The organism is Hydrogenophaga sp. L310, assembly GCF_055703065.1.
The window spans coordinates 1-51,782 of sequence record NZ_JBVPZA010000009.1; the positions used below are offsets into that span (position 1 = coordinate 1).

General features: G+C 65.0%; 64 protein-coding genes and 1 tRNA gene (1 of these 65 running past the window's edge). 39 read left to right on the top strand and 26 right to left on the bottom strand.

The window, feature by feature from the left end; translation table 11 throughout:
• The first annotated feature begins 6 nt into the window (after positions 1–6).
• From tuf to AC0GNO_RS15285, 13 genes are all read left to right on the top strand, one after another.
• Positions 7–1,197, top strand: a complete 1,191-nt coding sequence (gene tuf, locus AC0GNO_RS15225) for an elongation factor Tu (RefSeq protein WP_472890328.1) — start codon at positions 7–9, stop codon at positions 1,195–1,197.
• A gap of 11 nt (positions 1,198–1,208) precedes the next feature.
• Positions 1,209–1,523: a 30S ribosomal protein S10 gene (gene rpsJ / locus AC0GNO_RS15230; RefSeq protein ID WP_068174613.1), complete on the top strand. Its 315-nt coding sequence runs from the start codon at positions 1,209–1,211 to the stop codon at positions 1,521–1,523.
• A gap of 217 nt (positions 1,524–1,740) precedes the next feature.
• On the top strand, positions 1,741–2,415 hold the full coding sequence (rplC, locus tag AC0GNO_RS15235; RefSeq protein WP_472890327.1) for a 50S ribosomal protein L3: 675 nt from the start codon (positions 1,741–1,743) through the stop codon (positions 2,413–2,415).
• Positions 2,415–3,035: a 50S ribosomal protein L4 gene (gene rplD, locus AC0GNO_RS15240; protein ID WP_305360858.1), complete on the top strand. Its 621-nt coding sequence runs from the start codon at positions 2,415–2,417 to the stop codon at positions 3,033–3,035. Before rplC ends, rplD begins: the two co-directional genes overlap by 1 nt.
• Complete coding sequence (gene rplW / locus AC0GNO_RS15245; RefSeq protein WP_305360857.1) at positions 3,032–3,346, top strand: 50S ribosomal protein L23; 315 nt, start codon at positions 3,032–3,034, stop codon at positions 3,344–3,346. The genes rplD and rplW overlap by 4 nt, the downstream gene beginning before the upstream one ends.
• A 2-nt stretch (positions 3,347–3,348) precedes the next feature.
• Positions 3,349–4,173, top strand: a complete 825-nt coding sequence (gene rplB, locus AC0GNO_RS15250; protein ID WP_472890326.1) for a 50S ribosomal protein L2 — start codon at positions 3,349–3,351, stop codon at positions 4,171–4,173.
• Between the two features lie 12 nt (positions 4,174–4,185).
• Entirely contained in the window at positions 4,186–4,461 is a 276-nt protein-coding gene (rpsS, locus tag AC0GNO_RS15255) for a 30S ribosomal protein S19 (RefSeq protein WP_077334601.1), read from the top strand.
• A gap of 9 nt (positions 4,462–4,470) precedes the next feature.
• The gene (rplV, locus tag AC0GNO_RS15260; RefSeq protein ID WP_177137006.1) at positions 4,471–4,806 is read left to right on the top strand and encodes a 50S ribosomal protein L22; all 336 of its coding nucleotides are present in this window, start codon (positions 4,471–4,473) and stop codon (positions 4,804–4,806) included.
• Positions 4,807–4,821: 15 nt separating this feature from the next.
• On the top strand, positions 4,822–5,697 hold the full coding sequence (gene rpsC, locus AC0GNO_RS15265) for a 30S ribosomal protein S3 (RefSeq protein ID WP_305725237.1): 876 nt from the start codon (positions 4,822–4,824) through the stop codon (positions 5,695–5,697).
• Between the two features lie 2 nt (positions 5,698–5,699).
• Positions 5,700–6,116 carry a 50S ribosomal protein L16 gene (rplP, locus tag AC0GNO_RS15270; RefSeq protein ID WP_177137008.1) on the top strand — a complete coding sequence of 139 codons (417 nt, stop codon included), beginning with the start codon at positions 5,700–5,702 and terminating at the stop codon, positions 6,114–6,116.
• A 16-nt stretch (positions 6,117–6,132) separates the two neighbouring features.
• Entirely contained in the window at positions 6,133–6,339 is a 207-nt protein-coding gene (gene rpmC / locus AC0GNO_RS15275) for a 50S ribosomal protein L29 (protein WP_177137009.1), read from the top strand.
• Between the two features lie 11 nt (positions 6,340–6,350).
• Positions 6,351–6,620 (top strand): 30S ribosomal protein S17, encoded by a 270-nt coding sequence (gene rpsQ / locus AC0GNO_RS15280; protein WP_177137010.1) that lies wholly within the window; start codon positions 6,351–6,353, stop codon positions 6,618–6,620.
• 138 nt (positions 6,621–6,758) lie between these two features.
• On the top strand, positions 6,759–7,271 hold the full coding sequence (locus AC0GNO_RS15285) for a redoxin family protein (RefSeq protein WP_472904563.1): 513 nt from the start codon (positions 6,759–6,761) through the stop codon (positions 7,269–7,271).
• A 70-nt stretch (positions 7,272–7,341) separates the two neighbouring features.
• Here AC0GNO_RS15285 and AC0GNO_RS15290 read toward each other — a convergent pair whose 3' ends face one another.
• Together AC0GNO_RS15290 and AC0GNO_RS15295 are read right to left on the bottom strand one after the other, a co-directional pair.
• Entirely contained in the window at positions 7,342–7,836 is a 495-nt protein-coding gene (locus AC0GNO_RS15290; protein ID WP_472890324.1) for a GNAT family N-acetyltransferase, read from the bottom strand.
• 67 nt (positions 7,837–7,903) lie between these two features.
• On the bottom strand, positions 7,904–8,578 hold the full coding sequence (locus AC0GNO_RS15295; protein ID WP_472904564.1) for a cytochrome b/b6 domain-containing protein: 675 nt from the start codon (positions 8,576–8,578) through the stop codon (positions 7,904–7,906).
• 148 nt (positions 8,579–8,726) lie between these two features.
• Between AC0GNO_RS15295 and AC0GNO_RS15300 the strand changes: the two genes are divergently transcribed.
• Entirely contained in the window at positions 8,727–9,179 is a 453-nt protein-coding gene (locus AC0GNO_RS15300; RefSeq protein WP_472890322.1) for a c-type cytochrome, read from the top strand.
• Between the two features lie 107 nt (positions 9,180–9,286).
• On the opposite strand, the gene AC0GNO_RS15305 is transcribed toward AC0GNO_RS15300, so the two are convergent.
• The 3 genes from AC0GNO_RS15305 to AC0GNO_RS15315 all read right to left on the bottom strand — a co-directional run bounded on the left by AC0GNO_RS15305 (position 9,287) and on the right by AC0GNO_RS15315 (position 11,729).
• Positions 9,287–9,766, bottom strand: a complete 480-nt coding sequence (locus tag AC0GNO_RS15305; RefSeq protein WP_472890329.1) for a TlpA family protein disulfide reductase — start codon at positions 9,764–9,766, stop codon at positions 9,287–9,289.
• Between the two features lie 176 nt (positions 9,767–9,942).
• Positions 9,943–10,413 carry a thioredoxin fold domain-containing protein gene (locus tag AC0GNO_RS15310; RefSeq protein WP_472890321.1) on the bottom strand — a complete coding sequence of 157 codons (471 nt, stop codon included), beginning with the start codon at positions 10,411–10,413 and terminating at the stop codon, positions 9,943–9,945.
• 50 nt (positions 10,414–10,463) lie between these two features.
• On the bottom strand, positions 10,464–11,729 hold the full coding sequence (locus tag AC0GNO_RS15315; RefSeq protein WP_472904565.1) for a CaiB/BaiF CoA transferase family protein: 1,266 nt from the start codon (positions 11,727–11,729) through the stop codon (positions 10,464–10,466).
• A 60-nt stretch (positions 11,730–11,789) separates the two neighbouring features.
• Here AC0GNO_RS15315 and AC0GNO_RS15320 point away from each other — a divergent pair, with 60 nt between their 5' ends.
• The 6 genes from AC0GNO_RS15320 to AC0GNO_RS15345 all read left to right on the top strand — a co-directional run bounded on the left by AC0GNO_RS15320 (position 11,790) and on the right by AC0GNO_RS15345 (position 16,371).
• The gene (locus AC0GNO_RS15320) at positions 11,790–12,326 is read left to right on the top strand and encodes a hypothetical protein (protein ID WP_472890319.1); all 537 of its coding nucleotides are present in this window, start codon (positions 11,790–11,792) and stop codon (positions 12,324–12,326) included.
• Positions 12,323–13,591, top strand: a complete 1,269-nt coding sequence (locus AC0GNO_RS15325) for an MFS transporter (RefSeq protein ID WP_472904566.1) — start codon at positions 12,323–12,325, stop codon at positions 13,589–13,591. The genes AC0GNO_RS15320 and AC0GNO_RS15325 overlap by 4 nt, the downstream gene beginning before the upstream one ends.
• Before the next feature lie 9 nt (positions 13,592–13,600).
• Positions 13,601–14,047 (top strand): PTS sugar transporter subunit IIA, encoded by a 447-nt coding sequence (locus AC0GNO_RS15330; protein ID WP_305360838.1) that lies wholly within the window; start codon positions 13,601–13,603, stop codon positions 14,045–14,047.
• Positions 14,016–14,285, top strand: coding sequence for an HPr family phosphocarrier protein (locus AC0GNO_RS15335; RefSeq protein ID WP_472890317.1), 270 nt, complete (start codon positions 14,016–14,018; stop codon positions 14,283–14,285). Before AC0GNO_RS15330 ends, AC0GNO_RS15335 begins: the two co-directional genes overlap by 32 nt.
• A gap of 148 nt (positions 14,286–14,433) precedes the next feature.
• A complete protein-coding gene (gene ptsP / locus AC0GNO_RS15340; protein ID WP_472904567.1) occupies positions 14,434–16,206 on the top strand; it encodes a phosphoenolpyruvate--protein phosphotransferase in 1,773 nt (590 codons plus the stop codon).
• 24 nt (positions 16,207–16,230) lie between these two features.
• Complete coding sequence (locus AC0GNO_RS15345) at positions 16,231–16,371, top strand: VOC family protein (protein WP_472890315.1); 141 nt, start codon at positions 16,231–16,233, stop codon at positions 16,369–16,371.
• Between the two features lie 240 nt (positions 16,372–16,611).
• On the opposite strand, the gene AC0GNO_RS15350 is transcribed toward AC0GNO_RS15345, so the two are convergent.
• Complete coding sequence (locus AC0GNO_RS15350; protein WP_472904568.1) at positions 16,612–17,448, bottom strand: DMT family transporter; 837 nt, start codon at positions 17,446–17,448, stop codon at positions 16,612–16,614.
• 103 nt (positions 17,449–17,551) lie between these two features.
• On the opposite strand from AC0GNO_RS15350, the gene AC0GNO_RS15355 reads away from it, so the two are divergent.
• A complete protein-coding gene (locus AC0GNO_RS15355) occupies positions 17,552–17,902 on the top strand; it encodes a carboxymuconolactone decarboxylase family protein (RefSeq protein ID WP_472904569.1) in 351 nt (116 codons plus the stop codon).
• A 226-nt stretch (positions 17,903–18,128) separates the two neighbouring features.
• On the opposite strand, the gene lipA is transcribed toward AC0GNO_RS15355, so the two are convergent.
• Genes lipA through AC0GNO_RS15375 form a run of 4 tightly spaced genes read right to left on the bottom strand, consistent with a single transcriptional unit; the run spans position 18,129 to position 21,104 of the window.
• Complete coding sequence (lipA, locus tag AC0GNO_RS15360; protein WP_472904570.1) at positions 18,129–19,151, bottom strand: lipoyl synthase; 1,023 nt, start codon at positions 19,149–19,151, stop codon at positions 18,129–18,131.
• 38 nt (positions 19,152–19,189) lie between these two features.
• On the bottom strand, positions 19,190–19,882 hold the full coding sequence (lipB, locus tag AC0GNO_RS15365; RefSeq protein WP_472904571.1) for a lipoyl(octanoyl) transferase LipB: 693 nt from the start codon (positions 19,880–19,882) through the stop codon (positions 19,190–19,192).
• A 2-nt stretch (positions 19,883–19,884) separates the two neighbouring features.
• The gene (locus AC0GNO_RS15370; protein ID WP_472890309.1) at positions 19,885–20,169 is read right to left on the bottom strand and encodes an HP0495 family protein; all 285 of its coding nucleotides are present in this window, start codon (positions 20,167–20,169) and stop codon (positions 19,885–19,887) included.
• A gap of 11 nt (positions 20,170–20,180) precedes the next feature.
• Positions 20,181–21,104: a D-amino acid aminotransferase gene (locus AC0GNO_RS15375; protein WP_472904572.1), complete on the bottom strand. Its 924-nt coding sequence runs from the start codon at positions 21,102–21,104 to the stop codon at positions 20,181–20,183.
• A 134-nt stretch (positions 21,105–21,238) separates the two neighbouring features.
• Between AC0GNO_RS15375 and AC0GNO_RS15380 the strand changes: the two genes are divergently transcribed.
• From AC0GNO_RS15380 to AC0GNO_RS15425, 10 genes are all read left to right on the top strand, one after another.
• Positions 21,239–21,757: an ATP synthase subunit I gene (locus AC0GNO_RS15380; RefSeq protein ID WP_472904573.1), complete on the top strand. Its 519-nt coding sequence runs from the start codon at positions 21,239–21,241 to the stop codon at positions 21,755–21,757.
• A gap of 15 nt (positions 21,758–21,772) precedes the next feature.
• Entirely contained in the window at positions 21,773–22,651 is an 879-nt protein-coding gene (gene atpB / locus AC0GNO_RS15385) for a F0F1 ATP synthase subunit A (protein ID WP_472890306.1), read from the top strand.
• A gap of 77 nt (positions 22,652–22,728) precedes the next feature.
• Positions 22,729–22,980: a F0F1 ATP synthase subunit C gene (atpE, locus tag AC0GNO_RS15390; protein ID WP_305360850.1), complete on the top strand. Its 252-nt coding sequence runs from the start codon at positions 22,729–22,731 to the stop codon at positions 22,978–22,980.
• A gap of 124 nt (positions 22,981–23,104) precedes the next feature.
• Positions 23,105–23,575 (top strand): F0F1 ATP synthase subunit B, encoded by a 471-nt coding sequence (locus AC0GNO_RS15395; RefSeq protein WP_305360851.1) that lies wholly within the window; start codon positions 23,105–23,107, stop codon positions 23,573–23,575.
• Positions 23,576–23,628: 53 nt separating this feature from the next.
• Positions 23,629–24,159 (top strand): F0F1 ATP synthase subunit delta, encoded by a 531-nt coding sequence (locus AC0GNO_RS15400; RefSeq protein WP_472904574.1) that lies wholly within the window; start codon positions 23,629–23,631, stop codon positions 24,157–24,159.
• A 60-nt stretch (positions 24,160–24,219) separates the two neighbouring features.
• Positions 24,220–25,776: a F0F1 ATP synthase subunit alpha gene (atpA, locus tag AC0GNO_RS15405; RefSeq protein WP_077334653.1), complete on the top strand. Its 1,557-nt coding sequence runs from the start codon at positions 24,220–24,222 to the stop codon at positions 25,774–25,776.
• A gap of 31 nt (positions 25,777–25,807) precedes the next feature.
• A complete protein-coding gene (gene atpG, locus AC0GNO_RS15410; protein ID WP_305362962.1) occupies positions 25,808–26,674 on the top strand; it encodes a F0F1 ATP synthase subunit gamma in 867 nt (288 codons plus the stop codon).
• Positions 26,675–26,718: 44 nt separating this feature from the next.
• A complete protein-coding gene (gene atpD, locus AC0GNO_RS15415) occupies positions 26,719–28,125 on the top strand; it encodes a F0F1 ATP synthase subunit beta (RefSeq protein ID WP_472890304.1) in 1,407 nt (468 codons plus the stop codon).
• A 119-nt stretch (positions 28,126–28,244) separates the two neighbouring features.
• Positions 28,245–28,661: a F0F1 ATP synthase subunit epsilon gene (locus AC0GNO_RS15420; RefSeq protein WP_226491019.1), complete on the top strand. Its 417-nt coding sequence runs from the start codon at positions 28,245–28,247 to the stop codon at positions 28,659–28,661.
• A gap of 122 nt (positions 28,662–28,783) precedes the next feature.
• Positions 28,784–29,356, top strand: coding sequence for a cyclic nucleotide-binding domain-containing protein (locus AC0GNO_RS15425; protein WP_472890303.1), 573 nt, complete (start codon positions 28,784–28,786; stop codon positions 29,354–29,356).
• Between the two features lie 26 nt (positions 29,357–29,382).
• On the opposite strand, the gene AC0GNO_RS15430 is transcribed toward AC0GNO_RS15425, so the two are convergent.
• Genes AC0GNO_RS15430 through AC0GNO_RS15440 form a run of 3 tightly spaced genes read right to left on the bottom strand, consistent with a single transcriptional unit; the run spans position 29,383 to position 31,420 of the window.
• On the bottom strand, positions 29,383–29,910 hold the full coding sequence (locus AC0GNO_RS15430) for a TPM domain-containing protein (RefSeq protein ID WP_472904575.1): 528 nt from the start codon (positions 29,908–29,910) through the stop codon (positions 29,383–29,385).
• Between the two features lie 5 nt (positions 29,911–29,915).
• Complete coding sequence (locus tag AC0GNO_RS15435; RefSeq protein WP_472904576.1) at positions 29,916–30,815, bottom strand: TPM domain-containing protein; 900 nt, start codon at positions 30,813–30,815, stop codon at positions 29,916–29,918.
• The gene (locus tag AC0GNO_RS15440; RefSeq protein WP_472904577.1) at positions 30,812–31,420 is read right to left on the bottom strand and encodes a LemA family protein; all 609 of its coding nucleotides are present in this window, start codon (positions 31,418–31,420) and stop codon (positions 30,812–30,814) included. The genes AC0GNO_RS15435 and AC0GNO_RS15440 overlap by 4 nt, the downstream gene beginning before the upstream one ends.
• A gap of 202 nt (positions 31,421–31,622) precedes the next feature.
• On the opposite strand from AC0GNO_RS15440, the gene AC0GNO_RS15445 reads away from it, so the two are divergent.
• The 3 genes from AC0GNO_RS15445 to AC0GNO_RS15455 all read left to right on the top strand — a co-directional run bounded on the left by AC0GNO_RS15445 (position 31,623) and on the right by AC0GNO_RS15455 (position 33,748).
• Positions 31,623–32,060, top strand: coding sequence for a YybH family protein (locus tag AC0GNO_RS15445; RefSeq protein WP_472904578.1), 438 nt, complete (start codon positions 31,623–31,625; stop codon positions 32,058–32,060).
• A 96-nt stretch (positions 32,061–32,156) separates the two neighbouring features.
• Entirely contained in the window at positions 32,157–33,164 is a 1,008-nt protein-coding gene (locus AC0GNO_RS15450) for a YheT family hydrolase (RefSeq protein ID WP_472890298.1), read from the top strand.
• Positions 33,165–33,175: 11 nt separating this feature from the next.
• Entirely contained in the window at positions 33,176–33,748 is a 573-nt protein-coding gene (locus tag AC0GNO_RS15455; protein ID WP_472904579.1) for a DUF2946 family protein, read from the top strand.
• Between the two features lie 80 nt (positions 33,749–33,828).
• Here the strand turns inward: AC0GNO_RS15455 and AC0GNO_RS15460 are convergent, their stop codons facing one another.
• Positions 33,829–34,365 (bottom strand): c-type cytochrome, encoded by a 537-nt coding sequence (locus tag AC0GNO_RS15460; RefSeq protein ID WP_472904580.1) that lies wholly within the window; start codon positions 34,363–34,365, stop codon positions 33,829–33,831.
• Positions 34,366–34,510: 145 nt separating this feature from the next.
• Here AC0GNO_RS15460 and AC0GNO_RS15465 point away from each other — a divergent pair.
• Both AC0GNO_RS15465 and AC0GNO_RS15470 read left to right on the top strand, forming a co-directional pair.
• Positions 34,511–34,586: transfer RNA gene (locus AC0GNO_RS15465), tRNA-Arg, on the top strand.
• 102 nt (positions 34,587–34,688) lie between these two features.
• Entirely contained in the window at positions 34,689–35,678 is a 990-nt protein-coding gene (locus tag AC0GNO_RS15470; protein WP_472904581.1) for a 3'-5' exonuclease, read from the top strand.
• Between the two features lie 8 nt (positions 35,679–35,686).
• Here the strand turns inward: AC0GNO_RS15470 and AC0GNO_RS15475 are convergent, their stop codons facing one another.
• The 4 genes from AC0GNO_RS15475 to AC0GNO_RS15490 form a co-directional block, all read right to left on the bottom strand.
• Positions 35,687–37,339, bottom strand: a complete 1,653-nt coding sequence (locus tag AC0GNO_RS15475) for a SulP family inorganic anion transporter (RefSeq protein ID WP_472904582.1) — start codon at positions 37,337–37,339, stop codon at positions 35,687–35,689.
• Positions 37,340–37,505: 166 nt separating this feature from the next.
• Entirely contained in the window at positions 37,506–38,831 is a 1,326-nt protein-coding gene (locus tag AC0GNO_RS15480) for a sulfatase family protein (protein ID WP_472904583.1), read from the bottom strand.
• A 6-nt stretch (positions 38,832–38,837) separates the two neighbouring features.
• Positions 38,838–39,830 carry a Bug family tripartite tricarboxylate transporter substrate binding protein gene (locus AC0GNO_RS15485; RefSeq protein ID WP_472904584.1) on the bottom strand — a complete coding sequence of 331 codons (993 nt, stop codon included), beginning with the start codon at positions 39,828–39,830 and terminating at the stop codon, positions 38,838–38,840.
• 2 nt (positions 39,831–39,832) lie between these two features.
• Positions 39,833–40,801, bottom strand: a complete 969-nt coding sequence (locus tag AC0GNO_RS15490) for a Bug family tripartite tricarboxylate transporter substrate binding protein (protein ID WP_472904585.1) — start codon at positions 40,799–40,801, stop codon at positions 39,833–39,835.
• Between the two features lie 120 nt (positions 40,802–40,921).
• Here AC0GNO_RS15490 and AC0GNO_RS15495 point away from each other — a divergent pair, with 120 nt between their 5' ends.
• A complete protein-coding gene (locus tag AC0GNO_RS15495) occupies positions 40,922–41,425 on the top strand; it encodes a MarR family winged helix-turn-helix transcriptional regulator (protein ID WP_472886709.1) in 504 nt (167 codons plus the stop codon).
• Between the two features lie 44 nt (positions 41,426–41,469).
• On the opposite strand, the gene lhpI is transcribed toward AC0GNO_RS15495, so the two are convergent.
• From lhpI to AC0GNO_RS15535, 8 genes are all read right to left on the bottom strand, one after another.
• The gene (gene lhpI / locus AC0GNO_RS15500) at positions 41,470–42,432 is read right to left on the bottom strand and encodes a bifunctional Delta(1)-pyrroline-2-carboxylate/Delta(1)-piperideine-2-carboxylate reductase (RefSeq protein WP_472904586.1); all 963 of its coding nucleotides are present in this window, start codon (positions 42,430–42,432) and stop codon (positions 41,470–41,472) included.
• A gap of 77 nt (positions 42,433–42,509) precedes the next feature.
• Positions 42,510–43,136, bottom strand: coding sequence for a Rieske 2Fe-2S domain-containing protein (locus AC0GNO_RS15505; protein WP_472904587.1), 627 nt, complete (start codon positions 43,134–43,136; stop codon positions 42,510–42,512).
• A 19-nt stretch (positions 43,137–43,155) separates the two neighbouring features.
• Complete coding sequence (locus AC0GNO_RS15510; protein WP_472904588.1) at positions 43,156–43,977, bottom strand: universal stress protein; 822 nt, start codon at positions 43,975–43,977, stop codon at positions 43,156–43,158.
• 2 nt (positions 43,978–43,979) lie between these two features.
• Positions 43,980–44,408 carry a hypothetical protein gene (locus AC0GNO_RS15515; RefSeq protein ID WP_472904589.1) on the bottom strand — a complete coding sequence of 143 codons (429 nt, stop codon included), beginning with the start codon at positions 44,406–44,408 and terminating at the stop codon, positions 43,980–43,982.
• Between the two features lie 13 nt (positions 44,409–44,421).
• Positions 44,422–45,360 (bottom strand): sulfite exporter TauE/SafE family protein, encoded by a 939-nt coding sequence (locus tag AC0GNO_RS15520; protein ID WP_472904590.1) that lies wholly within the window; start codon positions 45,358–45,360, stop codon positions 44,422–44,424.
• Between the two features lie 39 nt (positions 45,361–45,399).
• On the bottom strand, positions 45,400–46,341 hold the full coding sequence (locus tag AC0GNO_RS15525) for a dimethyl sulfoxide reductase anchor subunit family protein (RefSeq protein WP_472904591.1): 942 nt from the start codon (positions 46,339–46,341) through the stop codon (positions 45,400–45,402).
• A gap of 20 nt (positions 46,342–46,361) precedes the next feature.
• Positions 46,362–47,090, bottom strand: a complete 729-nt coding sequence (soeB, locus tag AC0GNO_RS15530; RefSeq protein WP_472886716.1) for a sulfite dehydrogenase subunit SoeB — start codon at positions 47,088–47,090, stop codon at positions 46,362–46,364.
• Positions 47,087–50,008: a molybdopterin oxidoreductase family protein gene (locus tag AC0GNO_RS15535; RefSeq protein WP_472904592.1), complete on the bottom strand. Its 2,922-nt coding sequence runs from the start codon at positions 50,006–50,008 to the stop codon at positions 47,087–47,089. The genes soeB and AC0GNO_RS15535 overlap by 4 nt, the downstream gene beginning before the upstream one ends.
• A 298-nt stretch (positions 50,009–50,306) precedes the next feature.
• Between AC0GNO_RS15535 and AC0GNO_RS15540 the strand changes: the two genes are divergently transcribed.
• Positions 50,307–51,503, top strand: coding sequence for a GAF domain-containing sensor histidine kinase (locus AC0GNO_RS15540; protein ID WP_472904593.1), 1,197 nt, complete (start codon positions 50,307–50,309; stop codon positions 51,501–51,503).
• Positions 51,500–51,782, top strand: partial view of a response regulator gene (locus AC0GNO_RS15545; RefSeq protein ID WP_472904594.1) — the beginning only. It continues 443 nt past the right edge of the window; the window shows 283 of its 726 coding nt (coding positions 1–283); it begins with the start codon at positions 51,500–51,502; the stop codon falls past the right edge of the window. The genes AC0GNO_RS15540 and AC0GNO_RS15545 overlap by 4 nt, the downstream gene beginning before the upstream one ends.

Here is a 51,782-nt window from a genome sequence, read left to right on the forward strand (position 1 = left end):
TGAAAAATGGCAAAAGAGAAATTTGAGCGGACCAAGCCGCACGTGAACGTCGGCACCATCGGTCACGTGGACCACGGCAAGACGACACTGACGGCGGCGATCACCACCGTGCTGTCGGCCAAGTTCGGCGGTGCAGCCAAGGCCTACGACCAGATCGACGCGGCTCCGGAAGAAAAGGCCCGCGGCATCACCATCAACACCGCCCACGTGGAATACGAAACGGCCAACCGCCACTACGCCCACGTTGATTGCCCCGGCCACGCCGACTACGTCAAGAACATGATCACCGGTGCCGCCCAGATGGACGGCGCCATCCTGGTGTGCTCGGCCGCTGACGGCCCCATGCCCCAGACCCGCGAGCACATCCTGCTGGCCCGTCAGGTGGGCGTGCCTTACATCATCGTGTTCCTGAACAAGTGCGACATGGTCGACGACGCCGAGCTGCTCGAACTCGTTGAAATGGAAGTGCGCGAACTGCTGGACAAGTACGAATTCCCCGGCGACGCCACCCCCATCATCCACGGCTCGGCCAAGCTCGCCCTCGAAGGCGACAAGGGCCCTCTGGGCGAAGAAGCCATCATGAAGCTGGCCGATGCGCTGGACACCTACATCCCCACGCCTGACCGTGCGGTGGACGGTGCCTTCCTGATGCCCGTGGAAGACGTGTTCTCCATCTCCGGCCGCGGCACCGTCGTGACCGGTCGTATCGAGCGCGGCATCGTCAAGGTCGGCGAAGAAATCGAGATCGTCGGTATCAGCGACACCCAGAAGACCACCTGCACCGGCGTGGAAATGTTCCGCAAGCTGCTGGACCAGGGCCAGGCTGGCGACAACGTCGGTATCCTGCTGCGCGGCACCAAGCGCGAAGACGTGCAGCGCGGCCAGGTGCTGTGCAAGCCCGGCTCCATCAAGCCGCACACGCACTTCACCGGCGAGATCTACGTGCTGTCCAAGGATGAAGGTGGCCGTCACACGCCGTTCTTCAACAACTACCGTCCGCAGTTCTACTTCCGCACCACCGACGTGACCGGCTCGATCGAGCTGCCCGAAGGCAAGGAAATGGTCATGCCGGGTGACAACGTGTCGATCACGGTCAAGCTGATCAACCCCATCGCCATGGAAGAAGGCCTGCGCTTCGCCATCCGCGAAGGCGGTCGTACCGTTGGCGCCGGCGTTGTTGCCAAGATCATTGCGTAAGGAGCACACACATGTCTTCCAAGCAAAAGATCCGCATCCGCCTGAAGGCGTTTGACTACAAACTGATCGACACCTCGGCCGCCGAGATTGTGGACACCGCCAAGCGCACCGGGGCCATCGTCAAGGGCCCCGTGCCCCTGCCGACGCGCATGAAGCGTTTTGACATCTTGCGTTCGCCGCACGTCAACAAGACGTCGCGCGACCAGCTCGAAATTCGCACCCACCAGCGTCTGATGGACATCGTGGACCCGACCGATAAAACGGTTGACGCCCTGATGAAGCTCGACCTGCCGGCCGGCGTGGACGTCGAAATCAAGCTGCAGTAATGCACGCATGGCAAGCCTGGCGAGAGTCAGGCTTGCGCAAATTCAGCCTGCTGGTTATACTCGTAGGCTTTTCAGGCCTTTGGTCTGAGAGATGATCGTTTTTTCGGTGCTGACCGGTGGGTCCGGAGCGCCTTAACAATGTGTCGCAGCGCTGCCTCAGGGCAGAGGCGGGCACAACATCAGCCCCGGCCAATTGAAGTCGGGAACGGAGAAAACAATGAGTCTTAGCAACTCCCTCGGGTTGTTGGGTCGCAAGGTGGGCATGATGCGCCTGTTCACCGATGATGGGGACGCAGTTCCTGTCACGGTGGTCGACGTGTCCAACAACCGTGTGACACAAGTCAAAACCCAAGCCAACGATGGCTACGATGCGCTGCAGGTCACCTTTGGTGCCCGCCGTGCTTCACGCGTCACCAAACCCGAAGCGGGCCACCTGGCCAAGGCCGGTGTTGAAGCGGGTGAAATCATCCAGGAATTCCGCGTCGCCTCCGACGTCGCTGCCCAGTACCAGCCCGGTGCCGTGGTGGCTGCCACTGCTGTGTTTGCGGCTGGCCAGAAGGTGGACGTGCAAGGTACTTCGATCGGTAAAGGCTTCGCCGGCACCATCAAGCGCCACAACTTCAAATCCCAGCGCGCGTCGCACGGCAACAGCCGTTCGCACAACGTCCCGGGCTCCATCTCCATGGCACAAGACCCCGGTCGCGTGTTCCCCGGCAAGAAAATGACCGGTCACATGGGCGATGACACCAAGACCATTCAGAACCTCGACATCTTCCGCGTTGACGAAGCCCGTCAGCTGCTGATGATTCGTGGCGCTGTGCCGGGCTCCAACGGCGGTTTCCTGACCGTTCGCCCCGCCATCAAAGCCAAAGTCAACAAGGGAGCTAACTGATGCAAGTTGAACTCCTGAATGACCAGGGTCAAGCCTCGTCCAATGTGGACGTGCCCGAGACCGTTTTTGGTCGCGACTACAACGAAGCGCTGATTCACCAGCTGGTCGTGGCCTATCAGGCCAACGCCCGCCAGGGTACGCGAGCTCAGAAGGACCGTGAGCAGGTCCATCACTCGACGAAGAAGCCGTTCAAGCAAAAAGGCACGGGCCGCGCCCGCGCCGGTATGACCTCTTCCCCGCTGTGGCGTGGCGGCGGTCGCATTTTCCCGAACAGCCCCGACGAGAACTTCACCCAGAAGATCAACAAGAAGATGTACCGTGCCGGCATGGCCTCCATCTTCTCGCAACTGGTTCGTGAAGGCCGTCTGGCTGTGGTCGATTCCATGACGGTGGATTCACCCAAGACCAAGCAGCTCGCCGACAAGTTCAAGGCCATGAACCTGAACCATGTTCTGGTGATTGCCGAGGAAGTGGACGAAAACCTGTATCTGGCTTCGCGCAACCTGCCCAACATCCTGGTTGTTGAGCCGCGTTACGCCGATCCGGTGTCCCTGGTGCACTACAAGAAGGTGATTGTCACCAAGGGCGCCATTGACAAGCTCAAGGAGATGTTCGCATGAGCGTCACGAAATACGATGAAGGCCGTCTGATGCAGGTGCTGGTTGCGCCGATCGTGTCGGAAAAGGCCACGCAAGCCGCCGAGCAAACCAACGCTGTGCTGTTCAAGGTGCTGCGGGATGCTTCCAAGCCTGAAATCAAAGCCGCTGTGGAATTGATGTTCAAGGTGGAAGTCAAGGGCGTGTCCGTGCTCAACCAAAAAGGCAAGTCCAAGCGCTTTGGCAAGTCGGTTGGTCGTCGCGACCACGTGCGCAAGGCCTACGTGACGCTGATGCCGGGTCAGGAACTGAACTTCGGCGGGGAGGCTGTTTAATCATGGCAGTTATCAAGATGAAGCCCACCTCACCAGGCCGTCGCGGCATGGTGAAGGTCACGCGTGACCACCTCCACAAAGGTGAAGGTTATGCGCCGCTGCTGGAACCACAATTCCAGAAGGCCGGTCGCAACAACAACGGTCACATCACGGTTCGCCACAAGGGCGGTGGTCACAAGCACCACTACCGCGTGGTCGACTTCCGTCGCACCAAGGACGGCATCCCGGCCAAGGTCGAACGCATCGAGTACGACCCCAACCGCACCGCCCATATTGCGCTGGTGTGCTACGCCGATGGCGAGCGCCGCTACATCATTGCCCCGCGCGGTGTTGAAGTCGGTGCCACGCTGCTGTCCGGTTCGGAGTCGCCGATCCGTGTCGGCAACACCCTGCCGATCCGCAACATTCCCGTCGGTTCGACCATCCACTGCATTGAGTTGCAAGTCGGCAAGGGCGCGCAAATCGCCCGTTCCGCTGGTGCCTCGGCCGTGTTGCTGGCCCGCGAAGGCATTTACGCCCAGGTGCGCATGCGCTCGGGTGAAGTGCGCAAGATCCACGTGGATTGCCGCGCCACCATCGGTGAAGTGTCCAACCAGGAACACAGCCTGCGTCAGCTGGGCAAGGCCGGTGTGAAGCGTCACATGGGTATCCGTCCGACCGTTCGCGGTACCGCGATGAACCCGATCGACCACCCGCACGGTGGTGGTGAAGGCAAGACCGGCGAAGGCCGCGCTCCGGTGGATCCATGGGGCAACCTGACCAAAGGCTACCGTACGCGCAACAACCGCCGTACGCAGTCGATGATCGTGTCGCGTCGCAAGAAGTAAAGGGTTGACAACATGACTCGTTCACTCAAAAAAGGCCCTTTCATTGACCATCATCTGATGGCCAAGGTGGAAAAGGCCGTGTCCACCAAGGACAAAAAGCCCGTCAAGACCTGGTCGCGCCGCTCCATGATCCTGCCCGAGTTCATCGGCCTGACCATCGCTGTGCACAACGGCAAGCAGCACGTGCCCGTGTACATCACCGATCAGATGGTGGGTCACAAGCTCGGCGAGTTTTCGCTGACACGCACGTTCAAAGGCCACCCGGCCGATAAAAAAGCGAAGAAGTAAGGACCAACCATGAATACAGAAACTCGCTCTGTCGTTCGCGGCGTGCGCCTGTCGATGGACAAGGGCCGCCTGGTTGCGGACCTGATTCGCGGCAAAAAGGTTGACCAAGCCCTGAACATCCTGGCGTTCACGCAGAAGAAGGCCGCTGGCATTGTCAAGAAAGCGCTTGAATCCGCCATCGCCAATGCTGAACACAACGACGGCGCCGACATCGATGAATTGAGGGTCAAGACCATCTACATCGAACAAGGCACCACGCTCAAGCGTTTTTCGGCCCGCGCCAAAGGCCGCGGCAACCGCATCAGCAAACCCACCTGTCACATCTATGTGACAGTTGGCAACTGAAGAGGTCACTGGAATATGGGACAGAAAATCAACCCCACCGGGTTCCGCCTCGCGATTTCACGCAACTGGGCCAGCCGCTGGTACGCAAGCAACCGCGACTTCGCCGGCATGCTGGCCGAAGACATCAAGGTGCGCGAGTACCTCAAGGGCAAGCTGAAGAACGCCGCGGTTTCCCGCGTCGTGATCGAGCGTCCTGCCAAGAATGCCCGCATCACCATTTACTCGGCACGTCCGGGCGTGGTGATCGGCAAGAAGGGTGAAGACATCGAGAAGCTGAAGAAAGAACTGGCCGCCAAGCTGGGCGTGCCGGTTGCGGTCAACATCGAAGAAGTGCGCAAGCCCGAAATCGATGCCAAGCTGATCGCCGACAGCATCACGCAGCAGCTCGAAAAGCGCATCATGTTCCGCCGCGCCATGAAGCGCGCCATGCAGAACGCCATGCGTCTGGGTGCCCTGGGCATCAAGATCATGTCGTCGGGTCGTCTGAACGGTATCGAAATCGCCCGTTGCGAGTGGTACCGCGAAGGCCGCGTGCCGCTTCACACCTTGCGCGCCGACATCGACTACGGCACGTCCGAAGCCAAGACCACCTACGGCATCATCGGTGTCAAGGTCTGGGTTTACAAGGGCGACACCCTGGGTCGCAACGATGCGCCTGTGGCTGCCGAAGCACCGCGTTCCGAAGAAGATCGTCGTCCGCGTGGTCCGCGCCGCGAGCGTCCGGCAGGTCCTCCTGCCCGCGCTGCGGTTCGCCGCCCTGGCGCCAATGCCGCCCCGGCCGATGGCAGCGACAAGCCTGCCGAAGCCACGGGTGGTGACACCAAACCCGCCGTTAAGCGCGTTCGTAAAGACGCACCCGCATCTGCAGCTGCGGACGGCAAAGGAGAATAAACATGTTGCAACCCGCTCGTCGCAAGTACCGTAAAGAGCAAAAAGGCCGCAACACGGGCGTCGCCACCAGTGGCGCCACCGTGGCTTTTGGTGACTTCGGTCTCAAGTCCACCGACCGCGGCCGTCTGACGGCCCGCCAGATCGAAGCCGCACGCCGTGCGATTTCCCGTCACGTCAAGCGTGGCGGCCGGATCTGGATCCGCGTCTTCCCGGACAAGCCGATTTCCCAGAAGCCTGCCGAAGTCCGCATGGGCAACGGCAAGGGTTCGGTCGAGTACTACGTGGCTGAAATCCAGCCCGGCAAGGTGCTCTACGAGATCGTCGGTGTGCCCGAACAGCTGGCGCGTGAAGCCTTCACGCTGGCTGCTGCCAAACTTCCTTTGCGCACCACGTTCGTGACGCGCATGCTGGGTCAGTGATTCAGGAGAACATGAGATGAAAACTGCTGATCTGCGCAAAAAGGATGTGGCCGGCCTCGAAGCCGAAGTGAAATCGCTGCAAAAGGCCCACTTCGGTCTGCGCATGCAAAAAGCCACGCAACAACTCAACAACACCGGTACGCTGGGCGACACCCGCCGTGCCATTGCCCGCGCCAAGACCATCCTGGCCGAGCAACAGCGTGCAGCGGCTGCTGCCAAATAAGGAGCGAAACCATGACGGAAGCTAAAACATCCCTCAAGCGCACCTTGATTGGCAAGGTCGTCAGTGACAAGCGTGCAAAGACCGTGACGGTTCTGGTCGAGCGCCGTGTGAAGCACGAGCTCTACGACAAGATCGTTGCCAAGTCGAGCAAGTACCACGCGCACGACGAAGCGGGTGAATACAAGACGGGCGACGTGATCGAGATCACCGAAAGCCGTCCGCTGTCCAAGACCAAAAACTGGGTTGCCACCCGCCTGGTTCAAAAGGCCGCACTGGTGTAAGCCTGTTTTTGCGCCCTGCAGCGCAACTCGAAGAAGCGACCGACAATTCGGTCGCTTTTTTCATTTCTGGCGCCGCGTTTCTCGCGGGTTGGCCAATCCGGCCCTGCGGGGCTTTATCCAGTACAACGAGGAGCCCCCATGATTCAGATTGGCGACAAGATTCCTGCAACCACCTTGATGGAATTCATCGAGGTTGCGGGAGAAGGCTGCAGCATTGGCCCCAACCCTGTGGACACGGCCAAGGCCAGCGCTGGCAAGACCATCGCTATTTTTGCCTTGCCCGGTGCGTTCACCCCTACTTGTTCTGCCAAACATGTGCCCGGCTATGTGGCTCAGTTCGATGCCCTCAAGGCAGCGGGCGTTGACGAAATCTGGTGCCTGAGCGTGAACGACGCGTTTGTGATGGGTGCCTGGGCGCGCGACCAGAAAACCGGTGACAAGGTGCGCATGCTGGCCGACGGCAGCGCGGAGTTTGCCAAGGCCACGGGCCTGACACTGGATCTGACGGCGCGCGGCATGGGCCTGCGCAGCAACCGCTATTCCATGCTGGTGAAGGATGGCGTGGTCAAGGCGCTGAACATCGAAGGCCCGGGTCAGTTCGAGGTGAGCGACGCCGACACCTTGCTGGCACAGATCAAAGCAGGCGTCTGAACATTGCGGGCGACATCAAGGGCATGCCGCCAGCGGATGGCCTGCCCTTCTATCGCTGGTGATCGCCACGCTAAAGCATGGCTTTGAGGTAGTGCGCTCCTGCCAGAGGGTTGTGGTAGTAGGGGGGCACCTCGACAAAACCGGCCTCCTGGTACATGGCCCGTGCCGTCTCCATCTCGCTCAGGGTGTCCAGCAACATGGTGGTGTAGCCCGCGAGCCGGGCCATCGACATGGTTTGTTCGACCAGCTGGCGCCCCAGACCAAAACCCCGGAATGCGCGCCGGACAAACAGGCGTTTCATTTCGCAGGCGTTGAGGTGGTCACTGCTGATCAATGGACGGAAGGCACAGCAGCCGGCGGGGAGGCCATCCACACAGGCCAGCATCAAGCCACCTCCGGGTGCCGAGTAGTCGCCGGGCAGGGTAACCAGCTCGTTGGCGAAGCCCTGGAAGCACAGGTCCACGCCCAGATCGGCTTGGTACTCCAGAAAGAGTGTACGGATGATGTCCACATCTTCGCCAGCGTGGACCAGGCGCAAGCTGACTTCGGCTGGGGACTCGTTCATGGATGAGGGGTGCTCGGGCAATTCCGGATCACGACTATAGACGACAAGGCGTTCGGGCCGCAGTCAGTCAAAACCCGGTCACGGTACCCAGGTCCACCAGCCCATATACCACCAGCGCGCACAGGCACAACACCCCCAGGGCCAGCAGGCGCGACTGCGCAGAGTCCCGCGCGCTCGAGACGGGCGTGGCGACCTGCTTGTCACCGACGATCATGGGACGCACCAGATCTTCCTTCTTGGCGATCCTGTAAAAACCTATCGCCAGAAGGTGCAGCGCCACGAGGGCCAGCACAATGAACTTGCCGACATTCTTGTGGTAGCTGGTGGCCAGACTGACGGTATCACTTGAGACCAGGCTCACCAGCGGGCCGGTGAACGCAATTTCATCGTCGCTGAAAAGACCGCTTCCGACCTGCAGCAACAAGAGTGCCAGCAATCCAAAAACGGAGAATGCTCCCAGCGGATTGTGGCCGACGCGGTGTTCCGGGCGGGCCTGGCCTCTGAGGTAGTTCAGCACCGTGGCGGGGCCGTACAGAAAGCTGGAGAAGCGGGACCAGTGCCCGCCTACAAAACCCCAGACCAGCCTGAACAGCAACAGGGTCAACACCGCGTAACCCAGGCGCAAGTGCCAGTTCATCCAGTTCCCACCCACATTGGCCGTGACGATCTGGCCAATGACACAGACCACCAGAGCCCAGTGGAACAGGCGGGTGGGCAGATCCCAGACGCGGATGGTGTGCATGGTCGAGCCTCCTGTGGTGACGCCTGCATTATGGAGAAAACAGTGCGCCATCAGTTCCTGCGGAACTTAATCATCGGACGTAGACTCAGCGCGTTGTAGCACTCACGGGCTACAACAACACATCCAATCCACTTGCTCAGGAGTCACCATGAAAACGCTTGCCTCTCTTGCTCTCGGTGTAGCTGCGGTCAGCTTGTCCTTTCCCGCTGCGGCCCAGTTCCAGAAGCCCGAAGATGCGGTCAAGTACCGCAAAGCCGCGTTCACCGTGATGGCCGCCCATTTTGGACGCATCGGTGCGATGGCCAGTGGCAAGGCGCCGTTCGATGCCAAGGTGGCGGCGGACAACGCGGCCATCGTGGAGACCATGAGCAAGCTGCCCTATGCGGGCTTCGGCCCGGGGACGGACAAGGGTGAGACCCGTGCGCTGCCCGCGATCTGGACCGAGCAGGCGAAATTCAATGCGGCGGCCGAGAAAATGCAGGGGGAAGTGGCCAAGCTCGCCGCTGCCGCGAGAACGGGCAATCTGGACAGCGTGAAGACCGCGTTCGGCGCAGCGGGCCAGTCGTGCAAGGCCTGCCACGACGACTTCCGCAAGGACTGAAGCGTGGAGCACATCGTTCGTGGGGCGCATGACGGCGTCCGCGAATGACAAAAAAAGCCGGCTTCGAGGAGCCGGCTTTTTCATGCGAGAACATGCCTGGACGGGTGTCAACCCTTGGCGAGCAACTCTTCGATCAGGTTGTGCAGCGCCGTCATGTCGGGTTCGCCGACGAAGCGCTTGACGATGATGCCCTGTTTGTCCACCAGGTAGGTCGTGGGGGTGAGCTTCACGTCGCCCCAGGCCTTCGCCAGTTCCCCGGTGTTGTCGAGGGCCACCTTGAAGGGCAGTTGCCGGGTCTTGGCGAAATTGAGCACCCAGGCGGGCGGGTCGTAGCTCATGGCCACGGCCACGGTGTCGTAGCCGCGGTCCTTGTATTTGTTGTAGGTCGCGGTCAGCGCCGGCATTTCCTTGACGCAGGAGACGCAGGTCGTGGCCCAGAAGTTCACCAGCGTCACTTTGCCTTTGAGGTCGGCGGTGGTGGACTGGCTGCCGTCGATCAGCACAAAGGTGGAAGCCGGGGCGGCGTCACGGGTGCCGCAACCGCTCAGGCTGAAAGTTGCGGCGGCCACGACAGCAAACAGCGTCATGACGGAGCGGCGGCGGGTGGCCAAATCGGTGATGGTGGAACGGAAAAACATGGGGCAGGGTTCGCTCAAGGGAAGGTGATGCGGTTGACGGCCAATCGTTGGCGGAATGTGAGAGATGGACCTTGGCCAGCAGTGGGAGTTCAACGGAACCGGTAAAAGTTCAATCCGCCGGGGATTCAGGTGGCGTGTGCCGATTTCAGTTTGATGCGGGCTTCCTGGAGACGTGCATTGAGGTATTCCCCGTAAAAATCCGGCACCGCCACGCCGACCAGGCGTTCGGCCAGCTCTTGCCCCTTGGGTCCGAGGAAGAGCACCGTCGGTGCAAAGCGCGCTTTCCACAGCCGGGCCTGTTCGGCCGGGGTGGTGTTTTCGCCCTGGAAGCCCTGCAGGTTGCTGCTGCGGTCGCGGATGTCGATCTGCACCGCCTGCACCTTGCCCTCGCGCCGCAGGGGCAGCAGGTAGCTGTTGCGGACCAGGTCGCAATAAGGGCAGCCACTCAGCGTGGTCATCACCACCAGCGGTTCCCCGAGGGCTGCGGCGGCCAGAGCTGCGCCGCGCAGGGACGCCGGGCTGGGCAAGGCCGCGGATCGGTTGATCGGGGTGGCGGCGGTTGCCACTTCTTCAGGCTTCGTTGCGGTGGTGCTCATGGCAAGTGGGGCGTCAGGGTGACAGGAAGAGGGGGACGAGCAGGCCAGCGTCAGACGATACCGCGCGCGCGAAGTTCCGACAAGCGCTCGGGCGTGTGGGCCAGCCAGTCGCCCAGCACCTCGGCCGTGTGCTCGCCCAGCAGCGGTGGCGGCAGATCGCTGCGCACCGGGGTGGCGCTGAGCTTGAGCGGGCTGGCCACCAGGTCTACCGCGTCGGCCAGCGGGTGCTGCCAGGTCTGCACCATGCCGCGCTCTTGCACCTGCGGGTCGGCAAACACCTCGGCCAGGTTGTTGATCGGGCCGCCGGGCACCTTGGCGGCTTCCAGCGCGGCGAGCCAGTCGGCCTTGCTGCGCGTCTTCATGATCGCTTCGAGCAGCGGTACCAGCACGTCTCGGTGGCGCACGCGGTTCTGGTTGCGGGCGAAGCGTTCGTCCTGCGCCAGATCCGGGCGGCCCGCCACCTCGCAGAATTTGGCGAACTGGCCGTCGTTGCCCACGGCCAGGATGATGTGCTGAGGCCGCCTCTGCGCATCCGGCGCCACCTCGAACACCTGGTACGGCACGATGTTGACATGCGCGTTGCCCGCGCGACCGGGCACCTTGCCGTCGTCACGGCCGCGCACCAGGTAGTTGGCGCCCAGGTTGGCGAGCATGGTGACCTGCGTGTCGAGCAGGGCCATGTCGATGTGTTGTCCCTCGCCGGTGCGCTCGGCGTGGCGCAGCGCGGCCTGGATGGCTACCGTGGCGTAGAGCCCGGTGAACAGGTCGGCCACCGCCACACCCACCTTCTGCGGGCCGCCGCCGGGCAGATCATCGCGCTCGCCGGTCACGCTCATCAGCCCGCCCATGCCCTGGATCGCGTAGTCGTAACCCGCGCGGTCCTTGTACGGTCCGGTCTGGCCGAAGCCGGTGATCGAGCAGTAGACCAGCTTCGGGTTGATGGCGTGCAGCGACGCGAAATCGAGCCCGTAGCGCGCCATGTCGCCGACCTTGTAGTTCTCCACGAACACGTCGGCCTTGGCGGCGAGTTCGCGGATCAGCGCCTGGCCTTCGGGTTGCGCGATGTCGCAGGTGATGGATCGCTTGTTGCGGTTGGCGCCCAGGTAGTAGGCGGCCTCGCCGGTGTCGGCGCCGTCGCGCCCCTTCAGGAAGGGTGGGCCCCAGCCGCGTGTGTCGTCGCCACCGGGGTGGTTGGGGCCGGGCGGGCGCTCCACCTTCACCACGTCGGCGCCCAGATCGGCGAGCGTTTGCGTGCACCAGGGCCCGGCCAGCACGCGGGACAAATCGAGTATGCGGATACCATCCAGAGCGTTCATCGGGCCATTGTGCCCGTACCGGCGTTGCCCGGTTGTCGCGCTTTTTGTCCGGAGATCCCGTTGTCGTATTCATCCCGCGCAGCGTGGCTGGCCTCGCTGCTCGCCCTGGGCGCCTGCAGCCCCACCTTCAACTGGCGCGAGCTGCGCCTGGACGGCGCGCCCTTGCTCGCCCTCATGCCCTGCAAACCCGAGAGCGCCACGCGCACGGTGCCTTTGGCTGGCGCGCCGGCCGAGCTGCACATGCACAGCTGCGAAACCGGTGGCCTGCGCTTTGCCGTGGCCTGGGCCGATGTGGGCAATGCCGCCCAGGTGCCGACCGCGCTGGCCGCCTGGCGCAGCGCCAGCCTTCAATCCATTCGAGCGGTGCCCACACCGGCCGACGATCCGGCCTACGGGTGGACCGTGAGCGTGGCCGGTACACCGGCGGCGCTCGGCGTGAGCGCGCAAGGTCAAGATCCACAAGGCCAGCCGGTGCAGACGCGCGCCGCCTATTTCGCCCAGGGCACGCAGGTGTTTCAAGCCGCCGTGTACGGCGCCCAGCTGACCGACGAGGCGGTGGATCCGTTCTTCGCCGGTTTGCGCCTGCCCACCCCATGAGCGCCCAGGCCAGACCGCCGGTGCCCGAGAACGAATGGCTGGCACCGCGCACGGCGGTGTGGGTCTTTCTCGCTTTTGCGCTGGCCTATTTTTTGTCGGCGCTGGTGCGTGCCGTTACCGCCACACTCTCGCCGGTCCTCAGCGCCGAACTATCGCTGCAGGCGAGTGACCTGGGCCTGCTGGCCGGGGGTTACTTCTTCGGTTTTGCGCTGACGCAGCTGCCGCTGGGCACCTGGCTGGACCGGTATGGCCCGCGCCGCGTCATCCTGGCGTTCCTGTGTGTGGCGGTGCTCGGTTGTGCCGCCTTCGCCATGGCCACCAGCTTCGCCGGGCTGCTCGCCGCGCGGGTACTGACCGGCATGGGTGTGAGCGCCTGCCTGATGGCGCCGCTCACCGGCTACCGGCGCTGGCTGAGCCCGGCCACGCAGATGCGCGCCAACTCCTGGATGCTCATGACCGGCTCGTTCGGCATGGTGGCGTCGACCTTGCCCGTGCAGTGGCTCATGCCGCTGCTGGGCTGGCGCGGGTTGTTCTGGTTGCTTGCCGGGCTGGTGGTGGTGTCCATGCTGGGCATCGCCGCGCTCGTGCCCGCCTGGCGTCACCACGGGAGCGCCGGTGCGCCCGCTGCGGGCAGGGCCGTTGGCTATGGCGAGATCTGGCGTCACCCGTATTTCCGCCAGATGGTGCCCATCGGATTCGTGAACTACGGCGGCATGGTGGCGGTGCAAACCCTATGGGCCGGCCCCTGGATGGTCAAGGTGGCCGGCTACACGCCGGATCAGTCGGCACTGGGCCTCTTTGGCATCAACCTGTGCATGCTCGCGGCGTTCTGGCTGTGGGGCGTGATCAACCCCCACCTCGCCCACCGCGGCCTGTTGCCCGAACGCCTGATCGCGTGGGGCCTGCCGTTCAGCTTCGTGGCGCTGGGTGCCATCGTCTGGTTGGGCGCCGATGCGGGCTGGCAACTGTGGGCCGTGTTTTGTGTGGGCAGCACCTTTGTGGCCTTGTCGCAGCCAGCGGTGGCACAGGCCTTGCCGCCCCAGGCGGCCGGACGGGCGCTCTCGGCGTTCAACCTGGTCATCTTTGCCGGGATTTTTGTGGTCCAGTGGTCGATCGGCCTGGTGGTGGACGCCTTCGGCACGCTGGGCTGGAGCACCGAATCCAGTTTCCGGGGTGCCGTGGCCGTGTTCGGGCTGTGCTGTTTGTCAGCGTATGGGGTTTTTTTGCGCGGCTACCGGCGACATGCGGTTTCGCCGCGGGACTAAACTGCACCCATGAACGGCATCCTCATCATTGCGCACGCCCCGCTCGCTTCGGCTCTGCGCCAGTGTGTGCTGCATGTGTTTCCCGACAGCGCGGATGCGGTGTCGGCGCTGGATGTCCAGCCCAACGTACCGCCCGAAGAATCGCTGGCACAGGCGCGTGCGTTGTTGCGCCAGCTTGACAAGCCCAATACCCTGGTCGTGACCGACGTGTTTGGTGCCACACCCTGCAATGTGGCGCAGAAGCTGGTCGACGGCGTGCGCTCCAAGCTGATCGCCGGCGTCAACCTGCCCATGCTGCTGCGCACCGTGTCCTACCGCCACGAGTCGCTCGATGCCCTGGTCGCGCGCGCCATGATCGGCGCCACGCAAGGGGTCATCCAGGTGGCTGTGACCGCACCCCAGAACCAGGCCCGAAGAGCCACCCATGATCAAGACCACCGTGACCATCAGCAATAAGCTCGGGCTGCACGCACGCGCCTCGGCCAAACTCACCAAAATCGCCGGCAGCCACAGCTGCGACGTCTGGATGTCGCGCGGCGATCGTCGCATCAACGCCAAGAGCATCATGGGCGTCATGATGCTGGCCGCCGGGATGGGCAGCATGGTCGAGATCGAGACCAACGGCCCGGACGAGCAGGCTGCGATGGACGCCATCGTCGCCCTGATCAACGACAAGTTCGGCGAGGGAGAGTGATGACACCCCCTTGCGTTTCCCCGCCTGCGGTATGGACCCGGGGCTCCGCCGCTGCGCGGGTCGCTGCCCCCCAAGGGGGCTGTTTCGCCGTGGGGCGGCCCGGCGGCGAAACGGCCGTTGGCCTTGAACGTTTGCGCTCGAGGTCAGCATGAGTTTCACGGTCCATGGCCTGGCCGTCTCCCGGGGCATTGCCATCGGGCGGGCCGTCATCGTGGCTTCCAGCCGCGTGGACGTGGCGCACTATTTCGTCAAGGCCGAACAGGTCGAGGCCGAGATCGAGCGTCTGCGCTCGGCGCGCAAGGCGGTGGTCGAAGAGATCGGCCGCGTGCAGCACAGCCTGGGCGAACTGGGTTCCAACGACGCCCACCCGGAACTCAGCGCCCTGCTCGACGTGCACCTCATGCTGCTGCAGGACGAGCAGCTCACCAACGGTGTCAAGCACTGGATCGTGGACCGCCATTACAACGCCGAATGGGCGCTGACCACCCAGCTGGAGGTGATCGCGCGCCAGTTCGACGAAATGGAAGACCCCTATCTGCGCGAGCGCAAGGCCGATCTGGAGCAGGTGGTCGAGCGCATGCTGCGCTTCATGCGTGGCGTGGCCTCGCCCGTGGCGGCGCCGCGACCTGCTGCGGCAGACGGCAAGAGCGACACCCTGTTCGATCCCTCGGTCGAGGTGCCGCTGGTGCTGATCGCGCACGACCTGTCGCCGGCCGACATGCTGCAGTTCAAGCAGAGCGTGTTTGCGGGCTTCGTGACAGACGTGGGCGGCAAGACCAGCCACACCGCCATCGTCGCGCGCAGCATGGACATCCCGGCCGTGGTCGGTGCGCGCTCGGCCAGCCACCTGATCAACCAGGACGACTGGGTCATCATCGATGGTGACGCCGGCGTCGTGGTGGTCGATCCGTCAGCGATCCTGCTGGCCGAGTACGGCTTCAAGCAACGCCAGGGCGAGGTCGAGCGCGAGCGCCTCTCGCGTCTGAAGAACACCCCGGCCATCACCCTCGACGGGCAGAAGATCGAGCTGCTGGCCAACATCGAACAACCCGAAGACGCGGTCGGCGCGCTCAAGGCCGGTGCCGTGGGTGTGGGCTTGTTCCGAACCGAGTTCCTGTTCATGGGCCGCAACGGCAAGCTGCCCGACGAAGAAGAGCAGTACCAGGCCTACCGCCGTGCGGTCGAGGGCATGCAGGGCTTGCCCGTCACCATCCGGACGGTGGACGTGGGCGCCGACAAACCCCTGGACCGAACACCCGTGCGAGCGGGCGAAGACCATCTGAACCCGGCGCTGGGCCTGCGCGCCATCCGCTGGAGTCTGGCCGAGCCGACCATGTTTCTTTCGCAGTTGCGGGCCATCCTGCGCGCTGCGGCGCACGGCGCGATCAACCTGCTCATTCCGATGCTGGCGCACGCGAGCGAGATCCGCCAGACGCTGGCGCTGGTGGACCGCGCGCGCGAGCAACTCGACGCGCGGGGCCAGGCCTGTGGTCCGGTGCGCCTGGGCGCGATGATCGAGGTCCCCGCTGCGGCGCTCACCATTCCGCTGTTTCTGCGGTACTTCGATTTTCTGTCCATCGGCACCAACGACCTGATCCAGTACACGCTGGCCATCGACCGCGCCGACGAAGCCGTTTCGCACCTGTACGACCCGGTGCATCCGGCTGTCCTGCAACTGCTGGCCAGCACCATCGCGCAGTGCCGCGCCCAGGGCAAGGGCGTGAGCGTGTGCGGCGAAATGGCGGGCGACGTGGCCATGACGCGCTTGTTGCTCGGCCTGGGTCTGCGCAGTTTCTCCATGCACCCGTCGCAGATCCTCGCGGTCAAGCAGCAAATTCTGCGCTGCGACACGGTCAAGCTTGCGACCTGGGCGCAGAGCGTGCTTGTGGCCGAGGACCCGGCGGCGCTGATGGCGGACTGAAGCTTGCCGGATGGGGCGCGCCCTGTGCTGCTGCGCATCCACCACGCCGCAATCATCTGCTCGGACGTCGAACGGTCCCCGCGGTTTTATGCCGGGGTGCTGGGTCTGCCGGTGATCGGTGAGCGAGACGCGCCAGAGCTGGAAACGGGACCTGGTCTTGCCTGACGGTTCACAGATCGCACTGTTTTGTTCCCCGGGTGCGCCACACCGACTCTCGTATCCGGAGGCGCAGGGCGTGGAGGTCGAGCCGGTGCGGTTGGACGAATACACGGGGTGCCGGTTCGCCTTTTTCGCCGACCCCGATGGCTTGCCGTTGGCGCTGTACGAGGTCAGGTCGCCCCAGGCCGATTGGCACGCACAACGCCAGGGGCGTGATCCTTGCAGCGACGTGCAAATTGGGGTGTCTCAGCGGATCCGCGTCGCCATCACCGCAGCGCCGATGATCATCACCGCGGCCAGGACCACGGATGCGCTTGGGGCCTCCCCGCGCACCCAGAGCAGGGTAAGCGTGGACAGCAGTGGTGTGAGGAAGCTCAATACACCGATCTGCCGTGCGTCACCGCGCTTGAGCGCCGCATCCCACAAAAAAAACGCCCCACCCAGAGGACCCAGGCCCAGCAGGGTGATCAGGCCCCAGTCGCGCGCGGACAGCGCGGTGGCTGGTTCCAGCCAGGCGTGGCACAGCAGCGAGAGCAACCCCGAGATCAGCGCAAAGCTGCCGATGGCCGCGGTGGGGAATGCCCGCACGCGTTTCGTCAGCAGCGAATAGCTGGCCCAGATGAAGGCCGAGCCGAGCGCCGGGATGTAACCCCAGGCCCAGACCGCTTCACCGGTACCGCCGCGTCCGAGTATGGCCAGCACCGCGCCGGCAAAGCCGATCAGCGCGGCCAGCACGTGGCGCGCGGTGAGCGACACACCCGGCAGGAACAGCGGCGCCATGACCACGATGCCCAGCGGCCACAGGTAGTTCACCAGGTTGGCCTGCACCGGCGGTGCGTGGCGCAGAGCGATGAAGAACAGGAAGTGGTAGCCGAAAAGGCCGTAGACCCCCAGCACCAGTGTGGAGGTTGGGATGCGCCATTGGCGCCAGTCGAAGCGCGACAGCGGCAAGGCGATCACGCTGCCGATCAGCAGCGCCAGCCCGGTCAGCAGGAACGGGGGCACGTGCGTGAGCGAAACGCCCAGCGCGGCGAGTGAGGCCCAGAGAACGATGGCGCCAAGGGCCAGCAGATGGGCCGTCATGCGGACACCCGGAGCGCCGCCATGGGGCTTTGATCCATGACAAGGCCGCATGCCGGGTTCATGCTGGATACTCCATTGGGTATTTTTCTTCGAAGGATTTCCATTGAGCACGTTCAATCACAGCGATCTGATGCGCGACATCAACGAGAGCCTGGCGCCGTTCCGCAAGGCTCAGCCCAGCGCCATGGCCGGCTTCGGTCAACTGGCCAAAGCCGCCATCACCGATGGCGAACTCAGTGCCAAACACAAGGAACTGATCGCGTTGTCGATCGCGGTCACGCAGCGCTGCTCGGGCTGTATCGGCTTTCACGTCAAGGCGCTGGTCCAGCTCGGTTGCACCCGCCCCGAACTGGAGGAAATGCTGGCCGTGTGCGTGTACATGGGCGGTGGTCCCGCACTGATGTACGCCGCGGAAGTGATCGCGGCCTGGGAGAAACTCCGCACCAAGGGTTGAGCGCCTGAGCGCAAGGCGTCGGAGTGACCGGGTCGCGGTACAAGAAGGCATGCCGTCAGCATGGTGGCCGCACCATTGCCAGCCGCGATGCGCTGGCCGCGGTCATTCACGTCCAGTTCCAGCACGCCGTCCAGTCCCGGCAGGATCTGGAACTGGTCGTGCGCGCGGCTGCCGTGCGCGGCGCTGCAGCACCAGACCGGCAGGGCATCGGCCGGGCGTTTCATGTTCAGGCCTTGGTGGCGCCCGCGTTGAGTGCGTTGTGCGCCTGCTGGTCGGCGTGGTACGAACTGCGCACCATCGCGCCAACGGCGGCGTGGGTGAAGCCCATCTTGTAGGCCTCGGCCTCGAACATCTTGAAGGTGTCGGGGTGCACGTAGCGGCGCACCGGCAGGTGGTGGCCACTGGGCGCGAGGTACTGGCCGATGGTCAGCATCTCGATGTTGTGCGCGCGCATGTCGCGCATGACCTCCAGGATCTCTTCATCCGTCTCGCCCAGGCCGACCATCAGGCCGCTCTTGGTGGGCACGTGCGGGAACAGGGCCTTGAACTTCTTCAGCAGGTTCAGGCTGAACTGGTAGTCCGACCCCGGGCGCGCTTCCTTGTACAGGCGCGGCGCGGTCTCCAGGTTGTGGTTCATCACATCGGGCGGCGCGGCTTTCAGGATCTCCAGCGCGCGGTCGTCGCGGCCGCGGAAGTCGGGCACGAGCACCTCGATCTGCGTGCCCGGTGACAGCTCGCGGGTCTTTTCGATGCAGGCCACGAAGTGGCCGGCGCCACCGTCGCGCAGGTCGTCGCGGTCCACACTGGTGATGACCACGTATTTCAACTTGAGCTGGGCAATCGTCCTGGCCAGGTTCTCCGGTTCGTTCACGTCCAGCGGGTCCGGGCGGCCGTGGCCCACGTCGCAGAACGGGCAGCGGCGCGTGCATTTGTCGCCCATGATCATGAAGGTGGCCGTGCCCTTGCCGAAACACTCGCCGATGTTGGGGCAGCTCGCTTCTTCGCACACCGTCACCAGCTTGTTGGCACGCAGCACGTCCTTGATCTCGTAGAAGCGCGTGGTCGGCGATCCGGCCTTGACGCGGATCCAGTCGGGCTTTTTCAGCACTTCGGCCGGCACGATCTTGATCGGGATGCGCGAGGTCTTGGCCTGGCTCTTCTGCTTGGCGGTGGCGTCGTAGCCGGCGGCGGGCTGGGTTTCGCGAACCGTGTGGGTGTCGGCGGCCGTGGGGGTGTCGGGGCGGGTCATGGCGTGGGCGCGGATGGCGCAATGGAGGAGCTTGGGGTTCAGGGGCTGAGGGTGGTGCCGAGCTTCTGGCTCAGGACCTGGGCCGCTTCATCCCATGAAACGGCGACCCCGATTGTAGAAAGGTCCACCGTCTGCAGACCCGCATACCCACACGGGTTGATGCGCCAGTAGGGCTGCAGGTCCATGGCCACGTTGAGCGCCACGCCGTGGTAGGTACAGTGGCGACTGACCTTGATGCCCAGTGCGGCGATCTTGCCCAGACCGGTGAAGTCGGGGTCGGCCGCAGGCTGGCCTTCCACCTTCTTTTGCGGTCGCTGGGGCAGCAGGGCATGGCTGGTCGGGTCGTCCAGCCTCACGTAAATGCCGGGTGCACCGGCCACTCGATGACCGGTCACGCCGAAGTGGTCCAGTGTGCGGATCACCGCCTCTTCAATGCGGTAGACGTATTCCTTGACGAAGTAACCGGCGCGCTGCAAATCGATCAGCGGGTAGGCCACCACCTGGCCCGGGCCGTGGTAGGTCACCTGGCCGCCGCGGTTGGTCCTGATCACCGGGATGTCGCCCGGCGCGAGCAGGTGGTCGTCCTTGCCGGCAATGCCCTGCGTGAACACGGGTGGGTGCTCGCAGACCCAGAGCTCATCGGGCGTGTCGGCGGTGCGCGCCTCGGTGAACGCCACCATGGCGTCGTGGGTGGGTGCGTAGTCCACCCGGCCGAGGCTGCGGATCTGCATGCTCAGAGAACGATCTTGACCATGGGGTGCGTGGTCAGTGTGCGGTACAGCTCGTCGAGCTGCTCGCGGCTGGTCACGTACACCGACAGGGTGAGACCCATGTAGTTGCCGGCCTTGCTCGGGCGCAGTTCGATGGTCGAGGCGTCGAAACTGGGGTCGAAGGCTTTGGCCACGTGTGTCATGGCCGTGACATAGCCGTCCACGTTGGCGCCCATCACCTTGATGGGAAAGCGGCAGGGGTATTCGATGAGCGATTGCTCGGGCGGGATCTCGCGGGGCAGGTCCATGGGGGTGCTCCTCAAATCGATTGGCTGGCCTTGGCCTGTTGGTAGGCGGCGTACAGGCGGGTGTAGATCGGGCCCGGGCGACCACGCGCGGCGCCGTGGCCCACAGACTGGTCGTCCAGGGTGGTGATGGGCAGGACCTCTTTGGTGGCGGAAGACAACATCAGTTCGTCGGCGTCCAGCACCTCGGTGCGGGTGATGCGCCGCAACTCGAAAGGGATGCCTTGTGCATGGCACATTTCTTCGATCAGGCCGAAGCGGATGCCCTCGAGCAACAGGTGGTCCTTGGGCGGGCCCATCACCACGCCGTTCTTCACCACCCACACGTTGCTGGACGACGCCTCGCTGAGGTGGCCGTCACGAAACATCACCGTCTCGACCGCGCCCACGTCGGCGCTGATCTGGCGTGCCATCACCGCGCCGAGCAGGCTGGTGGTCTTGATGTGGGCCTTCTGCCAGCGGAAATCATCGGCACTCACACAGTGCACACCCTGTTCGCGCTGGGCTGGCGTGGCTTGCTTCATCTCGCTCACCATCATGAACACCGTGGGGCGCAGGCCGCGCGGCATCACGTGGTCGCGCGGTGCCACGCCGCGCGTGATCTGGATGTAGACGATTTGGTTGGGTGCACCGGTGGACGCCACGAGCGCGTCGATCAAGCGCCGGGCCATGGCCAGCCATTCGGCGGGGCTGTGCGGGTTGTTGATGCGCAACGCGTCGAGCGAGCGGTCCAGCCTGGCCATGTGCTGGTCAAAGCGAAAAATGCGGCCCCCGTAGGCGGGCAGAACCTCGTAGACACCGTCGCCAAAAATGAAGCCGCGGTCCAGCACGCTGACCCTGGCGTCGCACAGCCGGATGTACTCGCCGTTCAGGTGGCACAGCGATTCGGGCAGTGGCGGCGGAAGGTCGGGCGATGTGACCGGCAGGGGAGGCGTCATGGCTGAGATTATCGGCCGCGGCCGTGACAGGCGCAGATAAGCCCCTCCGGTGTATTGACGACACGGTGGGGTTTCTACGTATAATCAGCGGCTTTGCGGAACCGCACACATTTGTAACCTGCGAGTAATTTGCCATGCCGACAATGCCGAGGCTTGAGTCGACAGCACAAGCAGATGACGAACAGAATGCAGATGGGTTGCAAGAACCCGAATTCAAGCCCCTGACGCGCGAAGAAGCGCAGCAGTGGCGGGCAAGTCAGCCGGAAATTTCGGTCTGGCGCTTGGTTGGAATGCAGTTGCTGGTGGGGCTGGCGGCGGGTGTGCTGGGGTGGTTGCTGACGCAGCGCGCTCCGGTGGCCTGGTCGGTTCTGTACGGCGCTGCATCGGTGGTGATCCCGTCGGCCCTGATGGCCTACGGACTGACCTCCAGTTTCCTGGCCCGGTTGTTGGCGGGTGTGGCGCAGGCTGCATTTGCCGGTTTTTTGCTGTGGGAAGGGGTCAAGATTTTGCTGGCGGTCGCCATGTTGTGGCTGGCGCCGAAAATCGTCCCGGAACTCAGTTGGCTCGGCCTTCTGGCCGGTCTGGTGTTGACTCTCAAGGTGTACTGGTTTGGGTTTTTGGCCCAAGCCAGGCGTTCAAAGTTAAACGGTTGATTGGCGCGAACGAACATGGCTGCAGAAGGTATCGGTCCCACCCCCGGTGAGTACATTCGCCACCACTTGACCCATTTGACGAATCAGGAGCAGGGCTTCATCGTCGACTTTTCGGTCATCAACCTCGACTCCGTGATCGTCAGCTCCTTGCTGGGTGCGATCGTGTGTTTCGTCCTCTGGCGCGCCGCCCGTTCGGCGCATGCCGGTGTGCCGGGTCGCTTCCAGGCGGCGGTGGAAATGCTGGTTGAAATGGTGGACAGCCAGGCCAAGGGCGTGATCCACAACGCCAACAGCCGCAAACTGGTTGCCCCGCTGGCGCTCACCGTGTTCTGCTGGATTTTCGCCATGAACTTCATGGACATGATCCCGGTGGATCTGCTGCCCAAGATCTGGGAAGGCATCTATGGTGCCGCTGGTCACGATCCACACCACGCCTATCTGCGTGTCGTGCCCACTGCCGATCTTTCGACCACGCTGGGTCTGTCGGTCTCCGTGCTGTTGATGTGCGTGTTCTACAACCTCAAGATCAAGGGTCTGGGTGGTTGGGCGCACGAGCTGGTGACCGCGCCTTTTGGCACCAGCAAAAATCCTTTCTGGGCACTGCTCTTGGGCGTGACCAACTTCCTGATGCAAATGATCGAGTTCGTGGCGAAGACGGTTTCGCACGGCATGCGGTTGTTTGGCAACATGTTCGCGGGTGAACTGGTGTTCATGCTGATTGCGCTGTTGGGTGGCTTCGCTTCCCTCTCGTTGTCCGGTGGGCTCTTCTTCGTCGGACACGTGATCGCAGGCACGGTGTGGACCTTGTTTCACATTTTGGTCATCACCTTGCAGGCGTTCATTTTCATGATGCTGGCCCTGATTTATCTGGGTCAAGCGCATGACGCTCACTAAGTTGCGCGGTTTCACCTCGCTCTGAGTTCTCTCGTTTCTTCCCTTTCTCAACTTTCGTTCATCTCATAGGAGTCATCATGGAAAACGTTCTGGGTCTTGTCGCACTGGCTTGCGGTCTTATCGTCGGTCTGGGTGCCGTTGGCGCCTCTATCGGTATTGCCCTGATGGGTGGCAAGTTCCTCGAGTCGTCGGCCCGTCAGCCTGAACTCATGAACGACCTGCAGACCAAGATGTTCATCTTGGCCGGTCTGATTGACGCCGCTTTCCTGATCGGTGTGGCCATTGCCCTGCTGTTCGCGTTCGCCAACCCCTTCACGCTCGCCGCTTAATGGGTTTTGCTGCCATGCGCGGCGGCGCCCTGCAGGCCGGTTGGTTCTGGTCTGCGATCCGGTTGTCCGCTGACGCTGCAGCAAGCGCGTCACCACTCCTGTCAACACACAGAAAGGCGTTGCGATGAATATCAATGCAACCCTCTTCGCGCAGGCCGTCGTTTTTGCGATCCTGGTGTGGTTCACGATGAAATTCGTGTGGCCCCCCATCGCCAAGGCACTTGACGAGCGTGCGTTGAAGATTTCCGAAGGACTGGCCTCTGCCGAGAAGGCCAAGTCCGAACTGGCCGTGGCCAACAAGCGCGTTGAAGCAGAGTTGAGCCAATCGCGCAACGAGGCCGCCACCCGTCTGGCCGACGCCGAGCGTCGTGCCCAGGCCGTGATCGACGAGGCGAAGGCCCGTGCCACGGACGAAGCCGCCAAGATTGTGGCCACCGCCCGCCAGGAAGCCGATCAGCAGGTCGTCAAGGCCCGTGAAGCGCTGCGCGAAGAAGTGGCCGCGCTGGCCGTCAAGGGTGCCGAGCAGATCCTCAAGCGTGAAGTCAACGCCGGCGTTCATGCCGAGTTGCTGGGTCGCCTGAAGACCGAGCTCTGATGCGCTCGACGTCCACGTTCCATCCGATATCCGCAGGCATCCAAAGGTAGACCATGGCCGAAATCGCCACCATTGCCCGCCCCTACGCCGAAGCGCTGTTCCAGGCTGCAGGCGCTGACGCGGCCGGCACCGCCGTCTGGCTCGATGAGCTGGCTGCTGTTGCTTCCAATGAGCAGTTGCGCCAGTTCGCTGATGCGCCCAAGTCTTCGTCCGAGCAGGTGTTCGGGGTCATCACCGGTGTGCTCAAGAGCGCGCTGCCGGTCATGGCCCAGAATTTTCTGCGCACGGTGATCGACAACGGTCGCATTGATGCGTTGCCCGAAATGGCAGCGCAGTTCCGTGTGCTGAAAAACGCCCAGCAGGGCAGTTTCGACGCCGTGGTTTACAGCGCCTTCGACATGGACAGTGTTGCACTGGCCGATCTGTCGGGTGTGCTGGAAAAGCGCTTTGGACGCAAGCTCAACCTGAAGGTGGAGCTCCAGCCGGACCTGATCGGTGGCGTTCGCGTGGTGGTGGGTGACGAGGTGCTCGACACCTCGATCAAAGCCCGCCTGGAACAAATGAAAGTTGCGCTAACGGCCTGAAGCCCGTTGGTCGAATCCCGGGCGCGCCCTCATCCCATTTAACGAAAGAAGGAAAGAGTCATGCAACTCAATCCCGCCGAAATCTCTGAACTGATCAAGTCCCGTATCGAGGGTCTGGGTGCATCGAGCGATGTGCGCAACCAGGGCACCGTGGTGTCGGTGACCGACGGTATCGTCCGTGTGCACGGCCTGTCCGATGTGATGCAGGGCGAAATGCTGGAATTTCCTGCCAACAAGGATGGTGTGCCTTCCTTTGGCCTGGCCCTGAACCTTGAGCGCGACTCCGTCGGCGCCGTGATTCTGGGTGAATACGAACACATTTCCGAAGGTGAAACCGTCAAGTGCACGGGCCGCATTCTGGAAGTGCCGGTCGGCCCCGAGCTGATCGGCCGCGTGGTCAACGCCCTGGGCGCCCCGATCGATGGCAAGGGCCCGATCAACGCCAAGATGACCGACGTGATCGAAAAGGTCGCCCCGGGCGTGATCGCCCGTAAATCGGTGGACCAGCCTGTGCAGACCGGCCTGAAGTCGATCGACTCGATGGTGCCCGTCGGCCGTGGCCAGCGCGAGCTGATCATTGGTGACCGCCAGACCGGCAAGACGGCGGTGGCGATCGACGCCATCATCAACCAGAAGGGTCAGAACATGACCTGCGTTTACGTCGCGATTGGCCAGAAGGCCTCGTCGATCAAGAACGTGGTGCGTGCCCTGGAGCAAGCCGGCGCGATGGACTACACCATCGTCGTGGCCGCTTCGGCGTCTGAATCCGCTGCCATGCAGTACCTGTCGGCCTACTCCGGCTGCACCATGGGCGAGTACTTCCGCGACCGCGGCCAGGACGCGCTGATCGTGTACGACGACCTGTCCAAGCAGGCCGTGGCCTACCGCCAGGTGTCGTTGCTGCTGCGCCGCCCGCCAGGCCGCGAAGCCTACCCCGGCGACGTGTTCTATCTCCACAGCCGCCTGCTGGAGCGCGCCGCTCGCGTCAACGCCGACTACGTCGAAGCCTTCACCAAGGGTGAAGTCAAGGGCAAGACCGGTTCGCTGACCGCCCTGCCCATCATTGAAACGCAAGCCGGCGACGTGTCCGCTTTCGTGCCGACCAACGTGATCTCGATCACCGACGGCCAGATCTTCCTGGAAACCAGCCTGTTCAACGCCGGTGTCCGCCCCGCCATCAACGCCGGTATCTCGGTGTCGCGCGTCGGTGGTGCTGCCCAGACCAAGCTGATCAAGAGCCTGTCCGGCGGTATCCGTACCGACCTGGCCCAGTACCGTGAACTGGCTGCGTTCGCGCAGTTCGCTTCCGATCTGGACGAAGCCACCCGCAAGCAGCTCGACCGCGGTGCCCGCGTGACCGAACTGCTCAAGCAGGCCCAGTACAGCCCGCAGTCCATCGCCTTGATGGCCTCCACGCTGTTCGCCGTGAACAAGGGCTACCTGGACGACATCGAAATCAAGCAAGTCTTGCCTTTCGAAGCCGGCATGCACGCCCACCTCAAGGACAAGTACGCGGCCCTGCTGGCCAAGCTGGAAAACGACAAGGCCATGGACAAGGATGCTGAAGCCCAGCTGGCCGCCGCCATTGCCGAGTTCAAGAAAACCGGCACGTACTGAACCGGCCCATTGACCCGATAAAGGAGCAGCAATGGCAGCAGGCAAGGAAATACGCGGCAAGATCAAATCGGTGGAGAACACCAAGAAGATCACCAAAGCCATGGAGATGGTCGCCGCCTCCAAAATGCGCAAGGCGCAGGAACGCATGCGTGCGGCCCGGCCTTACGCGGAAAAGGTGCGCCAGATCACCGGCAACCTGAGCCGCGCGAACCCCGAGTACACGCACGCCTTCATGAAGGTCAACGACGCCAAAACCGCCGGTTTTGTCGTTGTGACGACCGACAAAGGCCTGTGCGGCGGCATGAACACCAACGTGCTGCGGGCGCTGACGTCCCAGCTCAAGGATCTGCAGGCCAAAGGCGTGGGTGCCGAAGCTGTGGCCATTGGCAACAAGGGTCTCGGTTTCCTCAACCGCATCAACGCCAAGGTGGTGTCCAGCGCAACCGGACTGGGCGACACGCCCCATCTGGACAAGCTGATCGGCCCCGTGAAAACGCTGCTCGACGCCTACACCGAAGGCCGGATCAACGCGGTCTACCTGTGCTACACCCGGTTCATCAACACGATGAAGCAGGAAGCCGTGACCGAGCAATTGCTGCCGTTGAACGCCGGCACCTTGCAGGATGGCGCTGGCGGACGCGACTGGGACTACATCTACGAACCCGACGCACCCGCCGTGATTGACGAGCTGCTGCTGCGCTACGTGGAAGCCCAGGTCTACCAGGCTGTGGCCGAAAACATGGCCTCCGAGCAGTCGGCGCGCATGGTGGCCATGAAGGCCGCCACCGACAACGCTGGCAGCGTCATCGGCGAACTCAAGCTGGTCTACAACAAGACCCGCCAGGCCGCGATCACGAAAGAACTTTCGGAAATCGTTGCCGGCGCCGCAGCGGTCTGAAGCAGCCGTTCAACAGAATCCAGAGAATTTAAAAGGTATCCATCATGTCTCAAGTACAAGGCAAGATCGTCCAGTGTATCGGCGCCGTGGTTGACGTGGAATTTCCGCGCAACCAGATGCCGCACATTTATGACGCCCTGAAAATGGAGGGCTCGGCCCTGACGCTGGAAGTCCAGCAACAGCTGGGTGACGGCGTGGTGCGCACGATTGCGCTGGGCTCGTCCGACGGCTTGCGCCGCGGCATGCTGGTGACCAACACCGCAGAACCCATCATGGTGCCGGTGGGCAAGGCCACCCTGGGTCGCATCATGGACGTGCTCGGCACGCCCATCGACGAGCGCGGCCCGGTTGACCAGACCCTGACCGCCTCCATCCACCGCAAGGCCCCGGCCTATGACGAACTCAGCCCCTCGCAGGAACTGCTGGAAACCGGCATCAAGGTGATCGACCTGATCTGTCCGTTCGCCAAGGGCGGCAAGGTGGGCCTGTTCGGTGGCGCCGGTGTGGGCAAGACCGTGAACATGATGGAGCTCATCAACAACATCGCCAAGGCCCACTCCGGTCTGTCGGTGTTCGCCGGTGTGGGTGAACGTACCCGCGAAGGCAATGACTTCTACCACGAGATGGCCGACTCCAAGGTGGTGGACCTTGAGAACCTGCCCAACTCCAAAGTGGCCATGGTCTACGGCCAGATGAACGAACCCCCGGGTAACCGTCTGCGCGTGGCCCTGACCGGTCTGACCATCGCCGAGTCCTTCCGCGACGAAGGCCGTGACGTGCTGTTCTTCGTGGACAACATCTACCGTTTCACGCTGGCCGGTACCGAAGTGTCCGCCCTGCTGGGCCGCATGCCTTCCGCCGTGGGCTACCAGCCGACGCTGGCTGAAGAAATGGGCCGTCTGCAAGAGCGCATCACCTCCACCAAGGTTGGCTCGATCACCTCCATCCAGGCCGTTTACGTGCCCGCCGATGACTTGACCGACCCTTCGCCTGCCACCACCTTCGCCCACCTGGATTCCACCGTGGTGCTGTCGCGTGACATCGCTTCGCTGGGTATCTACCCCGCCGTGGACCCGCTGGACTCCACCAGCCGCCAGCTGGATCCGCTGGTCGTGGGTCAGGAACACTACGAAACCGCCCGCTCCGTGCAGAACACGCTGCAGCGCTACAAGGAACTGCGCGACATCATCGCCATCCTGGGCATGGACGAACTGGCCCCTGAAGACAAGCTGGCCGTGGCCCGGGCGCGCAAGATCCAGCGTTTCCTGTCGCAGCCGTTCCACGTGGCCGAAGTGTTCACCGGCTCGCCTGGCAAGTACGTGCCGCTGTCGGAAACCATCCGCGGCTTCAAGATGATCACCAGCGGCGAGTGCGATCACCTGCCCGAGCAGTCGTTCTACATGGTCGGCACGATCGACGAAGCCTTCGAGAAGGCCAAAAAGGTGGCGTAAAGCGGAGCCCGGGGGGCGGCGTTGTTGCCGTGCTCGCCGTACGCTGGTACGGCTCCGCGCGGCACCTGGCCAGGCACCCCGATGCTTGCTTCCCACCCACCTTTTTTATTGGAGTAACTATGAGCACCATCCGCGTCGATGTGGTCAGCGCCGAAGAGTCCATCTTTTCGGGCGAGGCCAAGTTCGTGGCGCTGCCGGGTGAAGCCGGTGAACTGGGTATTCTGCCCGGTCACATTCCGCTGATCACCCGCATCAAGCCCGGTGCCGTGCGCATCGAAAAAGCCGACGGCGGCGAAGAGTTCGTGTTTGTGGCGGGTGGCATTCTGGAAGTGCAGCCGAACCACATCACCGTGTTGTCCGATACCGCCATCCGCGGCAAGGATCTGGACGAGGCCAAGGCCACCGACGCGCGCAAGCAGGCCGAAGAAGCGGTCAAGAACGCCAAGAGCGATATCGATCTGGCCAAGGCCACGTCCGAACTCGCCGTCATGGCCGCCCAGATTGCAGCGCTGCGCAAGTACCGCCAGAAAAAGTAAAACGCCCTGCGCGTTCTGCCCCAAGAAGACCGGTCGTTGGCCGGTCTTTTTTTTGCTGGTTTCTCTTGAGAGCCCGCACAATACAAGGATCTTGTCGAACCGCCTCAACCCCCACCTCCGCCATGTCGTCGATATTTGAAAGCCCGGACCTGGCACCCGAGGAAGTGGCGGCGCGCCTTCTGGTCACCGCGTCTGCGCTGGACGACCTGACCTTGGCAGACGCTGTGAAGGTGGTGGCGTACATGCGACCCAAGCGCATCAAGTCCGGGACGGTGTTCATCCAGGAAGGCGAAATCCGGCAGAACGACTACATGCTGCTGGTGCTCGAAGGCGACATCGCGGTAGAGAATGCCATGCCCGGTCTCAACGACAGCATGGTGGTCAACATCATGGGGCCGGGACATCTGATCGGCGAGATGGGTGTGCTGGACGGATCACCCCGCTCTGCCACCTGCACCGCCACCACCGACATCTACGCGGCGGTCCTCTCCCGAACCGCCCTCATGCGACTGCTCAAGGACGAGCCCCGTGTCGGCGCCCGATTGTTGCTGGCGATCTCCAAACGCATGGCCGACCGCCTGCGCGAGACCACCCGCAAGCTCAGGACCTTTGCCCAGATGAACAAGGCATTGCAGCAGGAGTTGCAGGTGGTCATGAACAGCCGCACCGGATTCGACACCCAGAAACGCCGGTAGGCCGAACACGGGCCTGCAGGCACGCCTCAGGCGCGCACGACGTTGTTGCTCAACTGGTTGGGGCGCCAGGTGTCGGCCGAAGCCGGGAAGTGCGCCACCAGCAGCGCCGATACCTCTTCCAGCGCCTGCGTCAAACCGTCTTCGAACTCACCACTGTGCAGGCGGGCGCCGAGCCGGTCCACGATGGCCTGCCACTGCGCCTGATCCACACGTTGCGTGAGGGCCCGGTCGGCCACGAACTCGATCGCGTGCTCGGCCAGCAGCAGGTAGATCAACACACCGTTGTTGTGCTCGGTGTCCCAGACGCCCATGCGTCCAAACCAGCTCACCGCACGCTCGCGCACCAGGGTCTTGACCGGCCGGGCGGGCTGCAGGCGCCACAGGTAGGACAACGGCAACGCCGCTTCGACGCACAGACGCACCTCGCCGGTGTGGCGGGCTTCGCTGGCCGCGACCCGCTGGGCCAGACGTTCTGCCATGTCGTCCGGCACCGCGCGGCGGGTGTCCGAGGCATCGAGCCAGCGGTGTTTGAGGATGCACAGCCATTTGTTCATCTTGCTCACCAGCCTCCCGAAGCGCCGCCGCCACCAAAATTGCCCCCACCGCCCGAGCCAAATCCGCCGCCCCCACCGAACCCGCCCCCTCCGCCGAAACCGCCGCCGCCCCAGCCGCCAGGGTGCCCGCCGCGGGAGCCGCGCCCCGAGGTGGGTGCAGAGGGCAGAAACTGGATGAACAGGGCGGCCAGCATCCCCAGTAAGCCGGCACCGATGGCGATCCATGCCACCGAGGTGATGAACCAGGCCAGTCCACCCGCCGCGCCACCGGTCAGCAAGGTGCCGAACTTGTTGCCAAAGATGCCCCGCAAAACGCTCGAGACGATCGGTACGGCAAAGACCAGAAAGATCAGCACGTCCATCCACTCAAAGCCATTCACCGCAGCGGGTGCGGCCTGCGGCAGCGGGAGATCCTCGCCGGCGATGCGCGCGAGGATCTGGTCCACCCCGGCCTGGATGCCACCGGCGTAGTCGCCCCGGCGGAAGGCGGGCGTGACCGCCTGGTCGATGATGCGGCGCGCGATCAGGTCTGGGATCGCGCCCTCCAGTGTCTTGGCCGTCGCGATGCGCAGGCGGCGGTCGTCCTTGGCGATGACGAACAAGACCCCGTCTCCCACGTCCTTGCGCCCGATCTTCCAGGCGTCGCCCAGGCGCTGGGTGTAGTCGGCGATGTCTTCCGGAGCGGTGGTCGCCACCATCAGCACCACGACCTGCGAGCCGCGGCTCTTCTCAAAAGCTTCCAGCTTGGCTTCGATGGCGGCGAGGCTGCTCGCATCGAGCGTGCCCGTCTGGTCCATCACGCGGGCGCGCAACTCGGGCAAGGGCTGAAGCCCCTGGGCCCAGGCCATCGATGCCAGCAGCCAGAGGGCCACCGCCAGCAAGGGGCGACGCCAGTGGGCGGTCATTGCTTGTTGAAGTCGACCGTCGGTGGTGCGGAAATGGCGGCTTCGTTCTCCACCTGGAAGCCGGCCTTGGGCGCGTAGCTGAAGACCATGGCGGTCAGGTTGGTCGGGAAGCTGCGTGCGAGCACGTTGTATTCCTGGATGGCCTGGATGTAGCGGTTGCGGGCCACCGTGATGCGGTTTTCGGTGCCTTCGAGCTGCACGCGCAGGTCGCTGAAGGCCTGGTTGGCCTTCAGGTTCGGGTACTGCTCAACGACCACCATCAGACGGCTCAGCGCGCTGCTCACCTCACCCTGCGCAGCCTGGAATTTCTGCATCGCTGCCGGGTCGTTCAGCATCTCCGGCGTCATCTGGATCGAAGTGGCTTTGGAGCGGGCCTCGATCACCTTGGTCAGCGTCTCCTGCTCGAAGTTGGCCTCGCCTTTGACCGTGGCGACGATGTTGGGGATCAGGTCGGCGCGGCGCTGGTACTGGTTCAGCACCTCGGACCAGGCGGATTTGCTCTGTTCGTCCAGGCGCTGGAAATCGTTGTAGCCGCAACCGCTGAGGCTGGCCGCGAGGAACAGGGCCAGGGCCCAGGTGGTCACAGGTTTGATCAAGGTGCGCATGGGTCCTCCGGAGGCGTTGGCCAGAATGGGGCAGGCGGTGTCGAGGCCTGCTGTCGGGTAACTATACCTGTGGCGCGTGGCCGCCCTGTGCCCTTGCCGGCAGACCCCGGCAAGGAACCGGCCAGTGTTCACGGTCGAGTCGTGCAGGGGAAACCGGCGCCAGTTGCCCCCGGCGCAACGGGCAAGCGGCAAAATGGCGGCCATGCGCAAAACCAAACTGCCTCCCAGCTCTCCCGACGACACGGAGCAGGCGTTCTACGACGCCCTGCAGCACGCCGACCTCGAGCGACTCATGGCCTGCTGGGCCGACGAGGACGACATCGTCTGCGTCCACCCTGGTGGCCCTCGGATGGTGGGGCATGCTGCGGTGCGTGCAGCTTTCGAGGCCCTGTTTGCCAACGGCAGCGTCAAGGCCCATCCGGAAAAGGTGCGCCGCCTGGATGCGGGCAGTTGCAGTGTGCACAGCGTGGTCGAGCGCGTGGAGGTGTTGAGCGACGACGGGCTGCAGCACGCCTGGGTGGTCGCTACCAACGTCTACGCCAAGACGGCACAGGGCTGGCGCCTGGTGGCCCACCACGCCAGCCCGGGTTCACGCACCGAGCCGCCTGAGGTCACGACCGCGCCGCCGGTCCTGCACTGAGCCTTCAACCAGGATGAAACGACCCCCACGCTCGCTTCGCCCGCTGCCCCCCGAGGGAGGCGCGTCCATGGCTTCGGGCGGCCGGGCGCCAGTGACATGAAACGCGAGCCGCTGACCAGTGCGATGGATCACTACCTCGCGCCCTGGTGGCTGCCCGGTGGCCATGCGCAGACGCTGTGGGCAGCGTTGTATGCCCAGCGCCATTTCGGGCCGGCGCCCGTTTGGCAACGCACCCGCTGGGACACGCCCGATGGTGATTTCATCGATGTGGACATGACCGCGCACACCGTCGCGCCTCTCGCACCCTTGCTGGTGTTGTTCCATGGACTGGAAGGTTCGTCGGCCAGTCAGTACGCCGTCGCCTTCGCCGACTTTGCCGCATCGCAGGGTCTGGCCTTTGCCGTGCCCCACTTCCGTGGCTGTTCGGGCGAGATCAACCGCGCGCCCCGCGCCTACCATTCGGGTGATTTTCAGGAGATCGATTGGATCCTGAACCGCCTCGCCACCGAGCACCCGGGGCGTCCCTTGCTGGCGGTCGGCATCTCGCTGGGCGGCAATGCGTTGCTGCGCTGGGCAGGCGAGATGGGCGAGGGCGCCGCACACACCGTGCGTGCGGTGGCCGCCGTGTGCTCGCCGCTGGACCTTGCTGCGGGTGGTTACGCCATCGGCCGCGGCTTCAACCGCCTGGTCTACACGCGCATGTTCCTCGCCTCCATGGTGCCCAAGGCCTTGCGCAAGCTGGCACAGTACCCGGGCCTGTTCGACCGCGAGGCCTTGCTGGCGGCGCGCGACCTCTACACCTTCGACAACCTGTTCACAGCCCCGTTGCACGGGTTTCGAGACACCGAGGACTACTGGGCGCGCGCATCGGCCAAGCCCCTGCTGGCGCAGATCCGCGTGCCAGCGCTGGCCCTCAACGCGCTCAATGACCCTTTTGTGCCCGCTGGTTCGCTGCCGAATTCGCAAGACGCCGGACCCTGCGTTACGCTGTGGCAACCGGCGCAGGGTGGGCACGTGGGCTTCCCGGCTTCGCGCCCGCTGCTGCGCAGCCATGTGCGCGCCATGCCCGAAGCCGTCGGTCGCTGGCTGCTGGCGCATCTCTGAAAGCAAACGTCATGGACGACATCGTCAAGGCCGCCCTCGCCAAATGGCCCAACGTGCCGCACTGCTACGGCTGGCTGGGACTCGACGCCCGCGGCAACTGGTACATGCGCGACGACCGTTGCCAGGCCGCCGGCCCGTTTGCGCTGGCCGAGGGCGACGAGGGCGCCGCCAGCAAGGGCTCCCTGCTCAAACACGAGAAGCTCATCGAATTCATCCACCGCAACTACGCCGCGGATGAGCAAGGGCAATGGTTCTTTCAGAACGGTCCGCAGCGGGTGTATGTCGAGCTGGAAAACACACCCTTCATCTGGCGCTTGCAGCCCGGAGGCCAGGTGTGGGCACACACGGGTTCCGATGCCGGTGAGGTGCGACAGAGCCTGCTGGACGAGCAGGGCCGCCTCTATCTCGTGACCACGATGGGCCTGGGCCTGGTGCACACCAGCGACATGGCGCTGGCGGCCGACGCCGTGGAGCTGGGGCGCTGGGTGCCCGAGCCGGTGCAATGGCTTGCGCTGCCGAACGACTGGGGCTTTGTGCGCAGCCCGCAGCGCTTGCACGAAAGAGAAAGCCCACCGGCCGGCTAGCCCTGACGCAGGGACGACACAGATGCAAAAAAACCGGTCACTGACCGGCTTTTTTTGCAGAGCGCAGAGGCCCTTCGGGCTTACTTGACCGAGGCGAGGATGAACTCGACGGCCGACTGAATCTCGGCGTCCGATGCGGTGGAACCACCCCGGGGTGGCATCGCGTTCTTGCCATTGATCACGCTGGCGGTCAGCGCTTCCAGGCCGAGGCCGACGCGCGGGCCCCAGGCGGTCTTGTCGCCCAGTTTGGGCGCACCGGCCACACCAGCCGCATGGCAGGCCACGCAAGCCTTGTTGTACAGCGCTTCGCCGCTGAGTGCGGCGGTGGGGGCTGCAGCGGCAGCGCCGTCAGCGGCAGGGGCTGCGCCCGAAGCCGCCATGGCGGCAGCGATCGTTTCGGCATCACCCAGCACCACGGTGCCCACGCGCTGGATGCGCTGGGCGGTCGCGAGTTCGGGGTCCACCGCGCCGGCGGCCGGCTTGTCGCCGGAGGTGACGTAGTACACCAAGCCGATGATGATGAAGATCGGGGCGACAAACGAGAAAAACGACGTCCAGAGCAACTGGGCAGGGGTTTTGATCGGGCCGGTGTGGGAATCGTGCGCGTGGTCGCTCATGGTGTCCTCAAGAATGGCGGAACGGGGAGCCAGGATGGGTGGGGCAGGCCGTGCCCGGCCAAGCGCCGGACAGCCCGCGATTATAGCCAAACCCCCCTTGCCGCAGACTTGCACCAAGACTCGCCTGATAGAATCAAATGCTGTTGCGGCTGTAGCTCAGTGGATAGAGTATTGGCCTCCGAAGCCAAGGGTCGTGGGTTCGATCCCCGCCAGCCGCACCACCATCACAACGACTGACCAGGGTTCCGTGTGGCCCACGCGTCGGTCCAGCAAGGCCCTCTCGGGCTGTTCATCCAGTCGGGACGCAACAGGGACCTTCACGGATGACCCAATTCAGTTTCGAATTTGACCCGCCCAAGCCCACGGAGCCGCCAGCCGCGGCCCCCGTTGCCGCGCCGGAGTCGCTGGATCTGGAGCAGATGGCCCGGTTGCTGGAGCAGCACGCCGATTACCGCGTTCTGCGCCGCCTCGTGCCCTGCATGGACTTCGGTCCGCATCCCGGCCAGCCGGGCGCCGTCCTGCGCGTGCTGGTGCTGGACACCGAAACCACCGGGCTCTCCCATCAGACCGACAAGGTCATCGAACTGGCCATGTTGCTGGTGCAGGTGGACGCCGACACGGGTTTGCCGTGGGGGCCGGTTGAGGTCTTTGAAGGTTTCGAAGACCCCGGCATGCCGATACCTACGGTCGCGCAGGAGGTCACCGGCATCAGCGACGACATGGTCAAGGGTCAGCGCCTGGACGACGAACAGGTCGCGGCCATGGTGTCGAGGGCCGACCTGATCGTGGCGCACAACGCCGGGTTTGACCGGCCCTTCGTGGAGGCCCGTTTTCCCTGCTTCGCTGCCAAAGCCTGGGCCTGTTCGTTCATGGACATCGACTGGAAAGCGGCCGGTTCGGGATCGTCCAAGTTGAGTGCGCTGGCCAACGACCAGGGCTGGTTCTACGACGCACACCGCGCCCAGGTGGATTGCCATGCCTTGCTGCAGGTGCTGAGCCAACCCGTTGGTCCCGGCGCCACCACGGGCCTGAGCCAACTGATCACAGCCGCTTCGTTGCCCAGCCTCAAGCTGCGGGCGACGGGTTCACCCTTCGAGTCCAAAGACAAGCTGAAGGCCCGGGGCTACCGGTGGGATGCAGACGCCAAAGTCTGGTACTGCACGCTGGCGAGCCAGACGCTGCTGGATGCCGAGCTGGCATGGCTCAAGGCCGAGGTCTATGGGCGGCGCAGCGCGCGGCTGGACATCGAAGCGATGGACAGCACCGTGCGTTATTCAGCGAGACCCGGTCGCACCGTTGAACAGGGCTTGTAGGTCCGTGTTCACGCCGACTCCCAATTCGATCGCAGCGCCTCGGCCTCGGTGCGGTACAGCCGCAGCAGTTCGCCTTCGGGCAGTTCGCCCGCCTTGCGCAGCAGCGCCTCCACCGGCAGTTTCAGACCCACCAGGTGCAGTGCAATGCCCTGGCTGGTCAACTGCGTGCGCAGGCGGCCGAAGGCCTCCACGCCGGTGGCGTCGATCCAGTTGATCGGGTGCGCGAACAGCATCACGTGGCGTGTCTGCGGTTGCTGGGTGAGGTGTTGCGTGATGGCCAGTTCGAAGCCGTTGACGGTGGCGAAGTCCAGCGCCGCGTCCATGCGCAGCGCGTAGGTGTGCTCGTTCAGCGGCGGCAGTTGCCAGAGGTGGCGGTCACGCAGGCTGCCGTCGGTGTGCAGGCCCACTTCGATGATGCGTGGGTGCAGTCGCAGGTAGAGAAAGTGCGACAGCGCCATCAGCATGCCCGCGAGCACGCCCCAGTAGAGGCGTGGCGCGGACAGAACCGTGATGGCAAATGTCAGCGCTGCCGTGACCGCTTCCACCCGCGAGAGCCGCCACAGCTTCAAGAAGGCGCGCGGCCGGATCAGGCCGGCCACCGCCACGACCACGATCGCCGCCAGCACCGCCAGCGGCACATAGGCCAGCAGCCGCGTCAGCAGCAACAGCGTGAGCAGCACCACCAGAACCGAGAACACCGTGGCCCAGCCGGTGCGCGCGCCGGCGTACAGATTCAGCGCCGAACGCGAAAACGACGAACTGGTGGGAAACGCACCCACCAGCCCTGAAGCCAGCTTGGCCAGGCCCTGTCCGATCAGGTCCTGGTTCTGATCCCAGCGCTGGCCGCGCTCGCCACTGTCCACCTTGGCACTTGATGCGGTTTCCAGAAAGCTCACCAGGGTGATCACCAGCGTGGGCAGCAGCAGCTGACCCAGCGTGTCCCAGCCCGGCCAGCCCGGTACAAACAGCCCGGGAAGCCCCTGGGGCAGATCGCCGATCACGGCGCCGCCCGAGGCCTGAAAATCCGTCCAGTAGCTCAGACCCGCGGCGCCCACCACCAGCAGCAGCACGCTGGGAAAGCCCGGCCGGAAACGCCGCGCTGCGATCAGAACCGCCGCCGCGCCCAGGCCATAGGCCAGTGTGGCCAGGTGCCATGCTGGTGGCGACAGCAGAACCGCCCAGCCCGCGTCGAACCCCAGCATGGCGGGCAGTTGCGAGCCGATGATCAGGATGGCAGCGCCCTGCGTGAACGCCATCAGCACCGGGGAATTCACCAGATTGAGCAACCAGCCAAAACGCGCGAACCCCAGCACAATCTGCAGCAAACCCGAGAGCAGCGCCAGCCAGACGGCCAGTTCGATCCACCGCGCGCTGCCCGGTTCGGCCAGGCCCGTGAGCGAGGCACTCACCAGCAGACAGGTCAGTGCCGTGGGACCGACCGACAGCCGCACCGAGGCGCTGAACAACACCGCCACCAGCGCCGGCAGCATCGATGCGTAAATGCCCGTGACCAACGGCATGCCGGCCAGCGCCGCGTAGGCCACGCCTTGCGGAATCACCATCAGCCCCACCGTCAGCCCGGCCAGCGCTTCGCTGCGAAGCAAGGCGGCGTCGGGCCGCGGCCAGTTCAGGAAGGGGAAGAGGCGGTGCAGGCGGGACATGGGCCATTATTGGCGATGGCAAAGAAGCACCAAAAAAAGGCCAGCGAAGCGCAGCAACAACCCCACCGGCGAGCAATGCCCCAACCCAGGATGCGGTGGAACCGGCTCCGCCGGGCCACTCGCATCGCCCCCTGGGGGGTGACGCCGCAGGCGGCGCGGGGGGGTCTTATCGTGTGGGCATGTCCTTGACCCCGTAGCCCAGGCTCACCGTGGCATCGGGTGGAATCGGCGGCATGGTCGCGTCCCAGGCCAGCCACTGTTCACGCATGTCGGCCAGGCGCTGCGGCTCGCGTTTCGCCAGGTTGGCTCGCTCACGTGCGTCGGCCGGGATGTTGAACAGGTATTCGTGACCATCCACCATCAGGTACTTCCAGTCGCCCTCGCGCAGCGCGCGCTGTCCGCGGTGGTTCATGCGCCAGTGCATGGGCCGCTCGAAACGCTGCGCCGGATCGCGCAGCAGGGCTTCGAGCGACACGCCGTCGAGCGGGTAATCGGGGTGCGGCTGGCCGCCACCGAGCGCGAGCAGGGTGGCGGACCAGTCCATGGTCATGGCGTGCTGTTCGCTCACGCTGCCGGCGGGGATGGCCGCGGGCCAGTGCGCAACCCAGGGCACGCGGATGCCACCCTCGGTCAGGTCCATCTTGCCGCCCACCAGCGGCCAGTTGTCGGAAAAGCGCTCGCCGCCGTTGTCGCTGGTGAAGACGATCAGCGTGTTCTCCAGCAGGCCTTCTTCGCGCAGCGTGGCGGTGATCCAGCCGATGCCTTCGTCCATGTGGTGGATCATGCGTCGGTAGGCGTTCACGCTGCCGCCGTGCAGGTGGAACAGGTTCTTCGCCACCTCGGGCGCCACGTGCGCGTCGTCGCGCGTCTCCCAGGGCCAGTGCGGCGCGGTGTAGTGCAGGCTCAGGAAGAAAGGCGTGCCGTCGCGCGCCTCGGCCGCACGCGCCCTCACATGCTCGACCGCCTTGTTCGAGAACACGTCGGTCAGGTAGCCGACCTCCTTGTGGGTGTCTTCACCGATGTAGAGGTCGTGGTCGCCGCTGGACGAGCAGTGGGTGAAGTAGTCCACGCCGCCGGCCATGATGCCGAAAAATTCTTCGTAGCCCGAGCGCAGCGGGCCGAAGTGCGGCGGATAGCCCAGGTGCCATTTGCCAACCAGCGCGGTGCGGTAGCCCGCATCTTTCAGCAGCGAAGGCAGGGTGGGCATCTCGGGCGGCAGGCCCAGCGTGGCGCTGCCCTTGCTGCGGCTGTTGATGGGCTCTTCCAGCGCGCCGCGCAGGCGGTACTGGTAGCGCATGGTGATCATGGCAAAGCGCGTGGGCGAACACACCGGCGAGTTGGCGTAACCCTCGGTGAGCTTCAGGCCACCGGCGGCGAGCGCGTCGATGTTCGGCGAGACCGGGCCGTCCGGCCCTTCGCGGCCGCCGTAGCAGCCGAGGTCGGCGTAGCCCAGGTCGTCGCTGACGATGTAGATGATGTTGGGACGGCTCATGGAGGGTCAATTCGATGTGATGCCGGTGGCGCGCACCACCTGGCCGTAGCGCGCCGACAGATCGGCCAGGCGCTGGGCAGCGGCGGCGCCGGTCAGGCCTTCGTAGAACAGGTCCAGCTTGACCAGACGCTCCTTCGCGTCGGGGCGCTGCAGCGCCTCGGTGATGCCCTTGGCCAGGGTCTGCACCACCGCGTCGGGCGTGGCCGCCGGCACCATCACCAGGTACAGCACTTCCTGCTCCAGGCTCTTGAGACCCAGCTCGGCCACGGTGGGCAGTTGGGGCGCCAGCCGGGAACGTCGCGCACTCGTGACGGCCAGCGCGGTGATCTTGCCGCTCTGCACGTGCGGCAGCATGCCCGGCGTGGCCAGGATGCCACCGTCCACCTCGCCGCTCAGCACGGCCGTCACGGCCGGCGTGTTGCCGCGGTAGGGGATGTGCGTGGTCTTGACCGGCGTGCTGTTGCCCAGCATCGCCGCGGCCAGGTGGCCCGGGCTACCGTTGCCGGCCGAGCTGAAATTCAGGCTCTTGCTTCGCCCCTGGCTCAGCAGGTCGCCAAAACTCTTGACGCCGGTGCGCGGGTTCACGCCCAGCAGCAGGCCCGACGACGCCATGATCACCACCGGCTTGAGGTCGGTGGGCTTGAACGGCATGGCCGGGTACAGGTGCGGGTTGATGGTGAAGGTGGTGTCGATGCCGAACAGCACCGTGTAGCCATCGGCCGGGCTCTTGGCCACCTGGTCGGCGCCGATGTTGCCGGCCGCACCGGCCTTGTTTTCCACCACGAAGGGCTGCTTGAGCGTTTCCTGCAGCGTGGCCGCCACCGAGCGCGCCAGGATGTCGGACGGCCCACCGGGCGGGAAGTTGTTGATGAACTTCACCGGCTTGGCCGGGTAGGCGTCCTGCGCGTGGGCGGTGTTCAGGCCCGCGCCGAGAGCGGCGCTCAGGGCCAGGGCGGCGAGGGTGGTGCGGCGTGAGAGGTTCGAGGTTTTCATGGGCATGTTCAGTCCAGTTGGATGCCGGTGGCCTTGATCGGGCCTTCCCAGCGTTGCAGATCGGTTTTCTGGGCCGCGGCCAGCTCGGCGGGTGTGGAGCCCACCGGTTCGTAGCCCTGCTCCAGCAGCTTGGCCTTCAGCGCGGGCGTGCGCACGGCCCTGGCGACAGCGGCACTCAGCCTGTCGCGCACCTCGGGCTTCAGGCCGGCCGGGCCGTACATGGCGAACCAGGCGGTGGCCACCATGTCCACGCCCTGTTCCTTGAGCGTGGGCACCTCGGGCACCTGCGGGTCGCGAAGCGCGCCGGTCACGGCGATGATGCGCACCTTGCCCGCGCGGTGCAGCTCGGCGGTCTCGGTCACCACGTCGAACTTGTAGTCGATGTGGCCACCCAGCAGCGCCGTGTTGGCCGGGCCACCGCCCTGGAAGGGCACGTGCGTCAGCTCGGCGCCCGCCTTCTGGCCGAACATCACACCCATGAAGTGCGGCAGCGTGCCCTGGCCGGGTGTGCCGTAGGTGCTCTTGCCTGGCGCCGCCTTGGCCTTGGCCAGCATCTCGGCCACGTTCTTAACGCCCGCCGACGGCCCGGCCACCACGCTGAACTGGAAATGCGCCAGCAGCGAGATCGGCGTGAAGTCCGCCACGGCGTCGTAGTCCAGCTTCTTGTAGACGTGCGGGAACAGCACCATCGGCCCGCTGGGCAGCAGCACCACGGTCTGGCCGTCGGCCGGTGCGCGCTTGACCGTGCTCAGCGCGATACGGCCGCCCGCGCCGGGCTTGTTTTCCACGATGACCGATGAAAAGTCGTTCTTCAGCCCCTCGGCCATCAGCCGGGCCAGCAAATCGGCCGAACCGCCGGGCGGGAAGCCGACGACGATCTTCAGCGGCGCCGCCGGGGTCTGCGCGAAGGCGGGGAGGGCCAGTGCGGCCGTGGCGGCCGTGGCCAGTGTGATGGCTGTGAACTTGCGTCGTTGCATGCTGGTCTCCTGATTGATGTGCATCAAACGGGTGTTTCCCCGCTGGAATCCCGGATGCTAGGCATTCACAATCAATTGCAGAAATCAATCGTTCCCGGTGTTTTCCCTGAGACTGTGACCATGCACCTTCCCGACCGGGTCAGCGATCCGCAACGACAGGGCGATCTGCTGCTGTACCGGCTCCACCGCATCCAGAGCACCGCTGGTCGGCTGGTGGTGCAGCTGTGCGAGAGCGAGTTCGGCATCACGCGGCGCGAGTGGCGCGTGCTGTCGGTGCTGAACGAACACGAAGGTGTGTTGTCTTCCGTGCTGGCCGAGCACGCCATGCTGGACCGCGCCCGCACCTCGCGCGCGCTGACCTCGCTGGTGGCGAAGAAGCTGATCACGCGTCAGCCACGCCCGTCGGACCGGCGCGAGGTGCACGTGTTCCTGACCGACGAAGGCCGGCACATGTACGCCCAGATCCTGCCGCGTGTGATGGCGATCAACCGCGAACTGGTGTCCGGTCTCTCGGCCCTGCAGCGCCAGCAGCTCGACGAGGTGGTGAATGCCCTGCAGGCGCAGGCCGGCCGCATGCTGGCGGCGTCGAAGGTCCGGCTGCCGCCGCCGGACGGTGGCGACTGAGGTTTCGCCCAGGGCCTGCGCCCGCTGTGGCGCTCAGGCCCGGCTCAGTCCCGCGACGATTCGTAGACCAGCACCGCCGCGGCCAGGTCTTCCAGCGCCGTGCCGACCGACTTGAACACCGTGCGTTCCTGCTCGTTCTTGCGCCCGGTGGCCACGCCCTTGGCCAGCGTGGTCAGCGTGCCGCGCACATCGTCGGCACGCAACACGCCGTGCTGCATCGGCACCAGCAGGTCGCCGCTTTTCTGCAGCGCCTCGTCGGTGTCGACGAACAGGCGCGCGCCCTCGAAGCAGGCGTCGTCGGCCTCGCGCATGGCGGGCGTGAAACCGCCGATCAGGTCCAGGTGCGAGCCGGGGGCGAGCCAGGTGCCGCGCACCAGCGGTTCGTTGGACAGCGTCGCGCAACTCACGATGTCGGCCTCGCTGCAGGCGGCCGCCAGATCGGTGCTGGCAAAGGCGGGCAGACCCGCCTCGCGCACCTGCGCAGCCATGGCCTGCGCCTCGCCAGGGCGCCGCGCCCACACCGTCACGCGTTCGATCGGTCGCACCGCGCGGTAGGCGGCGGGCAGCAGTTGCGCGACCCGGCCCGCACCCACCACCAGCAGGTGCTTGGCATCGGTGCGCGCCAGGTAAGACGCCGCCAGCGCCGAGGCTGCCGCCGTGCGGCGTTGCGTGATTTCGTCGCCGTCAATCTGCGCCAGAGGCACGCCGGTGCGCGCGTCGAACAGCAGGTAGCTGCTGTGCAGGCCGGGCAGGCCGCGCTTGGCGTTGCCGGGCACGATGTTGACGATCTTCACGCCGTAGTACTTCCCTGGCAGCCAGGCCGGCATGATCAGCGAGGTCATGCGCCGGCTGGCGAGGTCGCCACCGCCTTCGCCCGCAGGGCTGGTGATTTCGTGGACGTGGCGGGCCGGCACTTCGCAACCGCCCGCGAAACGCTCGCGCAGCGCGGCGATCAGTCGGTCAAAGGGCAGGGCAGCACGGGTGGCGTTCGCTTCATAAACTTGCATCATCCGATGGTAGCGCCTGCCCGACCCCGTTCGAGGTCCGGCCTGCGTGCACCCGCTTCTGTGCGGCTGGGCGCTTGCTACCAGTGCGCGTGGATCCGCCCCTCGACCACCCTGGACTCGAAGCGCTTGAGCGGGCTGTTGCCCTTCTTGATGCAGGCACCGCTGTGGGCGTCGAATGCCCACTGGTGCTTGGGACAGGTCAGGGTGCCGTCCTGGAGGGCCAGTTCGGGAATGTCGGTGCTCTGGTGCGGGCAGCGGCTGTCGAACACGTTGTAGGACTGCTGGTTCCGGTAGACGAACAGCCCCCGGCCGTCGCATTCCGTGCGGACCACCGCGCCATCGTCCATCCCGGTGCTGTCCATCACGTCGTGCCACCGGGCGGTCTGGGTGAGGACCTCCGGATCGAACTCGGGGATGTTCATGGCCAGGATGATGTCCACCGCCCAGACGATCTTGGCCAGCCCCAGCGTGGGAAAGGCCATCAGCAGCGCGTCCAGCACCTCCATGGGGGTGCAGCCCTCGCGCAGCGCCCGGCCCAGGTACTGCTTGAAGCCGCGCTCGGTCTGTGCATCGACCTTGGTGATGACCGAGATCAGGTTCCGGGTCTTGGGGTCGAGGTGTTTGCCCGCGTCCTTGAGGAAGGCGAAGTAGTGGCTCAGCGCGTCGGGCCGGGCCTTGAGCAGGTAGTTCAGTGCGTCACTCATGGTCAATTGCTTTCGGTTGTCAACAATGCAGAACCAGCACCGGGTGCTCGGTCAGGCCCATCACCTTCTGCGCCACGCCGCCCACCAGGGCGCGGCCAATGCGGCCGTCGTCCCGGCTGCCCATGACGATCAGGTCGGACCGGCTCTCGGACGCCGAGGCCAGAATTTCGGTGAAGGGCTTGCCGTAGCGCACCTCGCCCCGGGCGTCCACGCCACCCTGCCCGGCGAGCGCCAGCATTTCCGTGATGAAGGCATCGGCCTGGGGACGCATGCCTTCCGTGGCGACCACGGTCACCAGATGCAGCGGCAGGCTGCACTGGGCCGCCACCGCGACCCCGACGGCGAACACCTGGCGCCCTTGTGGACTGGGCTCGGCGGCCACCAGCACGCGCTGGCTCCACATGCGGGCACCGCGCGGCACGATCAGCACATGGCAGGGCGCGTGTGCCACCACCTTGCTGACCATCTCGCCCACCAGCAAATTGGCCAGGAAGCTGCGCTTGCCGCGCCGGCGGATGATGATCAGGTCGCTGGCCTGTTCCCGGGCTTCCTGCACGATCTCCTGGTAGGGCTCCTCCCCGCGGCGCAGGCGCAGATCGATCGTCACGCCGGCCGCACCGGCCTGCTCGCGCAGCTCGGCGATCCGGTTCGCTGCCTCGCTCTCGGCGCGGGCCGCGATCTGCGGTGCCAGCGCTTCGTATTCCGGGTTGCTGACCAGGGGCATGACGGTTTGCAGCGGCAGCTGGCAGCGCGTGGCCATGCCGAAGGCCACGCTTTCGGCGCCGGTGTCGTAGGCCGTGTGTTCGGTGGCCAGCAGCAGGCGTGTGAAGAGATGGCCCATGCTCAGTGCCCTCCCGTCAGCACACCGGAAGCGGCCAGCAGGATCACCGCCGCCACCAGAAGGCAGATCGCGGCGTAGGCGTGGTCGCGCCGCTTCAGGTACAGGGGGATCAGGCCCAGCAGGGGTGCCAGCGAGCAGCCCGCCAGCAGGGCAATGCCGATGAGGTTGGCCATGTCGCCCTTGTGCGCCAGCGCCAGCCAGCCCCAGCCCGTGGGCGTGTCGGTGCGCTGCAGGAATTCACCCACTGGCAGGTTCCACAGGCCGGGGAGATCTTCCAGCGGGACATGGGGCGGCAACAGCCCGGTCAGGTAGGCCACAAAACTGAGGAACAGCGCCACGACGCCGAGGCGTGTGCCCCAGTCGAGTATCCAGGCGTAGCGCGTGGCCTCGGCTTGTTGTTGCTGGGCGTTGGTGGCTTGTGTGGTGTTCATGGCGAGGTTGCTTTCAGGCCCAGATGCCCAGACCCTTGAGCAGGGCCCGGATGCCCGCGAACAGCAGCAGGGCTATGACCATCCTGCGGATGATCGACGCTTTGAGCACATGCAGCAACCGGGCGCCCAGGCGCGCACCCAGCATCATGCCCACCACCGACGGCACGGCGATCATCGGCAGCACCGCGCCCCGGTTCAGGTAGACCCAGGCGGCGGACGAGTCCACCAGCGACAGCACCAGTCCCGATGTGCCCGCGGACACCTTGAGGGGCGCGCCCATCAGCAGGTTGAGCGCCGGCACATTGGCCCAGCCCGCGCCGATCCCGAACATCCCGGCCATGACGCCGATGGCCAGGAACAGGACCAGCCCCATGGGCGTGCGGTGGACCTGCCAGTCGATGGAGCGCCCCGATGCGCCGTCGATGAACACGCCGTGAATGCCCAGGGCGGACGACAGGCGGTCCGGTTGCGGCACGTGAGGAAACTCCGATTTTTTGGACACCAGCATCAGCGCCACGATGCCCAGCACGATCACACCCAGGGCGGTCTGAATCGCCGCGGCAGGCAGTGCCAGGCCCAGCAGCGCGCCGGCAATGGAACTCATGCAGGCCAGCAAGGCCAGCGGCAGCGCCAGGCGCAGGCTGGCCAGGCCGCCCCGCAGCAGGAAGGGCCCGGCGGCCAGGGCGCTCGCCAGCGCCACCAGCAGACCGGCGCCGCGCACAAAGTCCAGATGGAAGGGAAAGAAGCCGCCGATGATCGGAACGAAGAGCGTGCCGCCGCCGATGCCGGCGGGCACCGCCACGATGCCGATGAGGAAGCAGGTGACGAACAGGGCCAGTGGCCAGAACCACCACGGCATCGCACTCCCGGGCACCACGCTGTCGCCGGCGAACGCCAGGTCGGGCAGCATGAAGAAGCAGCCCAGGGCCACGCAGGCTTTCAAAACGGGCATCAACGACGCAGGGGTCAACCGGGGCATGGTGGACCGCATTCAGGAAATGGTCTGGTAGTACAGGTTTTGCGGGTGGTTCGCCTGCGCAAAAAAGTACCAGCGTTCGGCCAGCAGGCCCAGGTACTGCAGGGCAAAGGCCGCCAGCAGCCAGGCCGTGGATGCGCTGGACAGGGCCAGCGCCAGACACAGCAGTGGCAAGGGAAACACCAGCAGCAGGAAGACCCATTTCACCGAGCGCAGCAAGGTCGCGCTCTGGCCGTGGAAGAACTCCCGTGTGTTGAACGAGCCACCCATGAAGCCCTGCGCCTTTTGCACGATGCGCGGGTGCTTGATGCCGATGGCGCTTTGCACGGACGATTTGGGTTTCAGGCGGGCGTTGCGCAGCAGCGAGGCGCCACGCGAGACCGCGGCCAGCAGCGTCAATCCGGTGGCGGCGAGCGCGTAGGGGGGCACCAGGTCGGGCATGCCCAGCAGGGCCGCGAGCAGCGTGGCCAGGGTGAGGCCCGATGCACAACCGAGCAGCAGGTAGTTCAACAGGGTCAGGGGGCTGGCCCACTCCTGCAGGAAGCGCACCGAGGCATAGATCATCGCGGTGCAGACGAACAGCGCCAGGCTGAGCAGGGCGGTCACGGCGCCGATCAGCACGGTCTGGGTCCAGCCCAGATACTGGGCGCTGCCGTACACCAACAGCCCCAGCATGAAGAAGGGCAGGGCAATCACCTCGCGCGACAGCCAGGAGGTGCGCCACATGGCGGCCGAGCGCCAGGCGCGCTCGGGGCGACCCAGGTGGAAGAACGAGGCGATCAGCCCCAGCCCCGTCAGCACCAACGCCACCCCACTGCCCAGGAACAGGAACTGCCGGCCGGCGGCGGCGTCGGTATCGGGCAGGAGCGTCAGCTCGGCGCCGTACAGCGCAAAAAACAGCCCTTGCGCGGCACCGATCAGCGTCGTCAAAAAAATGACCGAAAAAGCGGGTCTCATGGTGTGGAGGTGTCTGCGGTTCAGGTGGCGAAATCTTCGTGTCCCGGGTCGCGGTGGGCGGCGTCGGCGGGTCGGCTGTCGATCTTCAGCGGGTTGTCCACGCGCTCCAGATCTTCGGCATGGATCCGCATCTCTGTCTTGCGCCGGGGCAGGTAGTGGTTGGCCGGTCGGGTGCCCCATTCGGGCATGAGCTGGTAGCCGCCGCGCTCGGCGATGGCCTGGGAAACCACGGACGCCGGGTCGTGCACGTCGCCAAACAGGCGTGCGTTGGACGGACAGGCCAGCACGCAGGCCGGTTTGCGCTCGCGCTCGGGCAGGGCCTGGTCGGTGACGCGGTCCACACACAGGGTGCACTTGGTCATGACCTTGCGCTCTTCATCGAACTCGCGCGCGCCGTAGGGGCAGGCCCAGGTGCAGTACTTGCAGCCGATGCATTTGTCGTAGTCGACCAGCACGATGCCGTCTTCGGCACGCTTGTAGCTCGCGCCGGTGGGGCAGACCGGCACGCAGGGCGGGTCTTCGCAGTGCAGGCACGACTTGGGGAAGTGCACCGTCTGCGTGATGGGAAACTCGCCCACTTCGAAGGTCTGCACCCGGTTGAAGAAGGTGCCGTTCGGATCGGCCCCATAGGGATTCAGGTCGGTCAGCGCACCGGCCGTGCCCGAGGTGTTCCACTGTTTGCAACTCGTCACGCAGGCGTGGCAGCCCACGCACACGTTGAGGTCGATCACCAAGGCCAGCTGGGTCATTTGCGTCCCCCCTTGCCGGCAAACCAGGCCTGCCAGCGGGTGGGGGCCGCCTCGACCCCGGGCGCTCTGGGCACGGCCTTGAACTGCGGCCAGCTCTGTTCGGGCTCATCGGCCTGCGCCTTGTAGATGCGCACGCGCACGTCGTACCAGGCGGCCTGTCCGGTGATCGGGTCCGAGTTGGACAGGGATGCTCCGGCGCTGGATGGGGGCAGCTCTTCCGAGATCAGGTGGTTGAGCAAGAAGCCGCGCTGCGATTCGTTGGCGTCCGGCGTCAGGTTCCAGGCGCCGGCGGACTTGCCGATGGCGTTCCAGGTCCAGACCGTGCCGGGCTCCACGGCCTCCGAATAGCGGCACATGCAGCGCACCTTGCCCCAGGGCGACTCCACCCACATCCAGCCGCCATCGGCGATGCCTTCGGCGCTGGCGGTTTTGGGATTGACGAACAGGTAGTTGTGCGTGTGGATCTGGCGCAGCCAGGCGTTCTGCGAGTCCCAGGAGTGGTACATCGCCATCGGGCGCTGGGTGATGGCGTTGAGCGGGTATTTGACGGTGTCGGTGGCCTGCTCTTCCAGCGGCACGTAGTAGAACGGCAGCGGGTCGAAGTAGGTCTCGACGCGTTTGCGCAGGTGCTCAGGCGGCTGCTTGCCAGGGCGCTTGCCCTGGGCCGCGCGCCGGAAGCCTTGCAGGAATTCGGAGTAGATGTGGATGACGATCGGGTCCTTGTCGCGTCGCAGGCCCATCTGCTGCGCCCACTCCATGTAGCCCCGGTTCCAGTTGCGCATGTACTGGTGTTCGGGTGGCATCTGGTAGTGGAAGACGCAGTTGTTCTTCTCGTACATCTCCCACTGCTTGGGGTTGGGCTCGCCCCGCATCGACTTCTCGCCCGCCTTGCCGCGCCAGCCCGCGAGGAAGCCGATGCCCGAGCCGGGCGCGGTTTCGTAGTTGACGATGAAGTCCGGGTAGTTGCGGAACTTGCGGCTGCCGTCGGCCTGCGTGAACGCGGGCAACTTGAGGCGGCCGGCCAGTTCGACCAGCACTTCCTGGAAGGGTTTGCAGTCGCCCTTGGGTGGCACCACCGGGATGCGCACCGCGTCCACCGGTCCGTCGAACTCGGAGATGGGGCGGTCCAGCATGGACATGCAGTCGTGCCGCTCCAGGTAGGTGGTGTCGGGCAGGATGAGGTCGGCAAAAGCCGTCATCTCCGACTGGAAGGCATCGCAGACCACCAGGAACGGGATTTTGTATTCCCCGCTGTGTTCGCCCTCGGTGTGTTTGTCGTTCAGCATCTTGCGCACTTCGGCGGTGTTCATGGTGGAGTTCCACGCCATGTTCGCCATGAAGATCAGCAAGGTGTCGATCGGGTACGGGTCACCGCGCCAGGCGTTGGTGATGACGTTGTGCATCAGGCCGTGGGCCGACAGCGGGTGTTCCCAGGAGAAGCCCTTGTCGATCCGCACCGGCTGGCCCTGGGCGTCCACGAACAGGTCGTCCGGGCTCTCGGGCCAGCCCAGCGGCGCGCCATCGAGCGGCGTGTCGGGCTTGACGGCCTGCGGCCCCTTGGGCGGGCGGGCATTGGGCGGCACGGCGCGCGGATACGGCGCCTTGTGCCGGAAGCCACCCGGGCGGTCGATGGTGCCCAGCAGCGACATCAGGATCGCCAGCGAGCGGATGGTCTGGAATCCGTTGGAGTGCGCCGCCAGCCCGCGCATGGCGTGAAAGGCCACCGGGTTGCCCTTGACCGAGGGGTGGCGTTGGCCCCAGCTGTCGGTCCAGGCGATCGGCAGCTCGATCTTCTGGTCGCGCGCGGTGATGCCCATTTCGTGGGCCAGGCGCCGGATGGTTTCTGCCGGGATGCCGGTGATGCCCTCGGCCCACTCGGGGGTGTAGGGCTTCACGCGCTCCTGCAGCAGCTGGAAAGATGGCACGGCCGCCGTGCCGTCGGGCATCTTGAAGTGCCCCAGCAACGCCGGGTCTGCGCCTTCGGCGTGATCGGCGACCGGGCTGTCGGTGAGCCGGTCCCACCAGTGGAAGTTGGCGGGTCGCAGCGGGTTCACGGTGTCGCCGTCGGCCTTGCGCAGGAACATGCCAAAGTCGTCGCTGGCCGCGTCCTGGTTCACCAGCTGACCGGCGTTGGTGTAGCGCGCCAGGAACTCGCGGTCGTACAGGCCGAGCTGGATGAGTTCGTGGATCAGCGCCAGCAACAGGGCGCCGTCGGTGCCGGGTTTGATGGGCACCCACTCGTCGGCGATGGCGGAATAGCCGGTGCGCACCGGGTTGATCGACACAAAGCGCCCGCCGTTGCGCTTGAACTTCGACAGCGCCATCTTCATCGGGTTGGAGTGGTGGTCTTCGGCCGTGCCGATCATCACGAACAGCTTGGCGCGTTCCAGGTCCGGGCCGCCGAATTCCCAGAAGGATCCGCCGATGGTGTAGATCATCCCGGCGGCCATGTTGACCGAGCAGAAGCCGCCGTGCGCCGCGTAGTTGGGGGTGCCGAACTGGCGCGCAAACAGGCCGGTCAGGGCCTGCATCTGGTCGCGCCCGGTGAACAGGGCGAACTGCTTGGGGTCGGTGGAGCGGATCTTCTGCAGCCGCTGCTCCAGCATCGAGAAGGCGGCTTCCCACTCGATCTCGACAAACTCGCCGTCGCCGCGTTCGCTGCCGGGCTTGCGCAGCAGCGGCTTGGTGAGACGGGCCGGCGAGTACTGCTTCATGATGCCCGACGAACCCTTGGCGCAGATCACGCCCTGGTTCAGCGGGTGCTCGGGATTGCCTTCGATGTAGCGCACCTCGCCGTTGCGCAGGTGCACCCGGATGCCGCAGCGGCAGGCGCACATGTAACAGGTGGTGTTGCGCGTCTCGGTGGTGGCTCCCGCCAGTGGGGGGCTGCAGGGGTCGTGAAGCGGCGTGGCAGACATGCGTGGGGTGTTTTTGCTGAAGATGAAGCCATGCAAACCGTCCACCCTCGCTTCGCACAGGCCGGACTGTCAGTAGGGTCTTATTAAAGACAGGGGGGGCATCCCCGTCTATTACCGACACGGGTAAGCCGGCATCACCCATATGGGTAGCGTGACCGGCCGCCGCCGTCGCCTGGGTTTCCCGCGCGGCACTAACAGCAGATGCGCTCGCGCGCCTTGGGGTTTTCAGCATGCATTAGCGCATGCTTGTGGACTAATATGGTTCGGACTCCTTGCCTGACCTGGGTCTACCCTCAACATGCCAACGCTTTCCGCCTCCCCTGCACAAGCCAGCGCCGACATCCCGGGCGTGATGGTGCCAGGTGTTGCGTCTGGCGATCTGGAGTTGTTGCTCCAGCGCTTTCTGGGGCCCATACTTGATCTCGCCGGGGCACAGGCTGGCGCCGTGCGGGTGGTGACCGATGACGGGCTTCACATGCGGCTGGTGGCGCAGCAGGGCCTGCCGCAGCATGTGCAGGAGGCCGAGCAACTGGTGGATCGCGGGTGCGGCATGTGCGGCGCCGCGGTGGGCGCCGACGTGCTGGGCTGGGTGGACGATCTGCGTTCCTGTGACCGGCAAGGCGGCGGGCACTATTTCGGTGGGCAATGCAAAGGTGTGCTGGCCATCTCGCTGTCGCACGCCGATCAGGTGCTGGGCATCTACAACCTGTTTTTTGAGTCCAGGGTCCAGATCCCGCCGACGACGCAGACCATCCTGCGTCTGATCGGGCAGCTCCTGGGCCTGTCGCTGCACAATGCCCGGATCGAGCGCGAGCGTCTGCGGCTGACCGTGATGAAGGAACGCCAGGAAATGGTGAACGAAGTGCACGATGCCATTGCTCAGACGCTGGCCTACGCGAGGATGCGCCTGCCGCTGCTGAACGATGCGATGCTGGCCCACGACGACCCGAAAGCCATCAAGTACTTCTCGGACGTCAAGCAGGCGGTGGGGGAGGTGCATGACAACCTGCGCGAGGTCATGACCTATTTCCGCACCCGCATGGACCCGCTGGGGCTGCTGCACGCGCTCCAGGGCATCGCCGCCGAATTCTTCGGTCGCAACGGTATCTCGCTGGAGATCCGGAACACGGTCCGGCACCTGAACCTGTCCGACGCCCAGGAGGTGCAGGTGTTTCACATCGTGCAGGAATCGCTGGCCAACATCGCCAAGCACTCCATGGCCCGCCATGCGGTGGTCGCCATCAACAAGACCCCCGCAGGCCTCGAATTCGTGATCGAGGACGATGGCCTGGGCATGGCCGCGCCGGGCGTTTCCACCATCGTGACCACGGCCAAGGGGCTCTCGGCGTCCACCCATTTCGGGCTGGAGATCATGCAGAGCCGGGCCCAGCGCCTGGGGGCGAGCCTGGAGGTCGGCGAAAACGCCGGTGGCGGTACCCGCGTGCGCCTGCTGCTGCCCACGGCACCCGCCACCACCGCAGAACGCACACCATGACGACGCCCGCCACACAGGCCATGCAGACCCGGGTGATGCTGGTGGACGACCACGCCATGTGCCGAAGCGGGCTGTCCGAGTTGTTGCAGAACCGCAGCGGCATGGTCGTGGTCGCGGCCACCGGGGATCGCGCGCAGGTGATTCCCTTGCTGCGCGAGTGCCAGCCCGAGCTGATGATCCTCGACCTGAGCCTGGGCGCGGTCGATGGTCTGAGCGTCTTGCGCACGGTGCGCACGGAGGGTATTGATGTGCCGGTGGTCGTGCTGACCATGAGCGACA

Excerpts from the sequence above, each read along its gene's own strand:
- AC0GNO_RS15350 (WP_472904568.1), bottom strand. The coding sequence starts at position 17,448 with ATGACGGCCCATCTGCTGGCCCTTGGCGCCATCGTTCTCTGGGCCTCA.
- AC0GNO_RS15300 (WP_472890322.1), top strand. The coding sequence starts at position 8,727 with ATGAAAACGCTTGCCTCTCTTGCTCTCGGTGTAGCTGCGGTCAGCTTG.
- AC0GNO_RS15475 (WP_472904582.1), bottom strand. The coding sequence starts at position 37,339 with ATGTCCCGCCTGCACCGCCTCTTCCCCTTCCTGAACTGGCCGCGGCCC.
- AC0GNO_RS15425 (WP_472890303.1), top strand. The coding sequence starts at position 28,784 with ATGTCGTCGATATTTGAAAGCCCGGACCTGGCACCCGAGGAAGTGGCG.
- atpD (WP_472890304.1), top strand. The coding sequence starts at position 26,719 with ATGTCTCAAGTACAAGGCAAGATCGTCCAGTGTATCGGCGCCGTGGTT.
- AC0GNO_RS15375 (WP_472904572.1), bottom strand. The coding sequence starts at position 21,104 with ATGACGCCTCCCCTGCCGGTCACATCGCCCGACCTTCCGCCGCCACTG.
- rpmC (WP_177137009.1), top strand. The coding sequence starts at position 6,133 with ATGAAAACTGCTGATCTGCGCAAAAAGGATGTGGCCGGCCTCGAAGCC.
- AC0GNO_RS15455 (WP_472904579.1), top strand. The coding sequence starts at position 33,176 with ATGGACGACATCGTCAAGGCCGCCCTCGCCAAATGGCCCAACGTGCCG.
- AC0GNO_RS15395 (WP_305360851.1), top strand. The coding sequence starts at position 23,105 with ATGAATATCAATGCAACCCTCTTCGCGCAGGCCGTCGTTTTTGCGATC.
- rplP (WP_177137008.1), top strand. The coding sequence starts at position 5,700 with ATGTTGCAACCCGCTCGTCGCAAGTACCGTAAAGAGCAAAAAGGCCGC.
- rplC (WP_472890327.1), top strand. The coding sequence starts at position 1,741 with ATGAGTCTTAGCAACTCCCTCGGGTTGTTGGGTCGCAAGGTGGGCATG.
- atpE (WP_305360850.1), top strand. The coding sequence starts at position 22,729 with ATGGAAAACGTTCTGGGTCTTGTCGCACTGGCTTGCGGTCTTATCGTC.
- AC0GNO_RS15505 (WP_472904587.1), bottom strand. The coding sequence starts at position 43,136 with ATGAGTGACGCACTGAACTACCTGCTCAAGGCCCGGCCCGACGCGCTG.
- AC0GNO_RS15420 (WP_226491019.1), top strand. The coding sequence starts at position 28,245 with ATGAGCACCATCCGCGTCGATGTGGTCAGCGCCGAAGAGTCCATCTTT.
- AC0GNO_RS15295 (WP_472904564.1), bottom strand. The coding sequence starts at position 8,578 with ATGCACACCATCCGCGTCTGGGATCTGCCCACCCGCCTGTTCCACTGG.
- AC0GNO_RS15485 (WP_472904584.1), bottom strand. The coding sequence starts at position 39,830 with ATGCCCATGAAAACCTCGAACCTCTCACGCCGCACCACCCTCGCCGCC.
- AC0GNO_RS15330 (WP_305360838.1), top strand. The coding sequence starts at position 13,601 with ATGAACGGCATCCTCATCATTGCGCACGCCCCGCTCGCTTCGGCTCTG.
- atpA (WP_077334653.1), top strand. The coding sequence starts at position 24,220 with ATGCAACTCAATCCCGCCGAAATCTCTGAACTGATCAAGTCCCGTATC.
- rpsQ (WP_177137010.1), top strand. The coding sequence starts at position 6,351 with ATGACGGAAGCTAAAACATCCCTCAAGCGCACCTTGATTGGCAAGGTC.
- AC0GNO_RS15535 (WP_472904592.1), bottom strand. The coding sequence starts at position 50,008 with ATGTCTGCCACGCCGCTTCACGACCCCTGCAGCCCCCCACTGGCGGGA.
- atpB (WP_472890306.1), top strand. The coding sequence starts at position 21,773 with ATGGCTGCAGAAGGTATCGGTCCCACCCCCGGTGAGTACATTCGCCAC.
- rpsJ (WP_068174613.1), top strand. The coding sequence starts at position 1,209 with ATGTCTTCCAAGCAAAAGATCCGCATCCGCCTGAAGGCGTTTGACTAC.
- lipA (WP_472904570.1), bottom strand. The coding sequence starts at position 19,151 with ATGACCCGCCCCGACACCCCCACGGCCGCCGACACCCACACGGTTCGC.
- AC0GNO_RS15520 (WP_472904590.1), bottom strand. The coding sequence starts at position 45,360 with ATGCCCGTTTTGAAAGCCTGCGTGGCCCTGGGCTGCTTCTTCATGCTG.
- AC0GNO_RS15290 (WP_472890324.1), bottom strand. The coding sequence starts at position 7,836 with ATGAACGAGTCCCCAGCCGAAGTCAGCTTGCGCCTGGTCCACGCTGGC.
- AC0GNO_RS15470 (WP_472904581.1), top strand. The coding sequence starts at position 34,689 with ATGACCCAATTCAGTTTCGAATTTGACCCGCCCAAGCCCACGGAGCCG.
- rplD (WP_305360858.1), top strand. The coding sequence starts at position 2,415 with ATGCAAGTTGAACTCCTGAATGACCAGGGTCAAGCCTCGTCCAATGTG.
- AC0GNO_RS15525 (WP_472904591.1), bottom strand. The coding sequence starts at position 46,341 with ATGAGACCCGCTTTTTCGGTCATTTTTTTGACGACGCTGATCGGTGCC.
- AC0GNO_RS15515 (WP_472904589.1), bottom strand. The coding sequence starts at position 44,408 with ATGAACACCACACAAGCCACCAACGCCCAGCAACAACAAGCCGAGGCC.
- AC0GNO_RS15335 (WP_472890317.1), top strand. The coding sequence starts at position 14,016 with ATGATCAAGACCACCGTGACCATCAGCAATAAGCTCGGGCTGCACGCA.
- AC0GNO_RS15445 (WP_472904578.1), top strand. The coding sequence starts at position 31,623 with ATGCGCAAAACCAAACTGCCTCCCAGCTCTCCCGACGACACGGAGCAG.
- AC0GNO_RS15310 (WP_472890321.1), bottom strand. The coding sequence starts at position 10,413 with ATGAGCACCACCGCAACGAAGCCTGAAGAAGTGGCAACCGCCGCCACC.
- AC0GNO_RS15370 (WP_472890309.1), bottom strand. The coding sequence starts at position 20,169 with ATGGACCTGCCCCGCGAGATCCCGCCCGAGCAATCGCTCATCGAATAC.
- rpsC (WP_305725237.1), top strand. The coding sequence starts at position 4,822 with ATGGGACAGAAAATCAACCCCACCGGGTTCCGCCTCGCGATTTCACGC.
- AC0GNO_RS15315 (WP_472904565.1), bottom strand. The coding sequence starts at position 11,729 with ATGAACGCTCTGGATGGTATCCGCATACTCGATTTGTCCCGCGTGCTG.
- lhpI (WP_472904586.1), bottom strand. The coding sequence starts at position 42,432 with ATGCAAGTTTATGAAGCGAACGCCACCCGTGCTGCCCTGCCCTTTGAC.
- AC0GNO_RS15325 (WP_472904566.1), top strand. The coding sequence starts at position 12,323 with ATGAGCGCCCAGGCCAGACCGCCGGTGCCCGAGAACGAATGGCTGGCA.
- AC0GNO_RS15400 (WP_472904574.1), top strand. The coding sequence starts at position 23,629 with ATGGCCGAAATCGCCACCATTGCCCGCCCCTACGCCGAAGCGCTGTTC.
- ptsP (WP_472904567.1), top strand. The coding sequence starts at position 14,434 with ATGAGTTTCACGGTCCATGGCCTGGCCGTCTCCCGGGGCATTGCCATC.
- lipB (WP_472904571.1), bottom strand. The coding sequence starts at position 19,882 with ATGCAGATCCGCAGCCTCGGCCGGGTGGACTACGCACCCACCCACGAC.
- soeB (WP_472886716.1), bottom strand. The coding sequence starts at position 47,090 with ATGACCCAGCTGGCCTTGGTGATCGACCTCAACGTGTGCGTGGGCTGC.
- AC0GNO_RS15480 (WP_472904583.1), bottom strand. The coding sequence starts at position 38,831 with ATGAGCCGTCCCAACATCATCTACATCGTCAGCGACGACCTGGGCTAC.
- atpG (WP_305362962.1), top strand. The coding sequence starts at position 25,808 with ATGGCAGCAGGCAAGGAAATACGCGGCAAGATCAAATCGGTGGAGAAC.
- rplV (WP_177137006.1), top strand. The coding sequence starts at position 4,471 with ATGAATACAGAAACTCGCTCTGTCGTTCGCGGCGTGCGCCTGTCGATG.
- AC0GNO_RS15440 (WP_472904577.1), bottom strand. The coding sequence starts at position 31,420 with ATGCGCACCTTGATCAAACCTGTGACCACCTGGGCCCTGGCCCTGTTC.
- AC0GNO_RS15305 (WP_472890329.1), bottom strand. The coding sequence starts at position 9,766 with ATGACGCTGTTTGCTGTCGTGGCCGCCGCAACTTTCAGCCTGAGCGGT.
- AC0GNO_RS15285 (WP_472904563.1), top strand. The coding sequence starts at position 6,759 with ATGATTCAGATTGGCGACAAGATTCCTGCAACCACCTTGATGGAATTC.
- AC0GNO_RS15460 (WP_472904580.1), bottom strand. The coding sequence starts at position 34,365 with ATGAGCGACCACGCGCACGATTCCCACACCGGCCCGATCAAAACCCCT.
- AC0GNO_RS15490 (WP_472904585.1), bottom strand. The coding sequence starts at position 40,801 with ATGCAACGACGCAAGTTCACAGCCATCACACTGGCCACGGCCGCCACG.
- rplW (WP_305360857.1), top strand. The coding sequence starts at position 3,032 with ATGAGCGTCACGAAATACGATGAAGGCCGTCTGATGCAGGTGCTGGTT.
- AC0GNO_RS15540 (WP_472904593.1), top strand. The coding sequence starts at position 50,307 with ATGCCAACGCTTTCCGCCTCCCCTGCACAAGCCAGCGCCGACATCCCG.
- tuf (WP_472890328.1), top strand. The coding sequence starts at position 7 with ATGGCAAAAGAGAAATTTGAGCGGACCAAGCCGCACGTGAACGTCGGC.
- AC0GNO_RS15450 (WP_472890298.1), top strand. The coding sequence starts at position 32,157 with ATGAAACGCGAGCCGCTGACCAGTGCGATGGATCACTACCTCGCGCCC.
- AC0GNO_RS15380 (WP_472904573.1), top strand. The coding sequence starts at position 21,239 with ATGCCGACAATGCCGAGGCTTGAGTCGACAGCACAAGCAGATGACGAA.
- rplB (WP_472890326.1), top strand. The coding sequence starts at position 3,349 with ATGGCAGTTATCAAGATGAAGCCCACCTCACCAGGCCGTCGCGGCATG.
- rpsS (WP_077334601.1), top strand. The coding sequence starts at position 4,186 with ATGACTCGTTCACTCAAAAAAGGCCCTTTCATTGACCATCATCTGATG.
- AC0GNO_RS15510 (WP_472904588.1), bottom strand. The coding sequence starts at position 43,977 with ATGGGCCATCTCTTCACACGCCTGCTGCTGGCCACCGAACACACGGCC.
- AC0GNO_RS15435 (WP_472904576.1), bottom strand. The coding sequence starts at position 30,815 with ATGACCGCCCACTGGCGTCGCCCCTTGCTGGCGGTGGCCCTCTGGCTG.
- AC0GNO_RS15495 (WP_472886709.1), top strand. The coding sequence starts at position 40,922 with ATGCACCTTCCCGACCGGGTCAGCGATCCGCAACGACAGGGCGATCTG.
- AC0GNO_RS15430 (WP_472904575.1), bottom strand. The coding sequence starts at position 29,910 with ATGAACAAATGGCTGTGCATCCTCAAACACCGCTGGCTCGATGCCTCG.